This window comes from Nonomuraea sp. NPDC001699 (assembly GCF_053596455.1).
Window position 1 is genome coordinate 900,191 of the sequence record NZ_JBSFGF010000002.1, and the last position, 53,303, is coordinate 953,493.

Sequence of the window (53,303 nt, forward strand, 5' to 3'; positions counted from 1 at the left end):
CGACTCCCACACCATCGTGTTCCCAGGGGAATGATCACCATGAGAATCGTCCCATTGCTGACCGCGGCCCTGCTCACCCTCGCCGCCGTGCCGGCCGCCGCCCAGGCGGCGCCGCACCACGGTCACGACAGCATCCGGTACGCCTCCGTCAAGGGCTGCCCCGGCAAGGACGGCGCCTCCAGGCCCTGCGGGCAGTGGCGGCTCGTCATGCACGACGGCGGGCGCATGACGCTGCCCGACGCCCAGGTCGTCGCGCTCGACGCCCGGCGACGGTCCGTCGTCGACTCGCCGGCGCCGATCGCGGTCAGCGGCGACGGGCAGCGCGTGGCGTACTTCACCAAGGCCGGGCGGCTGGCCGTACGCGTCCTCGGCGGCGGCGTCACCCTGCTGCCCAAGGACGCGCTGCCGCGGGTCGCCCAGAACGAGGTGACGCTGCAGCTGTCCGACGACGGCGCGCGGCTGGCCGTCGTGATCGGGAGCGAGAAGCCCGCCGACGCCAGGATCTTCGACACGGCCACCGGCGCCCTGCTCGGCACCGTGCCCGCGGACGAGACCGTCCTGGGCTTCAGCGGTGACGGCGACGAGGTGCTGTCCACGATCGACTCCGACGACTCCGTCACCGACCTGGTCGTCCGCGACGAGACGGGCGAGCAGCTCGTCCGCGCCACGCCGCCGCAGGTCGTGGCCGCCAACGGCCCGCAGGCGCTGGCCGGCGACGGGCACACGGCGGCCGTCGTGATCCGCGGGAAGAAGACCGAACTGCTCACCTACGACCTGGCCACCGACGAGGTCACCGGACGCAAGAAGATCAAGCTGCCGGCCGGCGACCTCAGCATGATCGACTGGACCGGCGACACGCAGGTCACGCTGCACCTGGTGTCCGGGTCGTCCAGGATGACGATCGTGCAGATCGACACCGGGACGGGCGCCGTACGGGTCAGGGACCGGTACACCGTGCTCAAGGACACCTTCGTCTTCGCCGCCTGCGGCGGCTGACCCGGGATCGCGGTCCACGGCGCGGGCAGGGGGAGCCCCGCCGTGGATACGCTTGCCGCGTGGAGGTTCACTCGACCAGGGCGATGGCCGTCAGAGCCGTCGAGCTGTGCACGGAGCTGCTGCACGGACAGCCGACGGCCGCCTCGGTGACCCACGTCCTGCGCCGCCACGGCGAGCACGGCGACCTGCGCCTCGGCGACTCCGACGTGGCCGCGATGCGCGCGGTGGCGGCCCGGCTGCGCGACGTGCTCGGGGCCCGCGACGCCGGGGAGGCGGCGGACCTGCTCAACCGGCTGCTGTCGGAGTCGGCCCGGCCGCCCCGGCTGACCAGCCACGCGGGCACGACGTCGTGGCATGTCCACGTCGACAGCGGCGACGACGCGCCGTGGGCCGAGTGGTTCCTGGCCTCCTCGGCGATGGCCCTGGCGGTGCTGCTCGCCGATCATCAGCGCGTCCCGGGCGGGTTGTGCGCGGCGGCGGGGTGCGGGCGGCCGTACCTGGACCTGGGCGGCGGCAGTCCACGCCGCTACTGCGGCACCCGCTGCGCCACCCGCGCCCGCGTCGCCGCCCACCGCTCCCGCCTCCCCACCACCCCCTGACGTCCCTGGCTCCCGATGCCGCCTGATGGCGTTCCCGCGTGCCTCCGTCAGCGGCTTTCCGCTGACGCCCGCCGTGCGCGGCGGTGGGCGAGGACGCAGACGGCCACGAGCTGCGTCACCGCGCCGGCCAGCAGGGCCGCGGCGGCCGAGTGGGCGCTCAACGGCCCGGCCAGCGCCGAGCCGACGGCGAACGACGTGATCTTGAGGCTGGCGCCGGTCGTGAACACCTGACTCCGCAGCCCGGCGGGCGCCTCCCGCTGCCGCACCGCGAACAGCGCCGTCAACTGCGGCCCCTCGCCCACCCCCACCAACCCCGCCCCGGCCACCGCCACCCAGTACACCCCGCCACGGCCGCCCCGATCCCCGACGGCCCCTCCACGGAGGGCTCCACGACGGACATCCCCACCAGTCCCGCGACGGCCGCGACTGCCATGCCCGCGCCGACCAGGGCAGTGGCCCACACCAGGGTCGCGTCCCACGGCGGGGTCGCCTTCCGCCTCCGGGAGCCGCCTCGCCAGGCCAGGAGGCCGTTCGCGGCCAGGCCGGCCGCCGCCGTGACGGCCAGCAGCAGCGTCCCGCGGCCACTGTCACCCGAGAGCTCCAGGCCCAGCACCGGCGCCGACACCACGAACATGCCCGTCCCGGCGCAGGAGATCATCGACCCGGCGGTGGCCCGCCACAACACCCGGTTCCCGAGAACCACCCTGACCCCGGCCACCACCTCACCCACGACCTCCCTGCCGGCCCGCGCCGTGGAGGCGAGGAGCCCGGCGCGCCGCCGCTCGCGGGTGGGACCCTCACAGACGGGCCCGTCGTGGGCGGGGCGGTCGTGGGCGCGGTCGTCGCGGGTGGGGAGGGCCCAGGCCGTGGGGAGGGCGGACAGGAGGAGGGCGACGGAGACGAGCACCGCCGTCGTCCCGCCGGCCATGGCCGCCACCACGCCCACCGCCGCCGGACCGGCCAGGCCGGCCACGTTGTACGTCATGGCGTCGAGCGCGGTGGCCCGGGCCAGCCGTTGCCGGTCGGGGCCGGAGACCAGGGGGAGCTGTCCCGTCCAGCCGCCTGTCAGCGCGGGGCCCGCCAGCCCGGTCACCATGGCCAGCGCGACCAGGGCCGTCCCGGGAACCCGGCCGACACCGGCCGCCACCAGCAGCAGGCCGGTCGCGTACCCGAGCAGGCACCACGCGAGCAACCGGCCCGGACGGCGGGCGCGGTCCAGCAGCACGCCGAGCAGAGGCCCGCCGACGGCCGCCGAGATGGTCAGCCCGGCCAGCAGCGACGCTCCGAGCAGCGGCGAGCCGGTGGCGGCGAGCCCGGCGACCAGGAGGGCGGGCCCGGACATCTCGTCGCCGGTCCGTGCCGCCACCACGCCGGCAATGTAACGGGATAACACTGGCAAGACGTTACAGGATGAGCGTTAGGTGCTGGTTCGGGCGGGAAGGACCTTGGGCGACCGTCCCGCGCGGGTCTCGCGCCCGCCGGCGGCGGCCTGCCCGGCCTGTACGGACTGCGTACCGCACAGGCCGGGCACCCTCACGCTCCCAGTCGAAAATGTGTTTGAGAGATGACGTAGACTCGGCCTCATGAAAGCCGCGTTCCAAGCATCTCTGCTGGGTCTCGACGAGGAGCTCGGCGTCGGGCGGCTGGGCGCCACGGTCCGCAGGACGTACCTCGACCACGGGGCCTGGATCGACCTGCGGCCGGGCTGGCTGGCCGGGGCCGACACGCTGTTCGGGCGGCTGGCCGAGACGGTGCCCTGGCGCGCGGAGCGCCGCCGCATGTACGACCGGGTCCTCGACGTCCCGCGCCTGCTGAAGTTCTACGACGAGGGGGAGGCGCTGCCCGACCCCGTCCTCGACGAGGCCAGGGCGGCGCTCGACGACCACTACGGCGAGGAACTGGGCGAGCCCTTCCGCACGGCGGGCCTGTGCTTCTACCGCGACGGCCGCGACAGCGTGGCCTGGCACGGCGACACCATCGGCCGGGGCAGCAGCGAGGACACCATGGTCGCGATCGTCTCGGTGGGCAGCCCGCGTCCGCTCCTGCTGCGTCCGCGCGGCGGCGGCCCGTCGATCCGGCACGACCTCGGGCACGGCGACCTGATCGTCATGGGCGGAAGCTGCCAGCGCACGTGGGAACACGCGATCCCCAAGACGGCCCGGCCCGCGGGGCCGCGCATCAGCATCCAGTTCAGGCCCCGCGGCGTCCGCTGACCCCGCCCCTCGGTACGGCCTCCCTCCGCTTGGTTCGTGGGCTACCCTCCGGCCATGGGTAAGTTTCTCGCTGTCCTGAACGGCGCGGCCGACGACGCCGACAAGGCGAAGTTCACCGAGCAGCAGCAGAGTGAGTTCATGAACGCGTGGGCGGTGTGGGCTCAGAAGAACGAGCACGCCCTGATCGATCCCGGGGCGCCGCTCTTCCGCAAGAAGCTGGTGACGGCCCGAGGCGTCGAGGACTTCACCGACTCGAAGACCGGATACGCGATCGTGGAGGCCGAGACGCATGAAGACGCGGCGCGGCTCTTCAGCGACCATCCCCATATCGCTCTGATGCCGGGGAACTCGATCGAGGTCCTGGAGTGCCCGCCTGTCCCGTCCTGAGTTCTGCTCCTCCTCGTGTCCGGACGCGCTCTAGCGGAGCCGGAGGCGGGCTATGCGGCCCTGTTCGCCGGAGGCCCAGCAGGACAGGTCCGGGGTGCACGAGACCGTGTCGAACGAGCCGCCGTCGAAGGTGTCCCAGCGGGCCCCGCCCGAGTACGTCACGTCGCTCCCCGTCGGCCCGACGGCGATGGCCGCGAACGGCAGGTGCGGCAGCCATGTCACCCCCGACCGGTACGCGGGCGGCGGGGTCGTGGCGGTCTGCCAGGTGGCGCCGCCGTCCCTGGTGACCGCGGCGGCGTTCGGGGAGGGGCGGCCGGGCTGGTAGTCGCCGCCGACCGCGATCCCGCGGTGCCGGTCGCGGAAGGCCAGCGCGAAGACGCCCTTGGCGGCGTCGGCGGCCGGGACGGGGGTGTCGGCGACGGTCCACGTACGTCCGCGGTCGGCCGAACGGAACACGCGCGACCGCTCGCCGCCGCCGGTGGCGATCCACGCGTCGCGCCCGCCCGCGGTCACCAGGCACTGCCCGCTCGCCGCGAACCCGGCCTCGCCGGGCAGCGCGTCCGGCATGCCGGTCGAGGGCAGCACCTGCCAGCTCCGTCCGCCGTCCTCGGTGGCCAGGACGCGGAACCTGCCGTCCACCGGGTCGCTCATGGCCAGGCCGTGGCGGCGGTCGAAGAAGGCCATGCAGTCGTAGAAGGCGTTCGGTTCGTCGTTCCTGAAGGACTCGGTCCAGGTGCGGCCGCCGTCCTCGGTGCGGTAGACGCGGCCGTCCGTGCCGGTGCCGATCGACAGGACCAGGGCGCGGCGGGCGTCGAACGCCTCCACGTCGCGGAACTGGAGGGCCTCGGTGCCGGGTGGGGAGACGTTCTGCCAGGTGCGGCCGCCGTCCACGGTGCGCAGGACGGTTCCGCCGGTGCCGGCGGCCCACACCACGTCCCTGCTCACGGGCGCCAGGCCGCGGAAGCGGGCGGTCACGCCGGTCTCCTTCAGCTCCCAGCCGAGTCCGGGGGTGGCCGCGTGGGCGGGGAGGGGGGCGGCGAGCACGAGCGCCGCGGACATCACGCTCATCGCGATGCGAACGTTCATGTCGGGCAAACTAACCCAACAGATCACGAGCGTCCATCATGCGGACACCGAGCGCGCGGCCGGGAGCCGGCGGCGATGCCTCAGGCGGCGGCGCGGGTGGGGGCCCAGGTGAGGAGGGCCTGGGCGGTGTCGAAGCGGCGGCTGGAGACCGACTCGCCCAGGATCACGCCCACCAGTCGTCGCCCGTCCCGCTCACCGGCGAACGCCAGGCTGTACCCCGCCGCCCGGGTGAACCCGGTCTTCAGCCCGATCGCGCCGGGCTCGGCGAGCAGGCGGTTGGTGTTGCGCCAGCCGTACGCGCCGTGCTCGTCCGTCGCGGCCACCTCGTGGTAGCGGGTCCCGGCGACCCCCTCGATCAGCGGCACCGAGAGCGCCTTGGCGGCCAGTACGGACTGGTCGCGGGCCGTGGACCAGCCGTCGCCGGCCGAGGTGGGCAGGCCGTCGGCGTTGACGTACCGGGTGTCGTTCATGCCGAGCGAGCGGGCGGTGTCGTTCATCCTGTCGACGAACCCCGGCACGCCGGGCCCGTACGTACGGGCCAGCGCGTGGGCGGCGTCGGCGCCCGAGGGCAGCATGAGCGCGTACAGCAGTTCGCCGACCGGGAGCCGGTCGCCCGGCCGCAGGTCGGCGGTGGTGCCGCCGCCGTCCTCGGCGTACTGCGCGTCCTGGGCGGTGATCTCCACCATGTCCGTGGGCTTGGCGGCCTGCAGCACCACGTACGCCGTCATCGTCTTGGTGAGGCTGGCGATCGGCATGCGGGTGTCGGCGGCCTTGCCGAACAGGGCGGCGCCGGACCTGGCGTCCATCAGGTAGGCGGCCCGGCCGTAGACGGCGGGCGCTTGGGCGCCGTCGACCACGGAGGCCGCGGCGACAGGGCCGGTGACGGGAGCGGCGGTCTGGGCGTACGCAGGCACGCCGAACCCCGTGACCAGGGCGAAGGCGCCTGCGAACGCGGTGAGTCGAGCTTTCCGGTTACGCATGTACCCCAGGCTGCCGCCCGGTTTGGCATGCTCTTAACGATTTGCCGCTAAATCTGTGACCTAATCGTTAGAAACGCCGCCCTGGCCGCAGGATCCGTCGGGTAGATCTTCGCGGATCCAGGTAGATCAGCGGCCCGCCCAGAAGTTTCCCGCCGTCCGGTTCCCCTGCACCAGCCCCGAGAACAACTCCTCCCACATCGGCATCACCACCCCGGGCGCGTACGCCCGCGACGTCGCCGCCGCCGCCTCGCCCATCCGCACCCGCCGCTCCCGGTCGCCGATCACTTGGATCAGCGCCGCGGCCAGCCCGTCCACGTCCCTGGGCGGCACCAGGACGCCGTCCACGCCGTCGGTCAGCACGTCCCGCGGCCCCGTCGGGCAGTCGAAGGCGACCACGGGCAGCGCGTGCGTCATCGCCTCGATCATGACCATGGGCAGGCCCTCGAAGCGGGAGCTGAGGGCGTACACCGACGCCTCGGCCAGCTCCTTCTCCAGCCGCTCGGTACGTCCGGGCAGCGTCACGTGATCGGCCAGCCCGTGCTGCGCGATCAGCCCGCTGAGCTGGCTGCGGCGCGGCCCGGTGCCGAACACGCGCAGCCGCCACTCCGGATGCACCCGTACGACCTGCGCGAACGCCTCGATGAGCAGGTCGAACCCCTTCTGCGGCACCAGCCGCCCGGCGGCCACCACGACCGGGTTGACCTGCCGGGACCGCTCCTGCTCCACGCGGTGGACGGCGTTCGGGATCACGACCACCGGCGTGTCCGGCAGCAGCCGCTGGTATTCGAGCTTGTTGGTCATGGTCAGCACGGTCACCGCGGCGAACCTGCCGTAATGGCGGGCGATCTCCCTGCGGATCGTGTCGGGATAGGCGGACAGGTTCATGTGCTCCTGCGCGATCCCGACGACGTCGGCGGGGGTGCGGCGGGCGGAGATCAGGTTCAGCGCGGGCCTGGTCGTCACCAGGACGCCGCCCGACAGGCCGGAGACGTAGTCCATCGCGGCGCGCTCCACCCGCTCGGTGAAGTAGTCGGCCGCGAACTCGCCGCGCGGCACGATCTTGCCACGGATCCGCCGCCACGCCTTGCGGCCGACGGAGTCGGGCAGCCTGCCGTCGCGCTGGTCCACCAGCGTGGTGACGGTGATCCGGGGGTCGATCGCGAACTGCGGGGTTTCGCGCCGCCGTACCAGGCTGACCAGCTCGACGTCGTGCCCGGCCGCGGCCATCGCGTTCGCCTGGTTGACCACGGTGCGGATCGTGCCGCCCATGCCGTAGGCGTGCAGCATCAGGTAGCGGATCTTCACGTGAGGTACCCCCAGGTCCGGGAGATGGGCTTGAGGGGTTCGGGGATCAGGTCGGGGGAGGGCAGCTCGCGGGCGGGCTGGACGGTCCCGGTCCTGATCTTGTCCCGCCAGTCGCCGAGTCCCTTCTCCAGCACCCGCTGCTCGCCGTAGGAGAGCATCCGCGGCTCCCACTCCAGGCCGAGGAACGCGCAGATCTCGCGGGTGACGCGCTCGGGCTCGGCGCTCAGCTCCTCGTACCTGACGGTCAGCCCCGGCAGCGCGGCCCTGGCCTTCTGCACGGCCTTCATGTACCGCAGGGCGTCGAGCGCGGCCTCCTCCGGGGTGCGCCGGTCCGGGCCGGCCTCGTGCCAGGACGTGGCGATCGAGGCCGGGTGGCGCAGCAGGAAGACGAACCGGGCGTCCGGCCAGCAGGCGGCGATGCGCTGGTGGGCGAAGGCGTTGGCGGGGGTCTTGTCCACGACGTACCGCTTGCCGCTGCGGACCAGCTCGCGGTGGAGCACCCGGTCCCAGAGCAGGTGTTCCAGGTCGGCCTGGTTGTGCCCGAGCGCGCCCATCGCCTTGGCGGCCAGCGAGGTGTCGAACTGCACCCGCAGCCGGCGTACGTGCAGCTCGTGCGGGGCGTGCAGGTCGGGGTGGGCGTTGAGGATCGCGCGCAGGAGGGTGGAGCCGGAACGTACGGGGGACAGGACGAAGACGGGGGATTCGAGCAGCCGGTCGGTTAGCGGATCCGCGGGCGGTCTGATCTCGGGAGCGGGCGGGGGAGAAGGGGTGTTCCCCACTCGCTCGATCTGGAATCCGGTGAACCTGACCAGCGCATTGTTGACGTGCCGCTGCCAGTTCATGGCGAGGCAGACTACATACCGTTCCTGGCAGTTAGCTGGCAGTGTCAAGCCGCCGACCAGGCACGCCGGGGCTCACCGGACCACATGCCGGGCCCGCTCAGGGCATCGGCGCGGGCGCACGATCTCGTCCCTGGCCTGTTAGCGTTACCGCTGACAGGAGGGAGCGGCGGTGAAAGCGAAGGGCGACAGGCCCGCGGTGCTCATGGACGTGGCCGTCCTCGCCGGGGTCTCTGCCATGACCGTCTCGCGCGTGCTCAACGCGCCCGACCGGGTCCGCGCGGAGACCAGGGCCCGCGTGATGGCCGCGGTGCGCGAGCTCGACTACCGGCCCAACCAGGCCGCCCGCCAGCTCGTCACCGGCAGGTCCGGCGTGCTCGGCGTGGTCAGCATCGACACCACCCTCTACGGCCCGGCCTCCACGCTCTACTGCATCGAGCAGGCCGCCAGGCGGGCCGGCTACAACGTCAGCATCGCCAGCCTGCCCTCGCTCAGCCGCAGGTCGATGGAGGAGGGCGTGCAGCGGTTACGCGCCCAGGCGGTCGACGGTGTGATCATCGTGGCGCCGCACGAGTCGGCCGCCGACGGCCTGCGTCACCTGCCGCCGGAGATGCCGGTGGTGGCCGTCGACGCGGGCGACGACATCCCCGTGCCGGTGGCCAAGGTCGACCAGCAGGCGGGCGCCAGGCGGGTCACCCGCCACCTGCTCAGCCTCGGCCACGAGACGGTCTGGCACGTCGCGGGCCCGGCCGACTGGCTCGACGCCAACGGCCGCATCGAGGGCTGGCGCGGCGTGCTGGAGGCCGCCGGTCGCCAGGCGCCCGACGTGCTGCGCGGCGACTGGAGCGCCCGCTCGGGCTACCAGCTCGGCCGCCGCCTCGCCGAGAACCCCGACGTCACCGCCGTGTTCGTGGCCAACGACCAGATGGCGCTCGGCGTGCTGCGCGCGCTGCGCGAGGCCGGCCGCCGGGTGCCCGAGGACGTGAGCGTGGCCGGGTTCGACGACATCCCCGAGTCGGCCTACTTCTGGCCCCCGCTGACCACCGTGCGACAGGACTTCGGCGAGGTCGGCAGGCACGCCTTCCACCTGCTGCTCGACTTCATGGCCGGGCACGAGCCCGAGGCCCGGCGGCTGGTCGAGCCCGAGCTCGTGGTCAGGGAGAGCACGGGAGCCAGGCCGTCCCGGGCATGATCGGCGTGATCGGCGGGCAGGTGTAGGGCCGTCGCGGAGGTGATCGGCTGGATGATGCTGCTCGAACGTCTCGACGCCTGGGACAAGCGGGCCTTCGACCGGGTCGCGCGCGCCGACCTGCCCGTGCTCGACGCCCTGCTCCCGCACCTGTCGTCGGCCGCCGACAACTCGGTCCTGTGGGGGCTGGTCGCGGGCGTGCTGATGCTGACGGGCCGGCCACGGTTGCAGCGGGCCGGCGTACGGGGGCTGCTTGCGATCTCGCTGGCCAGCCCGCTGACCAGCATGGTCGTCAAGCAGGCGATCCGCAGGCCGCGCCCGCTGACGGACCTCATCCCGGTGATCCGCCGCCGCCGGGTGCCGTCGTCGTCCTCGCTGCCCTCGGGGCACAGCGCGTCCGCGGTCGCCTTCGCGGTGGCGGTGGCCAGGGACGCGCCGCTTCCGGTCGCCGCCCCGGTCATGCTGCTGGCCGCCGCGGTGGCCGCCTCCCGCGTGTACGTGGGCGCCCACTACCCGGGCGACGTCCTCGCCGGGGTCGCCGTCGGGGCGGCGGCGGGCTGGAGCGTCCGGGGCTGCGGGCGCGGGGCCGGCCGGTGGGTCCGCCGCGCGCTCGCCGGGCAGGCCGCGCCGTAGCAGGTGCCGGAGCAGGTCAGGCGGGGCCGCTGCTGGCCCTGACGATCAGGGTCGAGCGCAGCAGTTGCAGGGAGTTGACCGGCGGGCGGCCCTCGTCCAGCGCGCGCAGCAGCAGCTCGATGGCCTGCCTGGTCATCTCCCGGCTCGGGATGGCGACCGTGGTGAGGGCGGGGTGCGTCACGCGTACCTCGTCGATGTCGTCGTGGCCGACCACCGACAGGTCGCCCGGGACCGAGCGGCCGCCGAGCCGGGCCGCCTCCAGCGCGCCCAGCGCGAGGATGTCGTGGGTGCAGAAGACCGCGGTCACCTCCGGGACGGCGGTCAGGGCGGCGGTGGCGGCGGTGAAGCCGCCCATCGCCGTAGGCTCCGGCGCGGTGAAGACGGCCGAGGCGGGGACGTCGAGGCCGTCGCGGGCGAACGCGCGCCGGAACCCCTGCACGCGCAGGGCGTGCGGCGCGCTGCTCAGCACCGCGACGCGCTCGTGGCCCAGCTCGCGCAGATGCCGCCCGGCCAGGTAGCCGGCCTGCTCGTAGTCGATCGTGACCACGGGCAGGGTGTCGGGCACCTCGCTCTCCCACGCGCACAGCGCCACGGGGAAGCGCGCGCCGGCCAGCAGCGGCAGGTGCTCGGTGAGGCCGTTGTCGCCGGCGATCAGCAGGGCGTCGACCGACCGGCTGGTCAGGCCGGTGATGTGCCGGCGGGCCCGCTCGCCGTCCAGGCGGGTGGTGCACAGCAGCAGGTGGTAGCCGTGCTCCTCCAGGACGTTCTCGGCCTCCTCGACCACGGCCGAGTAGAACGAGCTGGCCACCGTCGGCACGAACAGGCCGACGGTCATGGTGGTGCCGGTGGCCAGGGAGCGGGCCACCAGGTTGGGGGTGTAGCCGAGCTCGGCGATGGCCGCGCGCACCTTGGCCTCGGTCTCGGGGCGGACGCGTACGCGGCCGGTGACGACGTTGGACACGGTCTGCTTGGTGACCCCGGCCCGTTCGGCCACGTCCTGCATCGTGACCACCGCTGCCTCCAGAGGGTTTGACCGGTCCAACACGTCGCCCCGAAACGTAGCCGCCGAGCTCCGACAGAGTCAACCAGCGTGCTCATTACGTGCTGTTTGACCGGGCAAGAGAGCAAAAACGCGAAATCGGGCCTTGTTTGAGCGGTCAAATCTGGCGTATGGTCCGGCCACGCGGTTCTGGCTCGTGGTTCACCGGGGGCACGCCGGCGTGGCGTGCCCGACAGAAAGGAGCACCCGTGTCCCCCCATCGCAACGTGCTCACCGCCACCGCCGCGGCCCTGACGCTCGTCCTGGGCGGCGCACTGCCCGCCCCGGCCGCGTCGGCCGCACCGCCCGACGCCTCCTACACCATCACCGTCGACTCCACCGGCCGCTACGCCCACCCCACCGACACCCCGGCGGCCACCTACATCGACAAGGACGGCACCTTCTACTTCCAGCAGTCGGCCGCCCTCTACGGCAGCTCCGACCCCCGCTACTGGGACTTCTTCACCGGCACGAACTTCGAGACCGCCACCCGCTCGGCCGCGATCAGCGACGCGGTCAACCCGGCCAACTCCGCCGACCGCAACAACGACACGACCTGGCGCTGCAACAACAGCCCGACCGGCGTCGAGGCGACCTCCGCCGGGGCCGGCTCGGGGTATGCCCACAAGAACTACTGCGACCTGGTCGGCGTCTGGGTGGATCCCGACACCGGCGACTGGTACGGCCTGGTCCACAACGAGTTCACCCCGCAACCCTTCGGCGACGGGCTGCACTACGACTCCCTCGACTACGCCGTCTCCCGGAACCAGGGTCGCGTGTGGACGATCCTCGGCCACGCGATCACCTCGCCGTACAGCACCAGGCGCAACGACGGCACGGCCTTCCCCAACCAGACCTACGACTACGGCGACGGCGACCCGCGCCTGTTCGCCGACCCGGTCTCGGGCTACTTCTACGTCTACTACGGCTCGCGGATCATCCCCAAGGGCGGCGTGGGCGGCGGCAACGGCGGCCTGGCCCACGTGGCGCGGGCGCCGATGTCGGCCAAGATGGCGACCGGCTCGTGGACCAAGTGGTACGACGGCTCCTGGTCGCAGCCCGGCGTGGGCGGCAAGGAGAGCAACATGGTGCCGGTCACCGCCGCCAACCCCCAGGGCTACACACCCGTGGGCGGCGACTACGACCCGGCCAACACCGGCACGGTCGACCAGCAGATCGCCGCCGGGAAACTGCCGCCGAAGTCCGACCTGTTCATCATGAACATCGCCTACGACGCCCACCTCGGCCTGTACGTCGGCGAGCCCGAGGTCGTCTCCGGACGTCAGCCCCAGCGCTTCTACGTCACCGACGACCTCTCGACGCAGAAATGGCGCCTGATCGGCGACTCCGGCGGCTACGTCTCCGGCTCCTGGTACCGCTGGTTCCTCGACCAGGTCAGCAAGACCGGCTCGACCGTCGTCGGCAGGACGTTCCGCTCGTACTGCTCGATCGAGTGCGCGACCTCCAGCGGCGAGTACGCGACCCTCACCATCTCCTCCACCGCGCCCGCTCCCGCCCCGGCGAACCCGGGCCGGACCTACCGGATCGGCAACGGCGCCGGCCGCGTGCTGGCCCAGGTCTCCGGCGGCGCGGCGACCACCTCCACCGCCGCCCCGACCGGCTCGGCCCTGGAGAGCTGGACGTTCACCTCCAACGGCGACGGCTCCTACCGGATCGCCAACGCCTCGACCGGCGGCCTGCTCGGCGTGGACGCGGCCACCGCCGCCGGCCGGGCCTGGGGAGCGAAGCCGGTCGTCACCGCGCCCGGCGCCGGCGGGCCCACCGCGGGCCAGCAGTGGTTCGCCGTGCCGAGCGGGAGCGGCCACCGGCTGGTCAACCGCTACAGCGGCCTCGCGCTCGGCCTGTCGGCGGAGGCGGCCCGGCCGGCCGAGACCACGCCCGTACGCCACTGGAGCGACACCTCGGGCGGGACGGTCGGCGGGCGGCGCACCGCGGCCGAGCAGACCCTGACGCTGACCGACACCGGCGCGGCGGGCGGCGACCTGAGCGGCGTCCACACCCTGACCGCCGCCGGCAAGGCCCTGGACGACCCCGACCACTCCACCACCCCGGGCACCCCGCTCATCACCTGGGCCCCCAACTCCGGCGCCAACCAGCGCTGGATCCTCACCCGCCAGTCCGACGGCTCCTACCAGATCGCCAACGACCTGTCGAAGCTCTGCGCGGACGTCAGCGGCGGCTCGACCGCCGCTGGCGCCAAGGTCATCCAGTGGACGTGCACCGGCGCGGCGAACCAGCGCTGGCAGGTCACCCCCGCCTCCGCGGGCGGCTACCGGATCGCCTCGCAGAAGAGCGGGCTGTCGCTCACCACGGCCTCCACCGCCGACGGCTCCCCCGTCACCCAGCAGGCCGACACCGGCTCGGCGCTGCAGCGCTGGACCGTCGGCTGACCCTTCTCCGGCGGGCCTCCGTCCGGGGCCCGCCGGACCGACCACCCCCCGGAACTCACAGGACAGGCGGTGCGGCTCGATGAGCTCATCCCGACATCTCCCCTCCCGCAGGACGCTCGCCGGCCTCGCCGCCGGCGCGCTGGCCCTCGGCCTGCTCACCGCCTGCGGCGGCGGCTCCCCGGACGAGCCGGGCAAGGAGCTCGTCTACTGGTCGATGTGGAAGCAGGGCGAGCCCCAGCAGGTGGCCCTGCAGGCGGCGATCACCCGCTTCACCCGGGCCACCGGCATCAAGGTCAGCGTGGAGTGGGCCGGCCGCGACGTGGTCAAGCAGAAGCTGCCCGCCGCGCTCACCACGTCCAAGGTGCCGGACGTGGTCGACCAGTCCGACGACACGATCCGGCCGTTCATGGTCACTCCGGGCGTGGCCCGGGGCCTGGCCAAGGTGTACGAGGCCGACGTGCCCGGCGAGGCGGGCAAGAAGGTCAAGGACGTCATCCCGGCCAAGTACCTCCAGAGCCCGGCGCTGCGGCTGCCGGGCGGGGAGCCGTACATGGTGCCCTACAGCGTCGCCGGCATCGGCCTGTTCTACGACGCCGCCACCCTCACCGAGCCGCTGCCGAAGGACTGGAACGCGTTCCTGGCGCTGCTCGGCAGGCTCAAGGCCGCCGGGACGGCCCCGCTCACGGCCGACGGCGAGCAGTACTGGTCCGACTCCTACTGGATGAACTACTACCTGTACCGGACGATCGGCGCCGACGGCCTCAAGGCCATCGCCGAGGACCGGACCGGGCAGTCGTGGAAGAAGCCCGAGGTGCTGGCGGCCGCTCGGCAGATCGAGAAGTTCGCCAAGGAGGGCTACCTGCTCAAGGGGTACGACGCCGGCAAGTACCCCGAGCAGCAGAAGAACTGGGCCCAGGGCCGGGCCGCCTTCATGATCATGGGTTCCTGGCTGCCCAGCGAGGTCGGCTCGTACGCCAAGGCCGGGTTCAGGCCCGCCTCCATGCCCTTCCCCGAGGTCGGCGGCCCGGCCGAGGGCGAGGAGGTCGTGCAGTTCGGCTTCGCGATGCCCGTCAAGGCGAAGAACGTCGAGGCCGGCGAGCGGTTCATCGCCTACATGACGACCAAGACCTTCGCCGACGAGCTGGCCAGGACCGCCTCGGTGCTCTCGCCGCGCGAGGACGCGTACGTACCCGAGGCCCTGGCCGGGGTGAAGAAGCAGCTCGACGGCGTGCCCGCCACGTATCCGTTCGCGGCCGGGCTGAGCGTGCCGGGCTGGACCGACAAGGTCTACTACCCGACGGTGGGCGAGCTGTTCAACGGCAAGCTCACCGCACAGGGGTTCGTGGACAAGATCACCGCTGTCCAGGCCGCCTTCTGGAAGAACCAGGGCGACTGATGGCGCTCGCACCCGAGCCGCGGCCCGGCCCCGCCGGACGGGCCCGGCAGCGGGCCTTCGTCCCCATGGTCGCCCCGGCACTCGCGCTGCTGGCCGTCTTCGTCCTGGGCCCGGCCTGCTACGCGGTGTGGATCAGCCTCCAGCAGACCGCCGGGTACGGCGAGTCGCGCTTCGTCGGGCTGCGCAACTACGCCCGCCTGCTGGGCGACCCGGTCTTCCACACCGCGCTGCTCAACACCCTGAAGCTGCTGGTCATCGGCGGCGGCGTGACGTTCGTGACCGGCTTCGCGCTCACGATGGTGCTCAGGGAGATGCGCGGGCGGCTGGTCGCGCGCAACATCCTGTTCTTCCCCAACATCGTCAGCGCGCTGGTCCCGGCGATCGTGGCGGGCTTCCTGTTCAACCCCGACGGGCTGGTCAACACCGTCCTGAGGGGCGTGTTCGGGGTGAGCGACCCGCCCAAGTGGCTGGCCGTGGACAACACGTTCACGCTCATCCTGATCGTGGCGATCTGGGCCGCGGTCGGGTACTACACCACGATCATCATGGCCGCCGTCGACCGCATCCCCGCCTACTTCTACGAGGACTGCGCGCTTCTCGGGGCCACGTCCTGGCAGCGGCTGCGGCACGTCACGATCCCGCTGAGCTGGGACGTCTTCAGCGTCTGCGCGCTGCTGTGGACCATCAGCTCGATCAAGGTGTTCGAGCTGGTGCTGGTGTTCGGTGGCGGCACCGCGGGCACCCCGCCGAGCAGCACCTGGACCGTCGCCCTCTACAGCTACGCGGCCACGTACGGCGGCTCGGGCTCGCCGCCCGAGCTGGGGATGACCGCCGCCAGCGCGCTGTTCAGCCTGCTGATCGCGGCGGCCGTGGTACTGCTGCTGCGGCGGGCGCTCGACCGTGAAGCCGTCCGGTTCTGAGAGGGCAGACCATGAGACCGACCCTGAGACTGACGGGGCTCGCGCCCGTGCGCATGGCCGTGTGGGCGGTCGTCGCCGCCGACGTGGCGCTGCTGGCCTGGGTGCTGATCACCTCGCTGAAGAGCACCCGCGAGGTGTTCGACCATCCGTGGCGGCTGCCGATGCCGCCGACGCCGGACAACTACCTGACCGCGCTGGAGGTCGGGAACTTCGGCCGGGCCGCGGTCAACAGCGCGGTCGTGGACGTGCTGTCCTCGCTGCTGGCCGTGGCGGTCGCGGCGCCGGCCGCCTACGCGCTGACCCGGACGACGACCCGCGCCGGAAGGCCGCTCACGCTGCTGTTCGCGCTGGGGACCGGCGTGCCCACGCAGGTCATCCTGCTGCCGATCTTCCTCATGCTGAGCAGCCTGGAGCTCACCTCCACCCTGACCGGCCTCACCCTGGCCTACGTCGGCACCGCCATGCCGTTCACCGTCTTCCTGCTGACCGGCTTCTTCCGGTCGCTGCCCGGCGAGCTGGAGGAGGCCGCCGCGCTGGACGGCGCCGGGGTGTGGCGGACCTTCCTGCGCATCGTGGTCCCGGTCGCCCGGCCGGGGCTGGTCACCGTCTTCGTGCTGCAGCTCATCGTGTCCTGGAACGAGACGATGCTCGCCCTGGTGCTGATGCAGGATGACGAGAAGGAGACCCTGCCGGTGGCCTTGATCGGCTTCGCCCAGCAGCAGCAGTACACCGGCACCAACTGGGGCGGCATGTTCGCCGGCGTCTGCGTGGTCGTGCTGCCCATGGTGGTGCTCTTCGCCTGGGTCGGACGCCGCGTCACCGAAGGCATGACCTTGGGAATGGGGAAATGACGACAACCGTCCGCCGGACCACGATCACCCTGCCGGTCGCGCCGCCCGGCCCGGACAACCCGCTGCCGCCCCTCGGCGACGCCGCCGGGCACGCCGTCACGGTCGCCGGCGCGCCGCCCGACATGGCCTTCCAGCTCTCCTACGGCAGGCTCGCCTCCGTGCTGCCCTGCCGTACGCAGGACGGCTACGACCGGGCACGCCGGCCCCGCCGGGTCGAGGCGATCCAGCTCGCCAACGACCGGCTGACCGCGACCGTGCTGCCCGGCTGGGGCGGGCGGCTGTACTCGCTGGTCCATCGCGACCACGGCGAGCTGCTCTACCGGAACCCGGTGCTGCAACCGGCCAACTTCGGGCTGACCGGCGCCTGGTTCTCCGGCGGCGTCGAGTGGAACTCCGGCTCGACCGGCCACACCACCCTGACCTGCCGTCCGGTCTTCGCCGGGGAGGCCGAGGGGCCCGACGGCACGCCGATGCTGCGCGTGTGGGAGTGGGAGCGCACCCGGGACCTGCCGTACCAGGTCGACTTCTGGCTGCCGCGCGGGTCGGACTTCCTCTACGTGGGCGTCCGCATGCGCAACCCGCACGGGCACGAGGTGCCGGCGTACTGGTGGTCGAACATCGCCGTCCCCGAGACCGGGCGGACCCGCGTGCTCGCCCCGGCCGCCACGGCCTGGCACTTCGGCTACACCGAGCGGCTCGAACAGGTGCCCTTCCCGGCCTGGGACGGCCTGGACCGCAGCTACCCGGCCCGCGCCGGCCACGCCGCCGACTACTTCTTCGAGCTCGGCGATCGTCGTCCCTGGATCGCCGCGCTCGACGGCTCCGGCGCGGGCCTGGTGCAGACGTCCACCGGGCTGCTGCGCGGGCGCAAGCTCTTCCTGTGGGGACGCGGGCGGGGCGGGCGTCGCTGGCAGGAATGGCTCACCGAGCCCGGCACGGGCGGTTACCTGGAGATCCAGGCGGGGCTGGCCCGTACCCAGCTCGAACACGTGCCGCTGCCGGGCGGGGGCGAGTTCTCGTGGCTGGAGGCGTACGGGCCGCTGCGCGCCGACCCCGAGGCCGTGCACGGCCCGGACTGGGCGGCGGCGGTGCGCGCGGCGGAGGCGGAGCTGGCGGCCCGGCTGCCGGCCGCCGAGGTGACCGCCGCCTGGCACAAGTGGCGGCCGCACGTCGACCAGGAGCCCACCCGGATCCTGGCGGAGGGCTCCGGCTGGGGCGCCCTGGAAACGCTGCGCACCGGCGTGCGCACGCCCGGCACCCCCTTCCCCGAATCCGCCCTCGGCCCCTCGCAGTCCCCCTGGCAGACCCTCCTCACCACCGGCGCCTTTCCCGAACCTCCTCGCACGGACGTGGTGGCGGACCCCGGGCACAGCCTGGTGTCCGGGCCGTGGCGGCGGCTGCTGGAGCAGGCGCCGGAGACCTGGGTGACGGCCTACCACCTGGGCGTGGCCGCCTGGCACGCGCGGGACCGCGAGGAGGCCGTACGAGCGTGGCGGCGCTCCGCCGAGCTGCGCCCCAACCCCTGGGCGACCCGCTGCCTGGCCCACGCCACCCCGGACCCGGACGACCGCGCCACCTTCCACCTCACCGCCCTCCACCAGGCACACCCCGCCCCGGAGGCTCCGGACGACGACACCCGGCCGCCCGCCCCGGAGAGTGTGGACGCCGCAGCCCGGCCGCCCGTGCCGGAGAGTGTGGACGCCGACGCCCGGCCGCCCGTGCCGGAGGTCGCCGTTCTGAGGCGGGCCCTGGCGGTGGAGGCCGCCGTCGCCCTGCTGGACGCCGGCAGGCACGCGGAGTGCCTGGCCGTCCTGGACACCCTGCCCCCGACCGGCCGGATCGTCCTGCTGCGCGCCCGGGCCCTGCTCGCCGCCGGGGACCGGGACGGCGCCCGCGCGCTGTTCGACGCCGGCTTCGACGTCGACGACCTGCGCGAAGGAGAGCCCGCCCTGCACGACACCTGGTCACGCCTGACCACCGGCCCGCTGCCCGAGCGCTACGACTTCCGCATGCACCCGGACGACCTCTGAGCCGTCCCTCACGAAGACCCGCACGGGTACGGACGCCGGAACCCCGTACCCGTGCGCCAGAGCCCCAGCAGGGCGGTCACTCGCCGCTGTCGGAGGTCACCTTCTCGGAGTCCGGCGCCTTGATGGACACCTTGGCGCCCCACCCGGTGAAGCGGCTGTCGATCGTGATCGTCCCGCCCTCGAACTGGTTGGTGTCGAAGATCCCCGTGGCCGCGTACGACGACTTCACCCTGCTCACCAGCCCGGCGGAGGTCAGCGTGAGCGTGTAGGAGACCTTCGTGTCGTCGTGCATGCGCAGCGGGATCGAGGCGTCGAACCAGCGCGACACCTTCGCCAGCTCCTTGAAGGTGATCTTCCCGGTGAGCGTGCTCCCGCGCAGGGCGCCCTTCTTGACCAGCGCCGCCAGCGTCGTGGGCTCGACGGGGTTGATCACCTGCCCGAAGAAGCCGCTGCCGCCGCCGAGCAGGCCGTTGCCCTTGAGCCAGGACTTGCCCTCGGGCAGGCGCTCGGCGTACATGCCGCCCGAGGTGTAGCTGACCTTGCCGATGCTGATCGTCCGCTCGCGGGGACGGCCCACGGGGACGGCGGAGATGTCGGAGGCCGCCACGCCCTTGGCGTTGAACTGGAAGGTCCCCTTGCGGCTCTGGATCTTGGCCTTCTTCTCGCCCGAGAGCATGGTCGTCTCGGTGAACCGCACGCCGTGCCCGGTGGCGAGCTTGGCCTTGAGAGCGCGTACGGGGTCCTTGGGGGCGGCCTGGGCGGGCACGGTCGCCGTCAGCACACAGGCGCAGGCCGCCAGGGCGGCGATCATCGTCTTCTTCACGAGCAGCGATCATGCCGCGCGCCGGTCACGGCCGGAGCACGGCCGCCTCACACAAGGGCCGAGACCACGCCCCCCGGACGTCGCTCACCCCAGCAGCGGGAACCGGTCGTCGGCGGACGGCACCCGTCCGGTGGCCTCCAGCACGTACGCGGGCAGGTCCAGATGGGACGGGCGATCCGCGCCCAGCAGCCCGTCGAGGGTCTCGCCCGCCAGCTCCAGCGCCTCCCGAGCCGGCGGCCGTCCGGCCTGGAGGTCCAGGTGGTGGACGGCGGCCTCGGTGGCCAGGGTCGCCAGGAAGTCGGGCACGGCGATCACGTGCCCCTGCGTGGCGACGTGCCCGGCGGGGTCGGCCGCGAGCGCGGCCCGCACCGCGGCGGGGGCGGTGTCCGCCCACACTCGCAGCACCCCGGAGGGCCGCGCGAAGGCGGAGGCGGATCTGCGTACCCACCAGGCGTGGGCGTCCGCGCCCTCGGCGGCGGGCTGGAAGGAGCTCCAATAGGTGACGTGGTCCACGTCGGGTGGCCCGTCCGCGGGGGTGGCGAACGCGACGAGGGCCCGCTGGGCGTCGCACAGCACATGGAAGAGCAGGTCGACCCCGGCCCATCCGGCGCACCGGGTGGGCCTGAGCAGGTCCGACTCGTTCACCGTGACCGTGAGCTCGCGGTAGGCGGCGGCGAAGGCCGTGCGGGCACGTTCGATGTCCATGGGGACGTCCCTTCCCCCGGCCCACCCCTTACGCCCGGACGGGCGGCCCCGCTGGCACGGGCGCCCCGGGAAGCCCGCCCGCCACTCCGCGGGCGTCAGGTGTCCACCTGAAGCGCGAATCGGGGAGCGGACAGCGAAAAGGCCAGAACCCGATCTTCCGGGTCTGGCCTTGGAGCGTGGTGGACGATACTGGGATTGAACCAGTGACCTCTTCCGTGTCAGGGAAGCGCTCTCCCGCTGAGCTAATCGTCCTTGGAGGTGGAGACGGGATTTGAACCCGTGTGGACGGCTTTGCAGGCCGCTGCCTCGCCTCTCGGCCACTCCACCGAGTCGAACCACTCCGAGCGGAAGACGGGATTCGAACCCGCGACCCTCACCTTGGCAAGGTGATGCTCTACCACTGAGCCACTTCCGCGCTGTTGCGTGCCTAACTCTAGCGCCTTTTCAGACCAGATGCCTCCCGCTATTTGCGGAGCTGGCGGGCGACGCTGCGTTCGGTGGCCGGCAGGCTCAGGAAGATCTCCAGGATCCGGGTGAGCCGGTGGACCTCGATGCGGTGGAAGGCCGGGCCCTCGGAGCGGGCCAGCAGGAGGGTGAGGGCGAGCGGCGGCAGCGGGGCGTGGATGGCGTGCGCGCCGCCGTCCAGCGTGAGGGCCGCCGGGCGTGGCGGGGCCGGGCTGGGGACGGCCAGGCCCTGCGGGGCGCGCCAGCTCGCGTAGACCACGCCGTGGTCGGCGGCCGTGGCGGCCCAGTCGGCGCTGAACAGCACGGGCAGCGAGTCGACGAGCGTGGTCAGCGCGCGGTCGCCGGCCAGGGTGATGTACTTGAGGATCTCCAGCTCGGGATAGGTGCCGGCGGTCTCGCGGGTGGGCCAGATGCCCTCCACATGGACGTCCTCGACGCTCTCCAGGCTCTTGACCAGCACCTCCCGCGGGGTGCTCTCGGGGCAGAAGACGGTGATGTCGTCGACCGCCGTGCCGGCGCCCCGGTCGAGGACGGTGACCTGGGTGATGTCGGCCCCCGCCGTGCCCAGGGCCTTGGTGACCTGGGCCAGAGACCCTGGACGGTCGGGCAGCGCCACGCGCACGCGAAGAAGCATCGATCCCTCCCTGGGATACCGGTCCACAGCCTATCCGGCGAATACCGCTTCCGGCCTGAGCTGCGCTACAACTGACGGAGTGAAGATTGGGCCGATTGGGGTATGGCCGCCCGTGGTGCTCGCACCCATGGCGGGCATCACGAACGCGGCGTTCCGGGTGTTGTGCCGGGAGCAGGGCGCCGGACTGTTCGTGTGCGAGATGATCACGACGCGGGCGCTGGTCGAGCGCAATCCCAAGACGTTCAGGATGATCAGGTTCGCCGAGTCCGAGCGGCCCAGGAGCCTCCAGCTCTACGGGGTCGATCCCGACGTGGTCGGGCGGGCGGTCAGGATGATCGCCGAGGAGGACCTCGCCGACCACGTCGACCTCAACTTCGGCTGCCCGGTGCCCAAGGTGACCAGGCGCGGGGGCGGGTCGGCGCTGCCGTACAAGAGGAACCTGCTGCGGCGGATCCTGCGGGCGGCCGTGACGAACGCGGGCCCGCTGCCGGTGACGATGAAGATGCGCAAGGGCATCGACGACGACCACCTGACCTACCTCGACGCGGGCCGCATCGCGGTCGAGGAGGGCGTGGCGGCGATCGCGCTGCACGCGCGGACCGCCAGGCAGCACTACGGCGGCGTGGCCGACTGGGAGGCGATCGCGCGCCTGAAGGAGGCCGTGCCCGAGATCCCGGTGCTGGGCAACGGCGACATCTGGTCCGCCGACGACGCGTTGCGCATGGTGGCGCGCACCGGGTGCGACGGCGTGGTGGTCGGGCGTGGGTGCCTCGGGCGTCCGTGGCTGTTCAAGGATCTGGAGAACGCCTTCAACGGCAGCCCCGAGAGGGTCAGGCCGACGCTCGGCGAGGTGGCCGGGATGATGGAGCGCCACGCGGCCGGCCTCACCGAGTGCTTCGACATCGAGCGGTACGCGATCGCCGACTTCCGCAAGCACGTCGGCTGGTATCTGAAGGGGTTCGAGGTCGGGAGCGCGCTGCGGCGGGAGCTGGCCACGGCCGAGTCGCTCGAAGGGCTCCGGGAGGGGCTGGCCAAGCTGGACCACGACCAGCCGTGGCCGCCGAACACCGACACGCCCCGGGGGAAGTCGGGCGAGCGTCAGAAGGTGCAACTGCCTGACGGGTGGCTCGACGATCCGTGGGACTGCGTGGTCCCGGACGAGGCGGAGTCCGACATATCCGGCGGCTGACGGCGGCACACCGGCGGGCGTCCCGGCCGGTGTCCCGTCCGGTGAGGTGAGTGCGGTCAGTGGGGGCCGGTGGCTTCGGTGCCGCAGGGGCCGCCGCCGGTGGACGGCTCCAGGAGCACGCGCTCCCCGTCCATGGTCAGCGTCTCGTAGTACGCCGAGATGCGCTCGGCCGAGCGGCCGGTGTAGTGGCAGATGAAGCTGCGCCTGAACCGGTCGGCCGTGGTGTTGGGCTCCGACCCGTGCACCAGGCTGCCGTTGAAGAACAGCACGTCGCCGGGCCGCATGTCCACAGGCGCCCGTTCCAGGCCCGGGGGCGGCGGGACGTACTCGCGGGTGAAGGAGAGATCCTGGTCGGCCTCCTCGGGACAGAACAGGTCCATCAGATGGGTGCCGGGGACCACCTCCAGCCCGCCGTTGGCGCGGTCGACCTGGTCGAGCGCCACCCAGACGGCCACGCACGTGCCCGGCTCGACGCGCAGGTAGAAGTTGTCCTGGTGCAGCGCCTGCCCCCGGGCCCCCGGCGGCTTGAAGTAGAACATGCTCTGGGCTGCTATCGGCTCTTCGCCGAGCAGCTCGCGCAGGATCTCGGCGAAGCGGGCGTCGAGCAGGTAGCGCAGGGCGACGTCGTTCACCTGGTGGGGGTGCATGATCCGGGGGTAGTCGCGCAGGACGTCGTAGGGGGCGCCCGGATCCTGGGGGCGAGGGGTGAAATGTCCGGGGATCGGGCCGCCGGCGTGCAGGGCCATGAACTCCTCGCGCAGCTCGGCCACCTCCTCCGGAGCCAGCAGCGCGGGGACGAGCACGTACCCCCGGTCGTGGAAGTCGTTCAGCCTCATGCCCTTCACGGTAGGGACCCGGCTCGTGGGACGGTATGACCGTGACCGCTGAGAACCTGTCTGTTCCTGCTGCCGAGCTGACGATCGTGGGCCACTTCGACCAGCCGGCCGGCTACGGCACCCGCCGCCCCCACGGTTCGCCGAGCTGGCTGCTGCTGTGGACCCAGGCGGGGGAGGGGCGCGTCGAGCAGGCGGGGGCGGCGTTCACCGTGCGGGAGGGGGATCTGGCGGTGCTCGGGCCGGACTCGCCGCAGCGCTACCGGGTCGCGCCGGGGGCGGAACAGTGGCGGTTCTGGTGGGTGCACTTCCAGCCGCGTCCCTCCTGGACGGGCTGGCTCGCGCCGTACGCCGTGGCCAGCGGCTGTCACCTGGTCGAGGGCGTGCCCGCGGGGGTGCGTGAGCGCGTCGACCGGGCCTTCGGCCGCGCACTCCAGGACGCCCGCTGGATCCCGGGCGACGCCACGCCCACCGGTCCGCCCACCGGTCCGCCCGTCGCGACCGCGCCGCCGCCGGCGGTCGTCAGGTCGGGCCCCGCGCGTGAGCTGGTGCTCGGCGCGGTGGAGGAGGTGCTGGTGCTGGCCACGGCCTCGGCCGGAGCCGTGCCCGCGCCCGGGTCCGAGGACGGCGACGAACGGGTGCGCCGCGCGCTCGACCTCATCGCCGCCGAGCCCGGCGCCCGGCACTCGGTCGCCTCGCTGGCCCGGGCCGTGGCGCTGTCGCCGTCGAGGTTCGCGCACGTGTTCGCGGCCCGGACCGGCCAGACCCCGATGGGCGCCGTACGGAAGGCGCGGGTGCGGCACGCCGCGAGCCTGCTGGAGGTGACCGACCTGGACGTCGGCCAGGTGGCGGCCGCCTCGGGCTTCGTCAGCCCGTTCCACTTCAGCCGCGCCTTCAGGCGCGAGTACGGCCTCCCGCCCCGCGACTACCGCGCCCGCCTGCGCCGCCCCTGACCGCGCTCATTCCGGCATCACACCTCGACCGGCCCGCCGCTGCGCCAGTAGACGTTGCCCTCCCTGGACAGCATCCCCTCGTCCACCAGGTAGCGGCGCAGCGCCGCGAAGTCGTCGTGGAAGGCCCGCAGAGCAACGTTGACGTCCTTCTCCGGGTAGCGCACGCCCGGCTCGAACACCCGCGAGATGTAGCGCAGCACGACCAGCCGCTTGTCGCGGCGCATGCCCATGGTGGTCAGCCGGCCGTCGACCAGGAACGTGCGCAGCACCCGCTCCTCGGCGCTCAGCTCGGCGGGGGGCTCGGCCTGCTCCCGCAGCAGCTCGCGGAACCGCTCCGGCCGCGCCCGCCACTTGCCGTCGTCGCCGCGCTCGGCCAGGCCGCCGCTGGCCAGGCGGTCGAGGGCCTTCGGGGGTAGATCGCCGGTGTCACCGAGCACCAGGGACGCGAGTGCGCGCAGGGTGTCGTCCTGACAGAGCAGCCCGAGCACGCGTCTGAGGTTTTCGTCGCTCACCCCTACCATTTTGTCCCATGATCACAGCACTGTTCGTCGCGGCCGGCCTGGCCATCCCGGGCAACTTCCTGCTGTACGAGAAGGCCGCCGCCAAGAAGGACCCCAACCCCGAGCACAGCTGGACGGTGTCGGGCAAGAAGAACGCGCAGCTCGTCGTGAACCCGTGCCAGAAGGCCGGGCTGGGCCTGGCCGGTCGCACGGCGGCCAGGACGATCGTGTACACGTCGGTGCCCGACTACTCCAAGTCCGAGCAGGTGATCCTCTACTCCTCGCCGGAGGCCGCCGGCAAGGCGGTCGGCGACCTCAGGACGGCCGTACGGACCTGCGGCACCGCGGGCTACCGGTACAGCGTCGCCAAGCTGGCACTCGGCGACGAGGGCCTGCAGGTCGTCGGCCAGGCCTACTCCCACGGCAAGCCCGCCGTCGGCGGCGAGCGGGCCGTCGTGACCCGCCGCGCGAACGCCCTGATCCTCTACACGGCCGGCGGTGAGTGGGGCAAGCCCGCCAAGTCCGACTTCAGGCAGCAGCGCAAGGACGCGGGCACGATGCTCGCCAAGATCTGCGACCTGGCGGAGTGCTGAATGTCTCGATCTTGAGACATCGTCATGACCGGACGCCTAACTTCGCCGCCTGACAATGAAGCGACAAGCCGGTGCCGGAACGCCCTTGCCAGTCCGTTCCGGCACACGGCTTGTTCTCTTTCGCGGAGCCTCTAGAGCCGGTTGAGCCCCAGCACGTGCAGCACGGCCCGGCCCTCCTCGTCGGAGGCGGTCAGGTCGACCTGGGCGTCGATGCCCCAGTCGCCGTCGCCGGCCGGGTCCTTGACCGTCTGGCGCACCCGCCACAGGCCGCTCTCCTCCTCGATCCGCAGCAGCGCGGGCCCGCGCGCGTCGGCGTCGGTGAAGATCTCCTCGTGCTCGGCGTAGTACGCGTCGAGCGCCGCGCCCCAGTCGACGTCGGGGGCCAGCTCCTCCAGCTCGTCCTCCTTCTCGATGGCGCACAGCTCGACCAGCCGGAACATGGCGTTGCGCACCAGCACGCGGAAGGCCCGCGGGTTGGCCGTGACCGGCCGCACCTTGGTCTCCAGCTGCGCCTGGCGCTCCAGCGCCTCCTCGGGGTTGGTGAGCTTCTCCCACTCGTCGATCAGCGAGGAGTCGACCTGCCGGACCAGCTCGCCCAGCCACTCGATCAGGTCGACCAGGTCCTCGGTCTTCAGGTGCTCCGGGACCGTGCGCGACAGCGTGCGGTAGGCGTCGGCCAGGTAGCGCAGCACCGTGCCCTCGGAGCGGGCCAGCTCGTAGAACTGGATGTACTCGCCGAACGTCATGGCCCGCTCGAACATGTCGCGCACCACCGACTTCGGGCTGACGGTGTAGTCGCCGACCCACGGGTGGCCGCGCCGGTAGGTCTCGTACGCCCCGAGCAGCAGGGTGTCGAGCGGCATCGGGTACATGACCTCGGCGAGCGCCTCCATGCGCTCCTCGTACTCCATGCCGTCGGCCTTCATCTGGGCTACCGCCTCGCCGCGCGCCTTCTTCAGCTGGGCCGACAGGATCTGGCGGGGGTCGTCGAGGATGGACTCGACGATCGAGACCATGTCGAGCGCGTACGAGGGCGACTCGCGGTCGAGCAGGTCGAAGGCGGCCAGCGCGAACGTGGACAGCGCCTGGTTGAGCGCGAAGTCCTCCTGCAGCTCGATCGTCAGCCGGGCCCGGCGGCCCTGCTCGTCGGGCTCGGCGAACTGCTCGACGATGCCGCCGGCCAGCAGCGACCGGTAGATGGCGATGGCCTGGCTGATGTGCCGCCGCTGCCACTTGCGGTCTTCGTGGTTGTCGGTGAGCAGGTGTTTCATCGCCTGGAAGCAGTCGCCCGGCCGGTTGATCACGGCCAGCAGCATCGCGTTGCTCACCTTGAAGCGGGAGTTGAGCGGCTCGGGCTCGGCCTGCTGCAGCTTCTCGAACGTCTCCTCGCTCCAGCCGACGAAACCCTCCGGCGGCTTCTTGCGGGCGTAGCCGCGCCGCCGCTTGGGGTCGTCGCCGATCTTGGCCAGCGCCTTGGCGTTCTCGATGTCGTGCTCGGGGGCCTGGCAGGCGACGTAGCCGATGGTGTCGAAGCCCGCGCGGCCGGCCCGGCCGGCGATCTGGTGGAACTCGCGGGCGCGCAGCCGGCGCACCTTGTTGCCGTCGTACTTGGACAGGGCGGTGAACAGGACCGTGCGGATGGGCACGTTGACGCCGACGCCGAGCGTGTCGGTGCCGCAGATGACCTTCAGCAACCCGGCCTGGGCCAGCCGCTCCACCAGCCGCCGGTATTTGGGCAACATCCCGGCGTGGTGGACGCCGATGCCGTGCTTGACCAGCCGCGACAGCGCCCGGCCGAACCGGGTGGTGAACCGGAAGCCGCCGATCATCGCGGCGATGGCCTCCTTCTCGGCCTTGGTCGCCATGTTGATCGACATGAGCGCCTGGGCCCGCTCCATGGCGGCGGCCTGCGTGAAGTGCACGACGTAGACGGGGGCCTGCCCGGTGGTGAGCATCTCCTCCAGCGTCTCGTGCAGCGGCGTCATCCGGTACGAGTACACCAGCGGCACCGGCCGCTCGGCGTGCTTGACCACCGACGTGGGCCGCCCGGTGCGCCTGGTCAGGTCGCGCTCGAACATCGACACGTCGCCGAGCGTGGCCGACATCAGGACGAACTGCACGTCGGGCAGCTCCAGCAGCGGCACCTGCCAGGCCCAGCCGCGGTCGGGCTCGGCGTAGAAGTGGAACTCGTCCATGACGACCTGGCCGATGTCGGCCGCCGCGCCGTCGCGCAGGGCCACGTTGGCCAGGATCTCGGCCGTGCAGCAGATGATGGGCGCGCCCGGGTTGACGCTGGCGTCGCCGGTCATCATGCCGACGTTGTCGGTGCCGAAGACGGCGCACAGGTCGAAGAACTTCTCCGACACCAGCGCCTTGATCGGCGCGGTGTAGAACGTGCGCAGGTCACGGGTCAGCGCGGCGAAGTGGGCTCCGGCGGCCACCAGGGACTTGCCCGAGCCGGTCGGCGTCGCGAGGATCAGGTTGTTGCCGGAGACGACCTCGATGAGGGCCTCCTCCTGGGCGGGATAGAGCGTGAGCCCCCGTTCGGCGTTCCAGGCGACGAACGCGTCGAATATGGCGTCGGGATCGGCGTCGATCTCTTCCGGCAGGCGGTCAACGAGAAGGCTCACGGTATCTATCCTGCCGAAGATTGCCGCATGGTCGAACCCGCCGCCCCCTGGGGGAGGTCGAGTTGCAGCAGCACGGTGTCGATCCAGCGGCCGTGCTTGAACCCCACGTTCCTCAGCCGTCCCACGTCCTCGAAGCCGAAGGCGGCGTGCAACCGCAGCGAGGCCGGGTCGCCGCCGTCGGCGATCACCGCGATCAGGCAGCGCGCGCCGGTCGCCGGCGCCCGCCGGATCAGCTCGCCCAGCAGCAGGCGGCCGAGCCCGCGGCCGGTGGACCCGGGCGCGAGGTAGATCGAGACCTCCAGGCTGTGGCGGTAGGCGGGCTTGGGCCGGTACTGGCCGAGGTAGGCGTAACCGGTGACCACGCCGTCGTCCTCGGCCACCAGGAACGGCAGCCCCGCCGCCGTGAGCGCCGCCGCCCTGGCCCGCCACTCGCCGGCCTCCGGCGGGACCTCGTCGAACGTGGCCACGCCGCCGGTCACGTAATGGGCGTAGATGGCGGCCACCGCGGGCACGTCGTCCTCGTTCAGGTCGCGAATCGTCGTCATGGTCCCCGATTGTGGCCGGGCACGGATTTCGTCGGTGTTACGCGCGGGCCTTGGGCGCCGTCATCAGCAGGCCGCCGAGCACCGCCAGCACCGCCAGGAACGGGCCGCCGCCCGGCGCGAAGCCGCCCACGGTCAGCGTCAGGAGCCCGGCTCCGACCAGCCCGGCGGCCACCAGCATGGCCCCCCGGCCGGCGTTCCCGTACGGCAGCGACGGCGGGGTCTCGAACCTGGCGAACGCCCGTACCAGCCCCCACATGACCAGGCACAACATCCCGAACCACACCGGCCAGCCGGCGAACCAGGACAGGCTGCCCGGCTCCGGCGTCTCCACGCCCAGCAGGACCACGACGACGCCGGTCACGGCGAACAGCGCGGGCATGTGCCACAGGTAGACGGTCATGATCCGCGGGCCGGCCCAGTCCAGGACGCGGCGCAGGGGCAGCCGGACCAGCCAGGGGCGCAGCAGCACGGCCAGGCCGATCTGGCCGACGCCGACGGCCAGGATGGCCAGCGTGGGCGGGGCCATGTTGGACACCTCGGCGCCGGGCAGGCCGATCATGCTGCCGGGGTAGGGACCGAACCCGACCAGCAGCGCCGCCACGCCGAACCCGCCGGCCGCCAGCAGCCCGGCCATCCGCACCCGGCCCTCGGCGTAGAAGAAGCCGATCTGGTGCACGGCCAGCCACACGAAGACGATGTTCAGGTAACCGGCCGCCTCCAGGCCGGTGGAGAAGCGCACCACGTCCGTCAGCGCCGCCCCGGCCGCCAGCGCGACGGGGACGAGCACGCCGAACCTGCGGTGCAGACGCAGCGCGTACGGCGTGACCGTGACCGCGATCAGGTACACGGCCAGGAACCACAGCAACTGCCCGGTCAGCTTGGCGCCCACCTCCAGCGGCTGCTCCGGCACCCCCAGCGTGAGCAGCACGTGGGGCAGCGGGATCCACACCGCCGCCAGCGGCAGCAACGGCCAGGCGAGCCTGCGCAGGCGTCCGGCCAGCCACTCCTGGTCGCTCTTGGCCGACCGGCCGCGGCTGATCGCGTTGGCCGCGCCGCCGGCGAAGAACACCAGCGGCATGACCTGGCTGAGCCACGTCACCACCCACACCCCCGGCGTGGACAGCGCGTTGCCCGTGGTCAGCCGGCCGCCCTCGTAGGACAGGACGGGGATCGTCCAGTGCTGGAGCACGATGAGCGCCATGCCGAGCACGCGCAGCAGGTCGATGAACGGGTCCCGCGCCGTCGCGCGCGGCGCCCGGACCGGCGCCTGTACCGGCGCCGGACGATCGAGCAGGACGGTCATGGGGAGCCTCGTTTCGAGCGGGGGAGCGGATGACTCAAGGCTTCCGTCCCGGGGGCTCGCGCACATTGCCGCAGGCCGCACTCTTCAGGTCAAGATCACACCACCCCCGGTGGTAGGGCCAGCCCTACCACCGGACGCCTGCGTACCGGCTCGTACCGCCCCGCCGGGGGACTTAGCCTTCAATGCATGCGCTCCCTGATGAGGCGTGTCCTTCTCGACACCCGCTACACGCTGGTCGGATTCCCGACGGCCGTCATCGGCTTCGTGATCATGATTGCCGGTTTCGCCGCGGGCGTCGGCACCGCGGTCGTGTGGATCGGCGTGCCGCTGCTGGCCGGCACGCTCCTGGTGGCGAGGGGCTTCGCCGACGCCGAGCGCGGCTGGCTGTCCGACGTGCTCAAGCGGCCGCCCGTACGGCCGCGCTACCGTCCGGCGCCGGAGGGGGCGGGGCGCTTCCGCCGGATCGTCAACCCGCTGACCAACGGCCAGTCGTGGCTGGACCTGCTGCACGGCGTCCTGAACTTCCCGTTCGCCGTCCTGGCGTTCGTGCTGACCGTGGTGTTCTGGGCGATCCCGATCCTCGGGCTGACCTACCCGCTCTACGGCCTGATCACCTCGCGCATCCCCGGCAACATGGAGCTGCCCCAGCTGCTCGGGATCGGCACCGGCTACGCCGTGAACACGATCTTCTACGTCTCGCTCGGCCTGGTGTTCGCCTTCATCATGCCGTTCATGGTGCGCGGGGCCGCGCTGGTCAGGGCCGGGCTCGGCCGGGCGCTGCTGACCGGCGTCGCCGAGCTGCAGGAGCGCATCGACGACCTGGCCGAGGGCCGGGCGGCGGCCGTCTCCGCCGAGGCCAACGCGCTGCGCAAGCTGGAGCGCGACATCCACGACGGCCCGCAGCAGCGCCTGGTCTCGCTGGCCATGGAGCTGTCCAGGGCCCAGCGGCAGCTCGCCAAGGACCCGCAGGCCGCCTCGGCCACGATCGGCGAGGCGATCAGCGCCACCCGCGAGACGCTCGACGAGCTGCGCGCCCTCTCGCGCGGCATCGCGCCGCCCATCCTGTCCGACCGCGGCCTCGCGCCCGCCCTGGCGGCCCTGGCCGGCCGCTGCACGGTGCCGGTCGACCTCGACGTGCAGACCGTGGGCCGCTTCCAGGCGGCGACCGAGAACGCGATCTACTTCGTCTGCGCGGAAACCCTCACCAACGTGGCCAAACACAGTCGCGCGACCATCTGCACGGTCCAGCTCGCCCGCATCGGTGACGTCCTCATGCTCACGATCGGGGATGATGGGGTGGGCGGCGCACACGTCGCCAAGGGACACGGCCTGGCCGGTCTGGCCGACCGGCTCCGCGCCGTTGACGGGGAGCTCACCGTTCGGTCGCCGGACGGCGGGCCGACGGTGATCGTGGCGGAGGTGCCGTGCGGGTAGTCGTGGCCGATGACGCGGTTCTGATCAGGGAGGGCCTGGTCAGGCTGCTGGAGGAGTTCGGCTTCGAGGTGGTCGCCACCGTGGGGGACGGCGACGCCCTCGTGGAGGCGATCGTCGAGCACAGGCCCGACGTGTCGGTGGTCGACGTGCGCATGCCGCCGTCGTTCACCGACGAGGGGCTGCGGGCGGCGGTCGAGGCCCGGCGCAGGGTGTCCGGCGCCCCGGTGCTCATCCTGTCGCAGTACGTCGAGGTCTCCTACGCCGACGACCTGCTCGCCGACGCCCGTGGCGCGGTGGGCTACCTGTTGAAGGACCGGGTCGTCGACGTCGACGAGTTCCTGGAGGGGCTGCGGCGGGTGGCGGCGGGGGGCACCGTGTTCGATCCGCAGGTGGTGTCCCAGTTGATGGTCCGCAGACGCAAGGACGACCCGCTGGCGCAGCTCACGCCGCGCGAGCGCGAGGTGCTCGGGCTGATGGCCGAGGGCAAGTCCAACCCGGCCATCGGGCGGCAGCTCGTCATCAGCGACGGCGCCGTGGAGAAGCACATCAGGAGCATCTTCAACAAGCTCGGCCTCTACGCCGACGACAGCGACCAGCATCGCCGCGTGCTCGCCGTGCTGGCCTACCTCAGGTCCTGACCTTCGCCTGAGGTTGACCCCTCGGCCGGGCCCGCCGTGGAGCGCTCGCCGCTCTCCGGCCCCTCCTGGCCCTACGAGGGGTCGCCGGCCGGTCCGCGCGCCGTGGCGCGCGGACCCGGCCGCCCGGTTCTAGCCGAGCGCGTCGACCAGCTTCTTGCGCTGCTGGGCGCCCAGGCCGCCGAGACGGCGCTTCTCGTCGACGCCGGCCTCCTCCATGAGCGCGGTGGCCTTGGCCGGGCCGACGCCCTTGACCGCGCGCAGGGCCTGGGACACCTTGATCTTCTTCGCGATGTCGTCGTCGCGCTCCAGGAGCTGGGCGAAGGTCAGCTCGCCCGCCTTGACCTTGGCGAGCAGGGCCGTGCGGGCCGCGCGGGCCTCGGCCGCCTTCGCCAGAGCCGCCTGACGCTGCTCGGGGGTGAGAGTGGGAAGTGCCATCTCGTTTCTCTCCTCGGGGAGTTGGGTTCGGGAAAGTGTTTCCCGTGGTGCAGTGGCTAATCATGGCGGATACCAGCGGTTCGTGTTGCGGAAAGCGCCCGCTCAACGAGTCCGCCACACCAGGGCGGCCGCTTCGGCGCACGCCACGTCCTGGGCGATCGTGCCGCCGCTGACCCCTACGCCGCCGACCACGCGTTCCCCTTCGCCGTTGTCCGCCCAGAGGGGGACACCACCTCCAAAACAGACAAATCGGTCACCCGTCAGGCCGAAGAGCTCCCCTCCCGGCGCCACCAGCGGAGCGAGGTCGGCGGTGGCCGTGCGAAGGGCCACCGACGTGTACGCCTTGCCCGGCGCGAGCACCGGCCCGGCGATCTCCGCACCCGCCATACGCTGGAAAGACACCAGATGTCCGCCCCCGTCCACGACCGCCACGGAGACCAGCGCGCCCTCCCGGACGGCCTGCTTCAGAGCGGCCTCGGTCATGCGGAGCGCGAGTTCCAGATCCATGCGTTCCCACCCCCGTCGATGGTCGTGAGCGCGCCGGGCTCTTCCATCCGTACAGCGGCGGGGCCGGGGCCCGCAAGATCGCCTGGTCGGGGGTCGTACGGCCGAGCGCTATTGCAGGATTTTCTGCTTCGGGGTGGAATGCGTCACATTTCGTGATCCGGGCGTGTCGGCGCCCTGGTCGGGGCCTGTTTCACGCCATCTCTCCAGCCCTTCGGGGGTCAGGAAGGCGTCGAAGACCGACTCCATGGCCCCCAGCAGCGTGCCGCGCCAGCCGAGCGCGGCGGCCTCGATCCGGGGCGGGCGCTCCCGCCGGATGGCCATCAGTGCGGGAGCGCAGGAGCCGGTCAGGGCCTCGCCCGCGCGCTCCAGCAGCGCGGGGCCGTGCCCGGAGAGCGTGACGACCTCGGGATCGTGGGCGTTGACCAGGGCGGCGATGCCCAGGCCGAGCGCGCGGGCCCCCGCCTCGACCGCCTCCCGGCTGCCGGCCAGCACCTCCTCCGCCTGCGCGCGGCCCCGGCCGCCGCCGTAGGCCAGGCCCACGTGGCGCAGCAGCGCGTTCGCGCCCACCTCCTGACCCCAGCAGCCGGTCGCGCCGCACGCGCACGGCCGGTCGCCGCCGCCCAGCGGCATGTGGCCGAACTCGGCGCCGGGGCCGCTCGCGCCGTCCAGCGGCCGGCCGTCCACGACGAGGACGCCGCCGAGGTCGAAGTCCACGTGCAGGTGCAGGCCCAGCCGTACGCCGCGCAGCCGTCCCCGGCGGGCCTCGGCCAGGGCGGCCAGGCCCGCGTCGTTGCCCACCACGACCGGGTCCGGGCCGGGCGCCCGCCGGCCGAGGGCCAGCAGCCGGGGCACGTCCACCGACCGCCAGCCCAGGTGGGCGATGTCGACCAGCCCGTCGTGCCGGACCGGGCCCGCGAGCGCCACCCCGAGGCCCACCACCCGCCGCGACAGGTGGTCCGACACCGCCTGGCCCAGCGAGGCCAGGGCGCCTTCCGGGGTGCCGTCGTGCGGCTGGACCTCCAGGACGCTCACCCGTCCGCCCAGCTCGCACGCCGCCAGCTCCCAGGCGTCCTCGCGCACGTCGGCGGCCAGGGCCAGCGGGCCCCGCGGGTGGGGGCCGGGCACCTGCGTGGGCCGTCCCCTGGTGTGCCCGGCGGCGGGCTCCTCGTGCAGCAGGGCGTCCTCGGCCAGGCCGGCGACGAGCACCGACGCCGTGCCCCTGGCCAGGTTCAGGTCGCGGGTGAGCTGCGACCTGGTACGGGTCGCCCCGCAGTCGTGCACGGCGCGCAGCAGCCGGACCCGGTTGTGCGCGCGAAGTTCGCCGCTCGTCGTAGCACTTCTCACACATCACAGCTTATGCTCTTGGCGTGAACAAAAGCCTCATTGATGCCAAACGGGCTCGTGTCGGAGTCTTCGGTCTCTTCACTCTCAGCGGATTCGTGATGGGTCTGTGGGCGGCCGGGCTGCCCTCGTTGAACGACCGCCTCGGCCTCGGCGCCGCCAGACTGGGCACCGTCCTGCTGTTGATCTCCGGTGGCGCGCTGGTGTCGATGCTGGTGGCCGGGCGGCTGGTGGACAGGTGGTCGAGCCGGCGGGTGAGCTGGGTCGGCGGGCCGCTGTCGGCCGTGCTGCTCCTCGGGCCCGCGCTGGCGCCCTCGTACGGGGCGCTGATGGCGCTGGCGCTGCTGTTCGGGATCGGGCTGGGGGTGGTCGAGGTCGCCATCAACGCCCACTCCGTCGAGGTCGAGCGGGTCTACGGCCGGCCGATCATCTCGGCCTTCCACGGCACGTGGAGCCTGGGTGGGGCGGCCGGGGGCCTGCTGACGTCCCTCGTGCTGCGGATGGCGATCGACCCGCAGGCACTGCTGGTGACGGCGGCGATCGTGGTGCCGTTCCTGTACCTGCTGGCCTGCCGCCTGCTCCTGCCCGACGCCGCCCGGCAGGCCGGCGAGGAGGCGGACGGCGGTGAGAGCGGCGGCACGCTGAAGTGGGCGCTCATCGCGCTGCTCGGGGTCGCGGCCTTCGCCGGGCACCTGAGCGAGGGCGCCGCCATCGACTGGGCCGCGCTGCACGCCCGCTGGGTGCTGAACACCGACCCGGCCGCCGCGCCGCTCGCCTACACGATCTTCTCGGTCGCCATGACGACGATCCGCCTGCTCGGCGACCCGATCAGGGCCCGGCTCGGCTCGGTGCGCACGATCCAGCTCGCCGGCGGCTTCGCCACCCTGGGGTACGTCCTGGTGCTCGGCGCGCCGGTGTTCGGCGGGGCGCTGCGCGTGGTGTGCGCGTGGACCGGCTGGGCGCTGGCGGGCGTGGGGCTGGCCACGGTCGTGCCGGTGCTGTTCAGCGCGGTCGGCGCGGCGGGCGGTCCGGTGGGCCGCGCGCTGGCCATGGTGACGGCCTTCGGCTACAGCGGGCTGCTGCTCGGACCGGCGGTGCTCGGGTACGTGGCCGAGGCGACGAAGTCGCTGCCCGTGGCGCTGATCATCCCGGCCGTCCTGGCCGCCGTCGTCGCGCTCAGCGGCGCCCCGGCGATCCGCTCGCTCACCGGGCGGACGGCCCCCGCGCCCGTCCCCGCCGAACGTCCCGCGTAACCCCGGCGGCGCCCGCTGCCCGCCGACCTTCGCGCGCCCGCCGTCGCGGGCCCTGTGCGCCCGCTTCCCCGAGCCCGGGGGAGTGGGCGCTCTCCTTTTGCCGATATGCCTGCTGACCTGGCGTTATGGGATCGTGACTTGACCCCGAAGTTACGGGCCGGTTTCATGTGCGAAACACGGTAAACGTTTACAGACACTTTCCCGTAAACGTTTACCTTCTTGGAAGGACAGCCTTGGCCGACGGACCCACGATCACCACGATCGCCGAGCGCGCCGGTGTCTCGATCGCCTCCGTCTCGCGGGTCCTCAACGGCCTGCCGACCAGGCAGGAGACCGTGCGCAAGGTGATGGCCGCCGCCGACGAGCTGGGCTACGTGCGCAACGCCGTGGCCAGGTCGCTCAAGTCCCGGCGCACCCACCAGGTGGCCTTCGCCATGGCCGACGTCGGCAACCCCGCCTACCTGGCGATGCTGCGCCAGATCCAGCCGGTGCTCAAGGCGGCCGGCTACCGGCTCGTGCTGCACTCGACCGACGCGGTCGTGGCCGACGAGATCGACGTGCTGCACAGCCTGGGCGAGCGGTACGTGGACGGGCTGATCATGAGCCCGCTCCGGGTCACCGACGCCCACCTGCAGATGCTGGCCGCGGCCAGGGCGCCCGTCGTGATCATCGGCACGGTGCCGGAGGGCACGCCGGTGGACAACGTGCGGGCCGACTCGCGTACCGGCGTCAGGCTCGCCGTCGACCACCTGCACGCGCTCGGCCGCCGGCGCATCGCGCTGGTCAACGGCCCGCCCGACACCTGGCCCGGCGCCTCGCGAGGCGCGGCCTACCGCGAGGCGCTGGAGCAGCTCGGACTGCCCTACGACGACGACCTCGTCCAGATCGGCGACTTCTACCGCGCGCAAGGGGGCCGCGCGGTGGCCGAGCTGCTGGACCGGGCGCCCGACGTCGACGCGCTGATGTGCGCCAACGACCTGATCGCGCTCGGCGCCCTGGACGTGCTGCGCGCGGCCGGCCGCCGGGTGCCCGACGACGTGGCGGTGGTCGGCATGGACGACACCGACCTGGCCGCCGCGTCCTGGCCGTCGCTGTCGAGCGTCTCGCTCGGCTCGGCCGAGCGCGGCAAGGCCGCCGCCGAGCTGCTGCTCGACCGGCTGAACGGCGACGACGCCGCGCCGCGCGTGATCACCGTGCCGCCGCGCCTGGTGGTGCGGGCCTCGACGGCGGGCGAGACCTACGGACATGAGGGAGGCAGGACGTGACCGCGACCGTGACCACGGCGGCACCGCCCCGGCGCCCGCCTTCCCGGCGGCGCCCCAAGTCGCGCAGGAACCGCGAGATGTGGCTGCTCATGCTGCCCGCGCTGGTTCCCGTCGCGCTGTTCAGCATCGGCCCGCTCCTGTACGGCATCGGCCTGGCCTTCACCGACGCCCGCAACACGCGCGTCCACGAGACCAGCTTCGTCGGCCTGGAGAACTTCGGCCGGCTGCTCACCGACGACGACTTCTGGGCCTCGTTCCGGATCGGCGCGATCTGGTCGGTCTCGGTGACCGTGCTGCAGTTCCTGGCCGCGCTCGGCCTGGCCGTGCTGCTCAACCAGAACCTGCGCTTCAGGACCCTGGCCCGGGTGCTCGCGGTGGTGCCGTGGGCGATGCCGCCGGTGGTCATCGGCCTGATGTGGAAGCTCGTCTACCACCCTGACGCGGGCATCCTGAACAGCCTGCTCGGCACGCACGTCAACTGGCTGGCCGACTTCTCGCTCGCGCTGCCCGCGATCATCGTGGTCGGCGTCTGGACCGGCATGCCGCAGACCACCGTCGTGCTGCTCGCGGGCCTCCAGGGCATCCCCAAGGAGCTCTACGAGGCCGGCGAGGTCGACGGCGCCGGCCGCTGGCGGCGGTTCTGGAGCATCACGCTCCCGCAGCTCAGGCCGGTGATCGTGTCGATCACCTCGCTCGACTTCGTGTGGAACATCAACCAGTTCGGCCTGGTCTACGTGCTCACCCAGGGCGGGCCCGGCGGCCGGACCCGGCTGCCCATGCTGTTCGCCTACGAGGAGGCCTTCCGCTACCGGATGGCCGGATACGCCTCGATGCTCGGCCTGGCCATGGCGATCGTCGTGCTCGCGGTGCTCGGCCTGTACCTGTGGCGCCAGATGAGGGAGACCCGATGAGACGCGCCCCGCAGTACGTCGCGCTGGTCGCGTACATCGTCTTCCTGGCCTTCCCGCTGTTCTGGCTGCTGTCCACGGCGCTGAAGACGCCCCAGGAGATGGCCCTCGCCGACCCGACGTGGATCCCGCGCGAGCCGACCCTGTCCAACTTCTCCGACGCCTTCGGCGAGCAGGACCTGATCGGCGCGGCCGGCCGCAGCCTGGTCGTGGCGCTGTTCAGCAGCGTGATCACGGTGCTGATCTCGCTGCCGGCCTCGTACGCCATGGCCCGCTACCGCAGCCTGCTCAACAAGGTCGCGATCGGGTGGGTGCTGGTCAGCCAGGTCTTCCCGTTCATCCTGATCATCATCCCGCTCTTCATGATCCTTCGGGATCTGGAGCTGGTGAACACCCTGCCGGGGCTCGTCGTCGTGCACGTGACGTTCACGCTGCCGTTCGCGCTGTGGATGCTCCAGGGCTACGTGCGGGCCGTCCCGCGCGAGCTGGAGGAGGCCGCGGCCGTCGACGGCGCGACCCGGCTGCGCTCGATCGCCAGCGTGGTGGCGCCGCTGCTCGCGCCCGGCGTGGTGGCCACGTTGCTGTTCTCTTTCATCTCGTCGTGGAACGAGTTCCTGTTCGCGCTCGTGATCCTCCAGGACCCCGACGTGATGACACTCCCGCTCACGCTGGTGCGGTTCACCGGCCCCGAGGGGGTGGCCAGGCTCGGCCCGCTGGCCGCGGCGTCGCTCATGGCGACGATCCCGAGCCTGATCTTCTTCGCAATCATTCAGCGGCGACTGAAGTCCGGCCTGATGGCCGGCGCCGTGAAGGGCTAGTAGGAGGCTCATATGCGAATCAAGTCCGCATTGGCGGCGGCGGCCGTCGTCGCTCTCGCCGCCGCGTGTGGCAGCAGCGGAGGAGGGGGCGGTGGAGAGGCCGCCTCGTCCGGCGAGCCGGTGAAGCTCAACTTCCTCAGCCTGGCCTGGCAGAAGGAGTCCGTCGCGGCCAACAATCAGCTCGTCGAGGAGTGGAACAAGGCCAACCCGAAGATCCAGGTCACGTACGTGCAGGGCAGCTGGGACAACGTCAACGACCAGCTCGTCACCCAGTTCGCCGGCGGCACCGCGCCCGACGTGATCCACAACGACTCGCCGGCGCTGGCCGGGTTCGCCTCCGACGGCTACCTGCTCGACCTGACGAGCAAGCTGCCCGCCGACCTCAAGGGCGACATCCCGCAGTCGGCCTGGGACACCGTCACCTTCAACGGCGGCAAGGGCGAGCAGGGCGTCTACGGCGTGCCGTTCCTGCAGGAGTCGCAGGTCATCATCGCCAACAAGAAGCTCCTGGACGCCTCCAAGGTGCGCGTCCCGACCGCGGACAACCCGTGGACCTGGGACGAGTTCTCCGAGGCCGCCAAGAAGATGACCAAGGGCGGCACGTTCGGCGTGGCCTGGCCGATGAAGTCGCCGGTCAACAAGACGCTCAACCTGGCGCTCAACTTCGGCGGCACGTTCTTCCAGACCACCGACGGCAAGACCACCGTCAAGGTCGGGCCGGAGGAGCGCGAGGTGCTGCAGCGCATCCACGACCAGCTCTACAAGGACAAGTCGGCCGACCCGGCCGCGCTCGGCCAGGGCACCGCCGACCCGCTGCCCGCCTTCTACAAGGGCAAGTTCGCGCTGCTGCCGGCCGGCGTCTACCTGCGCCAGCAGGTCGCCGAGCAGGCCCCGGACGACTTCGACTGGGTGACGCTGCCCGCGCCGAAGGGCACCAGCGCCCAGCAGGGCGCGGTCTCGCAGACGCTGTCGATCGCCCAGGACAGCAAGCACCCGGACGAGGCCATGAAGTTCATCTCGTTCTTCCTCAACGGCGCCAACCAGGCCAAGCTCGCCAAGGGCGACTGGCTGCTGCCGACCTCGCAGACGGCCGCCGCCGACCCGGCGATGACCACCCAGGAGAACGGCTGGGACGTCGCCACCGCCTCCGCCAAGAACCTGGTCGTGGCCCCGTTCCTGAAGGTGAACGGCTTCGACGAGTGGAAGAGCAAGGTCGCCACGCCGGTCCTCCAGGAGTACTTCGCGAATAAGATCACCATCGACGACGCGGCCAAGCGGCTCGTCGAGGACGGCAACCAGGTCTTGGAGCGGTACCAGCAGTGACTCATCGCCTGAGGGCCCGGGGGTGTCTGCTCGGCCTCGCGGCCGGCGACGCCCTCGGGGCCCCCGCCGAGAACCTGTCGCCGTCGGAGATCCGGCGGCGGTGGGGCCGGCTCACCGAGATCGAAGGGGGCGGCACCGACGACACCGAGTACGCCATCTTCGCCGCCTCGCTGCTCGTCCGGCACGGGCACGCCCTGACCGCGGCCGACGTCGCGCGGGCGTACCGGCAGGAGATCATCCCGTCGGTGACCGGGCCGATGCGCGGCGCCGGCTTCTCCGAGCTGGGCACCATCGAAGCGCTTCGCCGGGGGCTGGAACCCCCGCTGACCGGACGCGTCCACCAGCACGGCTGGTCCGACGGCCTGGCCATGCGGGCGGCCCCGTACGGGATCTTCTGCCCCGGCGACCCGGCCGAGGCCGCCCGCCTGATCGAGCAGGACGGGCTGGTCAGCGGGTCGGGCGAGGGCATACTCGGCGGCCGCGCGGTCGCCGGGGCCGTGGCCGCCGCGATGGCAGGCGGCACGCCCGCGGAGGCGGTGGCGGCCGCGCTGTCGGTGATCCCCGCCGACTCCTGGACGGCCCGCGCGATCGTCAGGGCGCGCGACGTGCTCGCGTCCGGCGCGGGCGACGACCTCGCCCTGATCGAGGCCCTGCACGAGGCCGTCGTGGTCAGGCACTACCCCTGGACCGACCTCGCGCCCGAGGCCGTCGCGCTGGCGCTGGGCGCCGTCCTGGCGGGCGGCGGCGAGGTGGAGGCGACGGTGACGTTCGGGGTGAGCCTGGGCAGGGACGCCGACACGATCGGCGCCATCGCCGGCGCGATCGCCGGCGCCCTCCAGGGAGAGCAGGGCGTGCCCGCCCGATGGGCCGCCCAGATCGGCCCGGTGAGCGGGAAATGCCTGCCCGTCGTGGCCGGAAGACACGTGCTGGACGTCGCCGACGAGCTGGCGGAAGGACTGTAGATCATCATGTCGGGGGACAGAATCAGGGGGGCCTTCATCGGGCTCGCCGTGGGCGACGCCGTCGGCTGGCCCGCGGCCAGGCACCGCGCCGCCCTGCACGCGCCCTGGAGCCGGCGCCTGCACCGCGAGCTGGACGCCTTCGCCGAGGAGCACCGGGTCACCACGCTGCCGGTGCCGTTCGCGCTCAACCAGCCGATCGCGCCGCTGGCCGTCGGCCCGTCCGACGACGCCGAATGGCTGGCCTGGACGCTGCTGACGATCGACCGGCCGCGGGCCGCGGCGTTCCGGGAGCTGACCGACGTCCGGGCGCGCATCTCGGTGGCCACCGCGCTGGACAACCTGGCCAGGGGCCTGGAGCCGCCGGCCTCCGGGCACGACAACCCGCACCACTTCGACGACGCCGCCGCCGTACGGGCGGTCGCGTTCGGAGCCCTGGGCAAGGACCCGACCGAGGACGCCCAGGTGACCAACGCGGGCGACGGGCTGCTCGGCGCCCAGGCCATGGCCGCCGCCGTCGCCGCGGCGGTCGGGTCGGGCTCGGTGGGGGAGGCCGTGGAGGCGGCGCTCGCCGTCCTGCCCGAGGACACCGCCATCGGGCACAACGCCCGGGTGGCGCTGGCCGCGGCCAGGAAGGCCGGCGACCCGTTCGGCGCGGTGCCCGCGCTGGACGCCGCGCTGCTCGACCACGTCTACAGCTACGGCGTGGGCGCCGCCCAGACGGTGCCCGTCGCCCTGGCGCTGGCCGAGGCGGCGGGGGGCGACCTCGCCCGCGCCGTCCCGGCCGCCGCCTGCCTGTCCGCGCTCGCCGACTCGGCGCCCGCGCTGACCGGCGCACTGGCGGGGGCCGCCAGTGGGTACGGCGCGATCCCGGAGGGGTGGCTCGCGCCGGCCCGCGCGCTGGCGGGCTGCTGCCTGCCGTCGCTGGCGGGCAAGGATCTGATCGAACTGACGAAGGGAATCGCATGACGCCGCTTGAGGACAGGGCCACTGGCTGCGTGGCGGGGGCGGCGGTCGGAGACGCGCTGGGCGGCGCCACCGAGGGCTGGACTCCCGAACAGATCGTGAACAGGTACGGCGGCCGGGTCGAGGGCATCGTGCCGCCGTACAACGAGGACTGGCGCAACGCCCGGCCGATCGCGCCGTACCACAAGGGCGACGGGCACATCACCGACGACACCCTGATGACGCACGCCCTGATCCGCGTGTACGAGAAGGTCGGCGGGCACCTGGGGGCGTACGCCATGGCCGACCACCTCGTGCCGGAGCTGATGGGCGAGCGGCGGTGGATCCCCGAGCTGGAGGCCGAGGCGCTGCCGCTGCACCGGATCTTCCTGGCCGAGAAGTGGATCGTGGCCCGCCTGCACTACGGGCACGTCGACCCGCGCGAGGCCGGCGTCGGCAACATCGTCAACTGCGGCGCGGCCATGTACGTCGCGCCCGTCGGCATCGTCAACGCCGCCGACCCCGACGCCGCCTACGCCGAGGCCGTCGACCTGGCCGGGGCCCACCAGTCCAGCTACGGACGCGAGGCCGCCGGCGTGATGGCCGCCGCCGTCGCCGAGGCCATGCGGCCGGGCGCCACGGTCGACTCCGTGGTCGCCGCCTGCCTGCGCCTGGCCAAGGACGGCACCCGCGCCGCCATCGAGGCGGTCTGCGAGGCCGCCGCCGGGGTCGGCCACTGGGAGGGCTCGTTCGAGACGCTGCGCGCGGCCGTACGGCCCTTCGACACGGTCGCCGACACCTACCGCGACCAGGGCCTCGGCGCGCGCCGGCCGAGCCGGGTGCACAGCATCGAGGAGCTGCCGCTGGCGCTGGGCTTCCTGGTCGCGGCCAAGGGCGACTTCCGCGACACCGTGCTCGGCGGCGTGAACTACGGCCGCGACGCCGACTCGATCGCCTCCATGGGCGGAGCGATCGCGGGCGCCCTCGGGGGGCTGTCCGCGGTGCCCGCGCAGTGGGTGGAGCAGATCGGTGCGGCCAGCCGTACCGACCTGGTGGCGCCCGGCCTGGCCATCGCCGAGGTGGCGCGCCGGGTGCACGCCGACGACCTGGCGCGGCGGCGCGCCCACGAGACCGCCTTCGCCGAGCTGGACGCGCGATGATCAGGCTCACCTGGGTGCAGCCAGAGGACCTGGTGGGCCACGAGCTGCGCCAGGCCGCCGAGGACGGCAGGGGCGACCTGCCGCAGGTGCGCGAGCTGGCCGGGCGCTGGCACGCGGCGGGCGGCCACGACGCCCCGCCGCGCGCCGGCGCCTCCGAGGCCGCCGCCGCCCGGCTGCGTCCCCTGGCCGAGAGCCTGCTGGACGAGCTGGCCGCGATCCCGTCGCCGCTGGCCGAGCCGTCCGAGCTGGACGCCATCGTCGCCGCCTGCCCCGGCTGGCCCTCGTCCGGGACGGCCGCGAAGGCCGACCCGGCGCGGCTGCTGGGCGCCTGGCAGGGACGGGCGGCCGGATGCGTGCTGGGCAAGCCGGTGGAGAAGATCCCGCGCGAGGGCATCAGGCAGATCGCCGAGGCCACCGGCAACTGGCCCGTGACCGGCTGGTTCACCGCCGAGGGCCTGCCGGAGGAGATCGCGCGCAGGTGGCCGTGGAACCGGCGCAGCGCGGTCAACTCCCTGGCCGAGAACATCGACGGCATCCCCGAGGACGACGACCTCAACTACCCGCTGCTGGCGCTGTCCGTCCTGGAGCGCCACGGCCGCGGCTTCACCACCGAGGACGTCGCCAAGCTGTGGCTGGACGAGCTTCCGGCCGGCCGGACGTTCACCGCCGAGCGGGTCGCCTACCGCAACCTGCTCGACGGCTTCGAGCCCCCGGAGACGGCCACCCGGCGCAACCCGTTCCGCGAGTGGATCGGCGCCTTCATCAGGACCGACGTCTACGGCTGGGCCAACCCCGGCGACCCCGCCGCGGCCGCCGAGCTGGCCTGGCGCGACGCCCGGCTCACCCACACGGCCAACGGGATCTACGGCGCGATGTTCGTCGCGGCCATGTGCGCCGCCTCGCTGGTCGCCGGTTCGCCCCGGGAGGTCGTCGAGGCGGGCCTGTCGGTGGTGCCGCGGAACTCCCGCCTGCACGAGGCGGTCAGCCTGGCCGCCGCCGACGCCGCCCGCGAGCCGGACTTCGAGCGTGTCATCGACCTGCTGCACCAGCGGCATGGCACGCTGCACTGGGTGCACACGATCAACAACGCCGCCCTGGTCGCCGCCACCCTGATCCACGGGCGGGGCGACTTCACCGCCACGATCGCGGGCGCGGTCGCCGGCGGCTGGGACACCGACTCGGCCGGGGCCACGGCGGGGTCCGTCGCGGGCGCGCTGAACGGCGGCGTGCCGGACCGCTGGCTCATGCGCGACAGCCTGTCCAGCAGCCTGACCGGCTTCGACGGGGTGGGGCTCGGCGAACTGGCGCGACGTACTCAGGAGATGATGGCGTCATGATCTCGGTTTTCGGCAGCGCGAACATGGACCTCGTCGCGTACGTATCTGAAGCCCCCAAGCGGGGTGAGACGGTCACCGGTCACTCGTTCCGGACCGTGCCCGGCGGCAAGGGCGCCAACCAGGCCATCGCCGCGGCCCGCGCCGGTGCGCAGGTGTCCTTCCTCGGCGCGGTCGGCGACGACGGCTTCGGCGCCGAGATGCGCTCCACCCTGGCCGAGGCCGGCGTGGACGTCCACGGCCTGCGCGAGGTGCCCGGCCCCAGCGGCATCGCGCACATCGTGGTCGACGACGCCGGCGGCAACTCGATCATCGTCGTGCCGGGCGCGAACGGCACCGTGACCGGGCCGTCCGGCGGCGACCTGGCCACGATCGCCGGGTCGCGGGCCCTGCTGCTCCAGCTCGAACTGCCCATGGAGGCCGTCGTGGCCGCCGCGGAGGCGGCCCGCGTGTCCGGCGTGCCCGCCGTCCTGACCCCGGCGCCCGCCCAGCCGCTGCCCGACGAGCTGCTCGACGCGGTCACCATGATCGTCCCGAACGAGCACGAGGCCGCCGACATCACCGGGCAGGCCGACCCTGAGGCCGCCCTCGACGCGCTCCTCGAACGCGTCGAGGAGGCCGTCATCACGCTGGGCTCGCAGGGCGCGCTCTACGGCTCCCGCTCGGGCGAGCGGCTGCGGGTGCCCGCGATCAGGGTGAAGGCCGTCGACACGACGGCCGCCGGTGACACGTTCGTGGGCGCGCTGTCGGTGGCGCGGGCCGAGGGGCTGGCGCCGGCCGAGGCGCTGCGGTTCGCCTCGGTGGCGGCGGCGCTGTCGGTGCAGCGGGCGGGCGCCAGCACGTCGATGCCGGTCAGGGCCGAGATCGAGGACGCCCTGCGGAAGCTGTCCTAGCCCGTCCCTTGACGTCCGGCCGGGCGTCAAGGGACGCCGTCACGGGCAGGTGGGGGCCATGAGCGAGCAGCCCGACGACCTGCCCGAGGCGGTGGGCCACGCGAGGCGGAAGCCCGACGACCTGCCTGAGGCGGTGGGAGGCGTGGAAGGGGAGACCGACGTGGTCGCCGAACGATCCTTCTCGGGGTCGCCCAGGACCCGCCGCCCCGTGTCCGCCGACCCGCCGGACGAGCAGGAGGAGCCCACCCCGGAAGAGCCGCCCGAGGAGGACGACGAAGGCGAGGACGTCATCCGCCCCGACGCCGGCCCCACCTCCTGACCGCACCCGCCGCACCCGCCGCCCGGTCTGCCCCCCCGGTCCGTCGCCGCGACGGGCCCGGCCCGCCGGTCGGCGGTCACCGGCCGCCCGGGGTCGTGTGCAGGCGGGCGAGGGTCTGTTCCAGCTCGGCCGCCAGCAGGTCGCTCGCCGCCGTCGCGTCCCCGTCGCGGACCGCCGCCACGAGCGCGGCGTGCGTGCCGTGCCCCGGGTTGCGGTCGTGCTCGCGCAGCCCCAGCAGCTCCACCATGTCGATCAGGCCCTCCCGCAACGCCGGGGCGAACTCGGCGAACAGGTCCGTGAGCACCGGGTTGCCCGCCGCCGCCACGACCGCCGCGTGCAGCGCGATGTCGGCGTCCACGAAGGCCGCGTCGTCCCCGCCGGCCGCCTGCTCGCGGGCCTGGAGCGCCGCCTCCATCGCCGCCACGTCCTCGTCGGTACGCCGCGCCGCCGCCAGCCTGGCCGCCTGCGTCTCGACCATCATGCGGACCTCGTACACGTCGGTGATCGCGGCCCGCCGCAGCCGGGCGGGCCAGTCCTGGACCGGCTCCGAGGCGATGACGAACACGCCCGAGCCCTGACGCGCCCGCACCAGCCCGGCGCCGGCCAGCGCCCGCAGCGCCTCGCGGACCGTGGACCGGCCCACCCCGAGCGTCTGGGCCAGCGCGTTCTCGCCGGGCAGGCGGGTGCCGACCGGCCAGTGGCCTCCGGTGATCTGCTCGCGCAGATGCTCGACGGCCTGGTCGACCAGGGGGCTGCGGCGGAGGGCGCCGAGCGGCATGTGTACCTCTCAGGTTGTCTGAGGACCTGTGTTGTGGTTAGTGTAGCCGCCATGTCGTCGTACGGTCTCCTTCTTCTCGGCCGCCGCGGCGGGGCCTGACCGGACCGGCACCCCGCCGCGGCGTGCGAGGTGCTGCCGGTCGTCCGATCGCCGAGAAGGAACGAAGACGTGTACGAATGGAACCGGCAGCGCCCCAGCGCGATGCCCTCCCACCGCTACCGGCCCGCCCACGAGCGGGTCGAGGTGCCCGTGGCCGGCGAGCGCGCCTGGCCCTCGCGCCGCATCACCAGCGCCCCCCTCTGGGTCCCCGTCGACTTGCGTGACGGCAACCAGGCGCTGGCCGAGCCGATGGACCCGGCGCGCAAGCGCCGCCTGTTCGACCTCCAGGTGCGGATGGGCTTCAAGGAGATCGAGGTCGGCTACCCGTCGGCCAGCAGGCTCGACTTCGACTTCCTCAGGGAACTGGCCGAGCCCGGCGCGGTGCCCGAGGACGTGACCGTGGTGGCCTTCACCGCCGCCCGTCAGGACCTGATCGAGCGCACCTTCGAGTCGATCCGCGGCCTGCCCGACGTGGTCGTGCACCTTTACACCGCGACCGCGCCCGTCTGGCGGGACGTGGTGCTCGGCCGCGACCGGGACGACCTGCGCAAGCTCGTCCTGGACGCGGCCGGCCAGGTCGCCCGCCTGGCCGAGGGGCTGCCGGTGCGCTTCGAGTTCTCGCCCGAGGTGTTCAACCTCACCGAGCCCGACTACGTGCTGGAGGTCTGCAACGATCTGACCGCCCTCTGGGACGCCTCCCCGGACCGCCCGGTGATCCACAACCTGCCCGCGACCGTCGAGATCTCCACCCCCAACGTGTACGCCGACCAGATCGAGTACATGCACCGCCACCTCGACCGCCGCGACTCGGTGATCCTGTCGGTGCACCCGCACAACGACCGCGGCACCGGCGTGGCCTGCGCCGAGCTGGCCGTGCTCGCCGGGGCGCAGCGGGTGGAGGGCTGCCTGTTCGGCAACGGGGAGCGCACCGGCAACGTCGACCTGGTGACCCTCGCGCTCAACCTGCACTCCCAGGGCGTCGACCCGATGATCGACTTCTCGGCCGTCGACGAGATCCGGCGCGTCGTCGAGCACTGCAACCGCCTGCCCGTCCACGACCGCCACCCCTACGCCGGCGACCTGGTCTACACCGCCTTCTCCGGCACCCACCAGGACGCCATCGGCAAGGGCCTGGCCCACCACGCCGCGCGGGCCGCCGAGCTGGGCGTGCCGCCGGAGCTGGCGCCGTGGGAGGTGCCGTACCTGCCCATCGACCCGGCCGACGTGGGGCGCGGCTACCAGGCCGTCATCCGGGTCAACAGCCAGTCGGGCAAGGGCGGCATCGCGTACCTGCTGGGCGCCCGCCACGGGCTCGACCTGCCGCGCCGTCTCCAGATCGACTTCTCGGCGGCGGTGCAGCGGGCCACGGACGACAGCGGCGAGGAGATCACCGCCGACGAGCTGTGGTCGCTCTTCCACGCCACCTACATCGCCCCCGGCGAGCGCGGCGGGTTCGCCTCCTGGCGCACGGCCGAGACCGCGCCGGGGACGCACGAGTTCGAGGGCGTGCTGGAATCCGGACGGGTGCTGCGCGGCACCGGCAACGGGCCGCTGTCCGCGCTGACCGCCGCGCTGGCCGGGGACGGCGTCGAGGTCGACGTCCTGCACTACGCCGAGCACGCCGTGGACCCGGGGACGGGCAGCAGCGCGGTCGCGTACGTGGAGGCCCGGGTCGGCGGCGTGATCGGCTGGGGCGCCGGTCAGGACACCTCGGTGCTCACCGCCTCGGTACGGGCGGTGCTGGCCGCCGTCGACCGGCTCAGTCCGTCAGGTATCTGACGCATTCGTCCCGGTAGTGCAGGGTCCTCGACCGCAGCCGCTTCGGGTCGGCCAGGACGGCCCTGGAGACCGACGGGACGACGGAGCCGCGTACCGGGGCGAACAGGCGGGCCACGTCGGCGGGGGAGGCGCCCTGCGCGCCGAGCCCCGGAGCCAGGATCGGCCCGTCGAGGCCGGCCAGGGAGTGGTCGAGCGCGGGCAGCGTGGCCCCCATCACCACTCCCACCGGCCCGAACGGCTCGTGGCCCGCGTTCGCGGCGGCGGCCCCGGCGATCACCAGGTCGGCCACCCGCTGCTGCAGCCCCGCCGCCGCCGGGTTGGAGGTGCGGGCCAGCACGAAGACCCCGGCGTCGTTGGCCACCGCCGAGGTGATCGCCACCTCCAGCGAGCCGAACCCCAGGTAGGGGCTGAGCGTCACCGCGTCGGCGGCCAGCGGGCTGCCCCGGTCGAGGTAGGCCTCGGCGTAGGCGGCCATCGTGGTGTCGACGTCGCCGCGCTTGACGTCGAGCAGCACCAGCGTGCCGGCCTCGCGCAGGTCGGCGATGGTGCGCTCCAGGACGGCCACGCCGCGGCTGCCCCAGCGCTCGTAGAAGGCCGACTGCGGCTTGACCACGGCGGCCACGTCGCTGATCGTGTCGGCCACCGTGCGGCTGAAGCGCTCAAGGCCGCCCGGTGAGTCGTCGAGGCCCCAGGCGTCGAGCAACGCCGGGCTCGGATCGATGCCCACACAGAGCGGGCCGAATTTGTCCAGCCTGGCACGCAGGCGTGTGCCGAACGACTCGTTCATCTAGGCCCCCTTGCGACCCCAACGCACACTAACCCGCCGCGGCTCGAATCCGGTAAGCATCGGCCCCGGATGATATGGCTCGGGTCGCGGGTCTTCCGGAAGCGGGCGCCGGGGTAGATGATGCGACATGTACGAGATCGCCCAACGAGTACTGGTGCTGGAGACCGTGCCGCCGCGCGAGGTGGTCGTCACCGTCGGCGTGCCGTACGAGGAGGCGGGGGAGTGGTCGTGCCCGTACCGGATCGACGGGCTGGCCGGATGGGAGCACGAGCGAAGGGCGACCGGCCGCGACGCGCTGGAGGCGGTCGAGGTGGCGCTGGCCATGGTACGGGCCGCGCTGGCCGGCTCGCACGAGGCCAAGGAGGGCCTGCTGCACCCGGACGACACCCCGCCGGACCGGCAACGCACCCAGACCGTGTACGTCAACTGGGACAAAGATCGAGACATCGCCTATATCGCGATGAAGCATGAAATAGTGCCAGGTGAGGCGGTACGACAGACCGTGTCGGAGGACGTCGTCCTCGACTACGGCGCCTCGGGCGAACTGCTCGGCCTGGAGCTCCTCAACGCCGCCACCCGCCTCCCCTCCGAGATGCGCCTCTGAAGGGCCTGCCCGCAACGCCTGAAGGGCCTTCGTTCAGGAGGGCCGCGACGCCGCTCCGAAGGGGCTCAGCCGGTCAGCAGCCAGCGCCAGCGGGGCAGTTCCAGCACCACGGTGACCACCGCCAGCACCGTGACCACCGCGGCCACCGCCGCGTGCCAGGCCACCCACGCCGCCGCCACCGCCGCCACGAGCTGGAGGGCCACCAGCGCCACCGTCACGAACCCCGGCACGGCGACCACCACGCCGCGTTTGTCGCCGGGCGTGGCGAACACCGTCGGCAGCCCGATCAGCACCACCACCGACAACACGGCCGCCCACACCGACCAGGAGGCCAGCGCCCACGGCGTCGCCACCCAGGCGACCAGCTCGGACGCGAACCGGAACACGGGCGCGAGCCCGTCGGCCGGCCGCGGCCCAGATCGGGCGAAACGCCCCGAAGGAGTAGACACGAGGGCACCCTACTCCGCGGGCCACCGCACCCCAGGCCCTACCGTAGGTGACGTGACCCCCGCCACCCGGCCCCGCATCGTGGCCACCGACCTGGACGGCACCCTGCTGACCTCCGCCGGGATCATCTCCCCGCGCACCGAACAGGCTTTGGGCCTGGCCCGCGACGCCGGAGCGGAGATCGTCTTCGTCACCGCCCGGCCGCCGCGCTCCGTCCACGCCATCGCCGGGCAGGCGGGCATGACCGGCCTGGCGATCTGCAGCAACGGCGCCCTCCTGTACGACCTGGCCGCCGCCGAGATCGTCGCCAGCCGCACGATCGAGCCGCGGGCCGCCAGGAAGGTCGCCGACAGCCTGGCCGCGGCGCTGCCCGGGGCGGCCTTCGCGATCGAGACCGGCACGGGCGTGCTCACCGAGTCCGGCTACACCAGGCGGGTCGCGCACGACGTCGAGCACTACCGGGAGGTGGCCTCGGCGTGCGAGGCCGGCGAGCCGATCGTCAAGCTGCTGGTGCTCTCGCCCGTGCACACCGCCGACGAGATGTCCGCCGTCGCCGCGGCGGCGGTCGGGGAGCTGGCCGAGGTCACCCACTCCGGCGTGCCGGGGCTCCTGGAGGTCAGCGCCCTGGGCGTGACCAAGGCGGGCATGCTGGCGGAGCTGTGCGAGGAGCGCGGGGTCGAGCCCGCGCAGGTGGTGGCGTTCGGCGACATGCCCAACGACCTGGCCGTGCTGGCCTTCGCCGGGGCCGGTTACGCGATGGCCAACGCGCACCCGCTGGTGCTGGCCGCGGCCGGGCACCGTACGTCATCCAACGACGAGGACGGCGTGGCCGAGGTCCTCGAATGCCTCTTCGGCTGACCCGGCCGGGCCCGGCGCCCGCCCGCCCCCGCGGGCGGGCGCCGGAGGTCTCAGGCGTCGTCGTCCGACACCCGGGACGTGTCCTTGCACCCGGTGGGCGCGCCGCTCAGCACCGGCAGCAGCCCGCCGCAGGTGCTCACCGGAAGCGACACCGGCTCGACGATCTCGTCGTTGAAGACGATCACGTCGCCGATGAGCGGCCGCGGCCCCTGGGCGGGCGCCGCGCCCGGCGAGGCCGAGGCGTACGCGGGCGCCACGGACGCCAGCAGCCCCGCGCCGGTCAGCAGCGCGACCGCTAGGCTGCGGCGACCCGCTCCTGCGCGACACCGCCGGGCTGCTGTTCCCGGTGCGCCTGCTGGACGTGCCGCCCGCCTGCCATGATCCGATCCATCACGGCCAGTGCGAGCGCCGAGACCACGAAGGTGAGATGGATCAGTGTTTTCCATACGAGTTCCCTGTCGGTGATGGCCGGCCGGGCGGCGTTGATGAAGATCTGCAGGAGGTGCACCCCCGAGATCCCGATGATCGCCATGGCCAGCTTGACTTTGAGGACGTTTGCGTTGACGTGGGACAACCACTCGGGCTGATCGGGGTGTCCGTCGATGCGCAGCCGTGAGACGAAGGTCTCGTAGCCGCCGATGATGACCATGATCAGCAGGTTCGAGACCATCACGACGTCGACGAGCCCGAGGACGATCAGCATGATCGTGGTCTCCGGAGGATTGCCGCCGAAGCCGAGTTCGACCAGGTGGGCGAGTTCGACCATGAACCGCCACACGTACACGACCTGGGCGACGATCAGCCCGAGGTAGAGCGGCGCCTGTATCCACCGGCTGAGGAACATGACGTAGCCCACGTGGTGCAGCATGCTCCGCGGCCGGGGAGCGGACTCGGACTCGGCCACGGTCAACTGTGGCGGCCTCACTACGACGTGAAGATGTTGACCCGGTCGACGATGGCCTGGACATTGATGTTCCCCGGTTCGTTTCGGCCCTCTGACCCGAGGACGATTGGGGGAACGGCGGCCGCCGCCGCCAGAGCGAGGACCGCTGCGCTGGTCAGGATTCGGAACTTCAATGGGGACTCCTCGACTGCTGCTGGTCGGGCACGGGGATGGCGCTGTCGGACGGGGGAAGGGCCGGGATCGGCGGTGCGGCATGGCGCGCCGCACCGCCTTGCGCGGTGGCCCGTGATGGCCGGTCAGGGATGCAGGCAGCCCGCCGCGGGGATCTCCGTCGGGGCCTGAGGGGCCATCGGGTCCACCAGCGTGGTCAGGCCGGTGGCGGACTCGGCGGCGCAGGTCACCGCGTGGGCGGGGTCGACGACGGCGTGAGCGGGCGCCGCGAACAGGGCGGCGGACAGACCGCCGGTCAGAGTGGCGGTCAGGACGGCCGCGGCAAGGGCGGCGCGGCGTGGGACGACAGGCATGAGTACCTCCTGGGGACGGTGGAATCAACCATCGACTTGCTACCCAGAGTAATCATCCAGTAACGCTGAGTTAAAGATTCCTCATGAAGCGGGGGATTGGCAGCCCGTCGACCGGTCCTGGGCGTCCATGACCTCGTCGGCGTGGTCGTGCGCCCAGACGCCGAACGCCTCGATCGGGCCCAGCAGGGTGCGGCCCAGGTCGGTCAGCGCGTACTCGACGCGGGGCGGGGCCTCGGCGTAGGACCGCCGGTCGACCAGGCCGTTGAACTCCAGGCGGCGCAACGTCTCGGTGAGCACCTTGGGGCTGATCCCGCCGATCTCCGCGCGCAGTTCCCCGGGGCGGCGCGGGCCGTGGCGCAGCGACCAGACGGCGACCGCGTTCCAGGTGTTGGCGATCAGGTCGAAGGCCAGTCTGGCCTGGCAGTCGGCGAGGAACACGTGAGCCCTCCGATAGGCACCGATTGGTGTGTGACGACATTTCTACAGTCCTTGTCCTAGTAAAGCCCTTTCAGCTCACGGAGGACGACCATGAAGATCGGGATCTTGGGCGCCGGCGGCATGGCCGACGCGCTCGGCACGCAGTGGATCAGGGCCGGGCACGAGGTGACCGTCAGCGGACGCGACCAGGAACGGGCCCGCGCCCGCGCGGAGAGCATGAACGCCCAGGCCGGACGCCCGGCGGCACGGGCGGGGAGCTGGGCGGAGGCGGCCGCGTCCGGCGACGTGGTCATGGTGGGCGTCCGGGAGGCGGGGCTGGCCGACGTGCTGGCCGCCGCCGGCCCGGCCCTGCGCGGCAAGCCGCTCATCGACGTGACCAACGCCGCCGCCCCCGACAGGTACGACGCCACCCGTCCGCTCGCCCGCCGGATCGCCGATCTCACGGGCGGGCACGTGGTGAAGGCGTTCAACCTGTGCCACGTGGACGTGTGGCGGATGACACCGCC

58 protein-coding genes and 3 tRNA genes (2 of these 61 running past the window's edge) are annotated in these 53,303 nt (G+C 72.8%); 32 read left to right on the top strand and 29 right to left on the bottom strand.

The features are described 5' to 3' along the window. The 3 genes in view from ACWCSU_RS09640 to ACWCSU_RS09650 are tightly spaced (at most 59 nt apart) and all read left to right on the top strand, a layout consistent with a single transcriptional unit that may run on beyond the window. On the top strand, window positions 1-34 hold the 3' end of the coding sequence (locus ACWCSU_RS09640) for a TolB family protein (RefSeq protein ID WP_449934691.1). Its footprint begins 920 nt before the window's first position; the window shows 34 of its 954 coding nt (coding positions 921-954); the start codon falls outside the window, past its left edge; its stop codon occupies window positions 32-34. A 5-nt stretch (window positions 35-39) separates the two neighbouring features. Then, on the top strand, window positions 40-996 hold the full coding sequence (locus ACWCSU_RS09645) for a hypothetical protein (protein ID WP_357706682.1): 957 nt from the start codon (window positions 40-42) through the stop codon (window positions 994-996). 59 nt (window positions 997-1,055) lie between these two features. Then, on the top strand, window positions 1,056-1,595 hold the full coding sequence (locus ACWCSU_RS09650) for a CGNR zinc finger domain-containing protein (RefSeq protein ID WP_357706681.1): 540 nt from the start codon (window positions 1,056-1,058) through the stop codon (window positions 1,593-1,595). Between the two features lie 47 nt (window positions 1,596-1,642). Here ACWCSU_RS09650 and ACWCSU_RS09655 read toward each other — a convergent pair whose 3' ends face one another. Both ACWCSU_RS09655 and ACWCSU_RS09660 read right to left on the bottom strand, forming a co-directional pair. Then, on the bottom strand, window positions 1,643-1,879 hold the full coding sequence (locus ACWCSU_RS09655) for a hypothetical protein (protein WP_449934692.1): 237 nt from the start codon (window positions 1,877-1,879) through the stop codon (window positions 1,643-1,645). After that, a complete protein-coding gene (locus tag ACWCSU_RS09660) occupies window positions 1,876-2,964 on the bottom strand; it encodes an MFS transporter (protein WP_449934693.1) in 1,089 nt (362 codons plus the stop codon). The genes ACWCSU_RS09655 and ACWCSU_RS09660 overlap by 4 nt, the downstream gene beginning before the upstream one ends. Window positions 2,965-3,178: 214 nt before the next feature. Here ACWCSU_RS09660 and ACWCSU_RS09665 point away from each other — a divergent pair, with 214 nt between their 5' ends. Then, window positions 3,179-3,808 (top strand): alpha-ketoglutarate-dependent dioxygenase AlkB, encoded by a 630-nt coding sequence (locus tag ACWCSU_RS09665; RefSeq protein ID WP_357706677.1) that lies wholly within the window; start codon window positions 3,179-3,181, stop codon window positions 3,806-3,808. Window positions 3,809-3,862: 54 nt separating this feature from the next. Further along, a complete protein-coding gene (locus ACWCSU_RS09670) occupies window positions 3,863-4,195 on the top strand; it encodes a YciI family protein (protein ID WP_357706675.1) in 333 nt (110 codons plus the stop codon). A 30-nt stretch (window positions 4,196-4,225) separates the two neighbouring features. Here the strand turns inward: ACWCSU_RS09670 and ACWCSU_RS09675 are convergent, their stop codons facing one another. From ACWCSU_RS09675 to ACWCSU_RS09690, 4 genes are all read right to left on the bottom strand, one after another. Further along, on the bottom strand, window positions 4,226-5,281 hold the full coding sequence (locus tag ACWCSU_RS09675) for an oxidoreductase (RefSeq protein WP_449934694.1): 1,056 nt from the start codon (window positions 5,279-5,281) through the stop codon (window positions 4,226-4,228). A gap of 80 nt (window positions 5,282-5,361) precedes the next feature. Next, a complete protein-coding gene (locus tag ACWCSU_RS09680; RefSeq protein WP_357706671.1) occupies window positions 5,362-6,261 on the bottom strand; it encodes a D-alanyl-D-alanine carboxypeptidase family protein in 900 nt (299 codons plus the stop codon). 126 nt (window positions 6,262-6,387) lie between these two features. After that, the gene (locus ACWCSU_RS09685; RefSeq protein ID WP_449934695.1) at window positions 6,388-7,566 is read right to left on the bottom strand and encodes a glycosyltransferase family 4 protein; all 1,179 of its coding nucleotides are present in this window, start codon (window positions 7,564-7,566) and stop codon (window positions 6,388-6,390) included. Continuing rightward, window positions 7,563-8,408 carry a sulfotransferase family protein gene (locus ACWCSU_RS09690; protein WP_449934696.1) on the bottom strand — a complete coding sequence of 282 codons (846 nt, stop codon included), beginning with the start codon at window positions 8,406-8,408 and terminating at the stop codon, window positions 7,563-7,565. The genes ACWCSU_RS09685 and ACWCSU_RS09690 overlap by 4 nt, the downstream gene beginning before the upstream one ends. Window positions 8,409-8,577: 169 nt before the next feature. On the opposite strand from ACWCSU_RS09690, the gene ACWCSU_RS09695 reads away from it, so the two are divergent. Further along, window positions 8,578-9,597: a LacI family DNA-binding transcriptional regulator gene (locus ACWCSU_RS09695; protein ID WP_449934697.1), complete on the top strand. Its 1,020-nt coding sequence runs from the start codon at window positions 8,578-8,580 to the stop codon at window positions 9,595-9,597. Window positions 9,598-9,648: 51 nt separating this feature from the next. Continuing rightward, entirely contained in the window at window positions 9,649-10,227 is a 579-nt protein-coding gene (locus ACWCSU_RS09700; RefSeq protein WP_449934698.1) for a phosphatase PAP2 family protein, read from the top strand. 16 nt (window positions 10,228-10,243) lie between these two features. On the opposite strand, the gene ACWCSU_RS09705 is transcribed toward ACWCSU_RS09700, so the two are convergent. Next, entirely contained in the window at window positions 10,244-11,230 is a 987-nt protein-coding gene (locus ACWCSU_RS09705) for a LacI family DNA-binding transcriptional regulator (protein WP_364096577.1), read from the bottom strand. Window positions 11,231-11,475: 245 nt separating this feature from the next. Between ACWCSU_RS09705 and ACWCSU_RS09710 the strand changes: the two genes are divergently transcribed. The 5 genes from ACWCSU_RS09710 to ACWCSU_RS09730 all read left to right on the top strand — a co-directional run bounded on the left by ACWCSU_RS09710 (window position 11,476) and on the right by ACWCSU_RS09730 (window position 18,874). Continuing rightward, window positions 11,476-13,677 carry an RICIN domain-containing protein gene (locus ACWCSU_RS09710; protein ID WP_449934699.1) on the top strand — a complete coding sequence of 734 codons (2,202 nt, stop codon included), beginning with the start codon at window positions 11,476-11,478 and terminating at the stop codon, window positions 13,675-13,677. A gap of 79 nt (window positions 13,678-13,756) precedes the next feature. After that, window positions 13,757-15,073, top strand: a complete 1,317-nt coding sequence (locus ACWCSU_RS09715) for an ABC transporter substrate-binding protein (RefSeq protein WP_449934700.1) — start codon at window positions 13,757-13,759, stop codon at window positions 15,071-15,073. Continuing rightward, entirely contained in the window at window positions 15,073-15,993 is a 921-nt protein-coding gene (locus ACWCSU_RS09720; protein ID WP_449934701.1) for a carbohydrate ABC transporter permease, read from the top strand. Before ACWCSU_RS09715 ends, ACWCSU_RS09720 begins: the two co-directional genes overlap by 1 nt. An 11-nt stretch (window positions 15,994-16,004) precedes the next feature. Further along, window positions 16,005-16,844 carry a carbohydrate ABC transporter permease gene (locus ACWCSU_RS09725; protein WP_449934702.1) on the top strand — a complete coding sequence of 280 codons (840 nt, stop codon included), beginning with the start codon at window positions 16,005-16,007 and terminating at the stop codon, window positions 16,842-16,844. After that, the gene (locus tag ACWCSU_RS09730) at window positions 16,841-18,874 is read left to right on the top strand and encodes a DUF5107 domain-containing protein (RefSeq protein WP_449934703.1); all 2,034 of its coding nucleotides are present in this window, start codon (window positions 16,841-16,843) and stop codon (window positions 18,872-18,874) included. The genes ACWCSU_RS09725 and ACWCSU_RS09730 overlap by 4 nt, the downstream gene beginning before the upstream one ends. A 76-nt stretch (window positions 18,875-18,950) precedes the next feature. Here ACWCSU_RS09730 and ACWCSU_RS09735 read toward each other — a convergent pair whose 3' ends face one another. The 6 genes from ACWCSU_RS09735 to ACWCSU_RS09760 all read right to left on the bottom strand — a co-directional run bounded on the left by ACWCSU_RS09735 (window position 18,951) and on the right by ACWCSU_RS09760 (window position 21,501). Continuing rightward, window positions 18,951-19,697 carry a hypothetical protein gene (locus tag ACWCSU_RS09735; protein ID WP_364096379.1) on the bottom strand — a complete coding sequence of 249 codons (747 nt, stop codon included), beginning with the start codon at window positions 19,695-19,697 and terminating at the stop codon, window positions 18,951-18,953. An 84-nt stretch (window positions 19,698-19,781) separates the two neighbouring features. After that, window positions 19,782-20,402, bottom strand: a complete 621-nt coding sequence (locus ACWCSU_RS09740; RefSeq protein ID WP_364096382.1) for a maleylpyruvate isomerase N-terminal domain-containing protein — start codon at window positions 20,400-20,402, stop codon at window positions 19,782-19,784. A gap of 177 nt (window positions 20,403-20,579) precedes the next feature. Continuing rightward, a tRNA-Val gene (locus tag ACWCSU_RS09745) sits at window positions 20,580-20,654 on the bottom strand. Window position 20,655: 1 nt separating this feature from the next. Continuing rightward, window positions 20,656-20,729 (bottom strand) — tRNA-Cys (locus ACWCSU_RS09750). Window positions 20,730-20,745: 16 nt separating this feature from the next. After that, a tRNA-Gly gene (locus ACWCSU_RS09755) sits at window positions 20,746-20,817 on the bottom strand. 48 nt (window positions 20,818-20,865) lie between these two features. After that, window positions 20,866-21,501 carry an ACT domain-containing protein gene (locus ACWCSU_RS09760; RefSeq protein WP_449934704.1) on the bottom strand — a complete coding sequence of 212 codons (636 nt, stop codon included), beginning with the start codon at window positions 21,499-21,501 and terminating at the stop codon, window positions 20,866-20,868. A gap of 79 nt (window positions 21,502-21,580) precedes the next feature. On the opposite strand from ACWCSU_RS09760, the gene dusB reads away from it, so the two are divergent. Continuing rightward, on the top strand, window positions 21,581-22,690 hold the full coding sequence (gene dusB, locus ACWCSU_RS09765; RefSeq protein WP_449934705.1) for a tRNA dihydrouridine synthase DusB: 1,110 nt from the start codon (window positions 21,581-21,583) through the stop codon (window positions 22,688-22,690). A 56-nt stretch (window positions 22,691-22,746) separates the two neighbouring features. Here dusB and ACWCSU_RS09770 read toward each other — a convergent pair whose 3' ends face one another. Next, on the bottom strand, window positions 22,747-23,526 hold the full coding sequence (locus ACWCSU_RS09770) for a phytanoyl-CoA dioxygenase family protein (protein WP_357706654.1): 780 nt from the start codon (window positions 23,524-23,526) through the stop codon (window positions 22,747-22,749). A gap of 41 nt (window positions 23,527-23,567) precedes the next feature. Here ACWCSU_RS09770 and ACWCSU_RS09775 point away from each other — a divergent pair, with 41 nt between their 5' ends. Beyond that, complete coding sequence (locus tag ACWCSU_RS09775) at window positions 23,568-24,476, top strand: helix-turn-helix domain-containing protein (protein ID WP_449934706.1); 909 nt, start codon at window positions 23,568-23,570, stop codon at window positions 24,474-24,476. A 17-nt stretch (window positions 24,477-24,493) separates the two neighbouring features. On the opposite strand, the gene ACWCSU_RS09780 is transcribed toward ACWCSU_RS09775, so the two are convergent. After that, window positions 24,494-24,988, bottom strand: coding sequence for a DUF2087 domain-containing protein (locus tag ACWCSU_RS09780; protein WP_449934707.1), 495 nt, complete (start codon window positions 24,986-24,988; stop codon window positions 24,494-24,496). Between the two features lie 17 nt (window positions 24,989-25,005). Between ACWCSU_RS09780 and ACWCSU_RS09785 the strand changes: the two genes are divergently transcribed. Next, on the top strand, window positions 25,006-25,569 hold the full coding sequence (locus ACWCSU_RS09785) for a hypothetical protein (protein WP_449934708.1): 564 nt from the start codon (window positions 25,006-25,008) through the stop codon (window positions 25,567-25,569). A gap of 131 nt (window positions 25,570-25,700) precedes the next feature. Here ACWCSU_RS09785 and ACWCSU_RS09790 read toward each other — a convergent pair whose 3' ends face one another. Genes ACWCSU_RS09790 through ACWCSU_RS09800 form a run of 3 tightly spaced genes read right to left on the bottom strand, consistent with a single transcriptional unit; the run spans window position 25,701 to window position 30,047 of the window. After that, window positions 25,701-28,208 (bottom strand): DEAD/DEAH box helicase, encoded by a 2,508-nt coding sequence (locus ACWCSU_RS09790; RefSeq protein WP_449934774.1) that lies wholly within the window; start codon window positions 28,206-28,208, stop codon window positions 25,701-25,703. Next, window positions 28,205-28,744 (bottom strand): N-acetyltransferase family protein, encoded by a 540-nt coding sequence (locus tag ACWCSU_RS09795; RefSeq protein WP_449934709.1) that lies wholly within the window; start codon window positions 28,742-28,744, stop codon window positions 28,205-28,207. Before ACWCSU_RS09795 ends, ACWCSU_RS09790 begins: the two co-directional genes overlap by 4 nt. 37 nt (window positions 28,745-28,781) lie before the next feature. Next, window positions 28,782-30,047 carry an acyltransferase family protein gene (locus tag ACWCSU_RS09800; RefSeq protein WP_357706646.1) on the bottom strand — a complete coding sequence of 422 codons (1,266 nt, stop codon included), beginning with the start codon at window positions 30,045-30,047 and terminating at the stop codon, window positions 28,782-28,784. Between the two features lie 186 nt (window positions 30,048-30,233). Here ACWCSU_RS09800 and ACWCSU_RS09805 point away from each other — a divergent pair, with 186 nt between their 5' ends. Both ACWCSU_RS09805 and ACWCSU_RS09810 read left to right on the top strand, forming a co-directional pair. Then, the gene (locus ACWCSU_RS09805; protein WP_449934710.1) at window positions 30,234-31,481 is read left to right on the top strand and encodes a sensor histidine kinase; all 1,248 of its coding nucleotides are present in this window, start codon (window positions 30,234-30,236) and stop codon (window positions 31,479-31,481) included. Then, window positions 31,472-32,119 (top strand): response regulator transcription factor, encoded by a 648-nt coding sequence (locus tag ACWCSU_RS09810; RefSeq protein WP_357706644.1) that lies wholly within the window; start codon window positions 31,472-31,474, stop codon window positions 32,117-32,119. The genes ACWCSU_RS09805 and ACWCSU_RS09810 overlap by 10 nt, the downstream gene beginning before the upstream one ends. Before the next feature lie 129 nt (window positions 32,120-32,248). Here the strand turns inward: ACWCSU_RS09810 and mihF are convergent, their stop codons facing one another. The 3 genes from mihF to ACWCSU_RS09825 form a co-directional block, all read right to left on the bottom strand. Then, entirely contained in the window at window positions 32,249-32,554 is a 306-nt protein-coding gene (mihF, locus tag ACWCSU_RS09815) for an integration host factor, actinobacterial type (protein ID WP_043641121.1), read from the bottom strand. A 102-nt stretch (window positions 32,555-32,656) separates the two neighbouring features. Further along, window positions 32,657-33,061, bottom strand: coding sequence for a GlcG/HbpS family heme-binding protein (locus ACWCSU_RS09820; protein WP_357706642.1), 405 nt, complete (start codon window positions 33,059-33,061; stop codon window positions 32,657-32,659). 108 nt (window positions 33,062-33,169) lie between these two features. Then, window positions 33,170-34,405, bottom strand: coding sequence for an ROK family protein (locus tag ACWCSU_RS09825; protein ID WP_357706641.1), 1,236 nt, complete (start codon window positions 34,403-34,405; stop codon window positions 33,170-33,172). Window positions 34,406-34,428: 23 nt separating this feature from the next. On the opposite strand from ACWCSU_RS09825, the gene ACWCSU_RS09830 reads away from it, so the two are divergent. From ACWCSU_RS09830 to ACWCSU_RS09880, 11 genes are all read left to right on the top strand, one after another. Continuing rightward, the gene (locus ACWCSU_RS09830; protein ID WP_449934711.1) at window positions 34,429-35,655 is read left to right on the top strand and encodes an MFS transporter; all 1,227 of its coding nucleotides are present in this window, start codon (window positions 34,429-34,431) and stop codon (window positions 35,653-35,655) included. A gap of 233 nt (window positions 35,656-35,888) precedes the next feature. Continuing rightward, window positions 35,889-36,920, top strand: a complete 1,032-nt coding sequence (locus ACWCSU_RS09835; RefSeq protein WP_357706639.1) for a LacI family DNA-binding transcriptional regulator — start codon at window positions 35,889-35,891, stop codon at window positions 36,918-36,920. Then, on the top strand, window positions 36,917-37,831 hold the full coding sequence (locus ACWCSU_RS09840) for a carbohydrate ABC transporter permease (RefSeq protein ID WP_449934712.1): 915 nt from the start codon (window positions 36,917-36,919) through the stop codon (window positions 37,829-37,831). Before ACWCSU_RS09835 ends, ACWCSU_RS09840 begins: the two co-directional genes overlap by 4 nt. Further along, a complete protein-coding gene (locus ACWCSU_RS09845) occupies window positions 37,828-38,646 on the top strand; it encodes a carbohydrate ABC transporter permease (RefSeq protein ID WP_357706637.1) in 819 nt (272 codons plus the stop codon). The genes ACWCSU_RS09840 and ACWCSU_RS09845 overlap by 4 nt, the downstream gene beginning before the upstream one ends. A gap of 12 nt (window positions 38,647-38,658) precedes the next feature. Continuing rightward, the gene (locus tag ACWCSU_RS09850; protein WP_357706636.1) at window positions 38,659-39,969 is read left to right on the top strand and encodes an ABC transporter substrate-binding protein; all 1,311 of its coding nucleotides are present in this window, start codon (window positions 38,659-38,661) and stop codon (window positions 39,967-39,969) included. Beyond that, on the top strand, window positions 39,966-40,931 hold the full coding sequence (locus tag ACWCSU_RS09855; RefSeq protein WP_449934713.1) for an ADP-ribosylglycohydrolase family protein: 966 nt from the start codon (window positions 39,966-39,968) through the stop codon (window positions 40,929-40,931). The genes ACWCSU_RS09850 and ACWCSU_RS09855 overlap by 4 nt, the downstream gene beginning before the upstream one ends. Before the next feature lie 6 nt (window positions 40,932-40,937). Continuing rightward, a complete protein-coding gene (locus ACWCSU_RS09860; protein WP_449934714.1) occupies window positions 40,938-41,897 on the top strand; it encodes an ADP-ribosylglycohydrolase family protein in 960 nt (319 codons plus the stop codon). Next, on the top strand, window positions 41,894-43,033 hold the full coding sequence (locus tag ACWCSU_RS09865) for an ADP-ribosylglycohydrolase family protein (RefSeq protein WP_364096423.1): 1,140 nt from the start codon (window positions 41,894-41,896) through the stop codon (window positions 43,031-43,033). The genes ACWCSU_RS09860 and ACWCSU_RS09865 overlap by 4 nt, the downstream gene beginning before the upstream one ends. Continuing rightward, window positions 43,030-44,370: an ADP-ribosylglycohydrolase family protein gene (locus ACWCSU_RS09870; RefSeq protein WP_364096426.1), complete on the top strand. Its 1,341-nt coding sequence runs from the start codon at window positions 43,030-43,032 to the stop codon at window positions 44,368-44,370. Before ACWCSU_RS09865 ends, ACWCSU_RS09870 begins: the two co-directional genes overlap by 4 nt. After that, window positions 44,367-45,260, top strand: coding sequence for a ribokinase (gene rbsK, locus ACWCSU_RS09875; protein ID WP_357706628.1), 894 nt, complete (start codon window positions 44,367-44,369; stop codon window positions 45,258-45,260). Before ACWCSU_RS09870 ends, rbsK begins: the two co-directional genes overlap by 4 nt. Before the next feature lie 58 nt (window positions 45,261-45,318). After that, on the top strand, window positions 45,319-45,579 hold the full coding sequence (locus ACWCSU_RS09880; RefSeq protein ID WP_357706626.1) for a hypothetical protein: 261 nt from the start codon (window positions 45,319-45,321) through the stop codon (window positions 45,577-45,579). A 76-nt stretch (window positions 45,580-45,655) separates the two neighbouring features. On the opposite strand, the gene ACWCSU_RS09885 is transcribed toward ACWCSU_RS09880, so the two are convergent. After that, a complete protein-coding gene (locus ACWCSU_RS09885; protein WP_357706624.1) occupies window positions 45,656-46,357 on the bottom strand; it encodes a FadR/GntR family transcriptional regulator in 702 nt (233 codons plus the stop codon). Between the two features lie 201 nt (window positions 46,358-46,558). Between ACWCSU_RS09885 and ACWCSU_RS09890 the strand changes: the two genes are divergently transcribed. Further along, window positions 46,559-48,235 (top strand): 2-isopropylmalate synthase, encoded by a 1,677-nt coding sequence (locus ACWCSU_RS09890; protein WP_449934775.1) that lies wholly within the window; start codon window positions 46,559-46,561, stop codon window positions 48,233-48,235. Here ACWCSU_RS09890 and pyrF read toward each other — a convergent pair. Next, a complete protein-coding gene (pyrF, locus tag ACWCSU_RS09895; RefSeq protein ID WP_364096436.1) occupies window positions 48,216-49,022 on the bottom strand; it encodes an orotidine-5'-phosphate decarboxylase in 807 nt (268 codons plus the stop codon). The genes ACWCSU_RS09890 and pyrF overlap by 20 nt on opposite strands. Before the next feature lie 127 nt (window positions 49,023-49,149). On the opposite strand from pyrF, the gene ACWCSU_RS09900 reads away from it, so the two are divergent. Next, the gene (locus ACWCSU_RS09900; RefSeq protein ID WP_449934715.1) at window positions 49,150-49,626 is read left to right on the top strand and encodes a DUF6968 family protein; all 477 of its coding nucleotides are present in this window, start codon (window positions 49,150-49,152) and stop codon (window positions 49,624-49,626) included. Window positions 49,627-49,691: 65 nt separating this feature from the next. Here the strand turns inward: ACWCSU_RS09900 and ACWCSU_RS09905 are convergent, their stop codons facing one another. Continuing rightward, window positions 49,692-50,075, bottom strand: a complete 384-nt coding sequence (locus tag ACWCSU_RS09905; RefSeq protein WP_397037140.1) for a hypothetical protein — start codon at window positions 50,073-50,075, stop codon at window positions 49,692-49,694. A gap of 52 nt (window positions 50,076-50,127) precedes the next feature. On the opposite strand from ACWCSU_RS09905, the gene ACWCSU_RS09910 reads away from it, so the two are divergent. Further along, complete coding sequence (locus tag ACWCSU_RS09910) at window positions 50,128-50,931, top strand: HAD-IIB family hydrolase (protein WP_449934716.1); 804 nt, start codon at window positions 50,128-50,130, stop codon at window positions 50,929-50,931. A gap of 50 nt (window positions 50,932-50,981) precedes the next feature. On the opposite strand, the gene ACWCSU_RS09915 is transcribed toward ACWCSU_RS09910, so the two are convergent. The 5 genes from ACWCSU_RS09915 to ACWCSU_RS09935 all read right to left on the bottom strand — a co-directional run bounded on the left by ACWCSU_RS09915 (window position 50,982) and on the right by ACWCSU_RS09935 (window position 52,797). Then, on the bottom strand, window positions 50,982-51,188 hold the full coding sequence (locus ACWCSU_RS09915) for a hypothetical protein (RefSeq protein WP_357703072.1): 207 nt from the start codon (window positions 51,186-51,188) through the stop codon (window positions 50,982-50,984). A 38-nt stretch (window positions 51,189-51,226) separates the two neighbouring features. Next, complete coding sequence (locus ACWCSU_RS09920) at window positions 51,227-51,799, bottom strand: TIGR00645 family protein (RefSeq protein ID WP_364096449.1); 573 nt, start codon at window positions 51,797-51,799, stop codon at window positions 51,227-51,229. Window positions 51,800-51,855: 56 nt separating this feature from the next. Then, window positions 51,856-52,008 carry a hypothetical protein gene (locus ACWCSU_RS09925; RefSeq protein WP_357703076.1) on the bottom strand — a complete coding sequence of 51 codons (153 nt, stop codon included), beginning with the start codon at window positions 52,006-52,008 and terminating at the stop codon, window positions 51,856-51,858. A gap of 123 nt (window positions 52,009-52,131) precedes the next feature. Then, window positions 52,132-52,359 (bottom strand): hypothetical protein, encoded by a 228-nt coding sequence (locus tag ACWCSU_RS09930; protein WP_449934717.1) that lies wholly within the window; start codon window positions 52,357-52,359, stop codon window positions 52,132-52,134. An 81-nt stretch (window positions 52,360-52,440) separates the two neighbouring features. After that, complete coding sequence (locus ACWCSU_RS09935; protein ID WP_449934718.1) at window positions 52,441-52,797, bottom strand: winged helix-turn-helix transcriptional regulator; 357 nt, start codon at window positions 52,795-52,797, stop codon at window positions 52,441-52,443. Window positions 52,798-52,887: 90 nt separating this feature from the next. Here ACWCSU_RS09935 and ACWCSU_RS09940 point away from each other — a divergent pair, with 90 nt between their 5' ends. After that, a protein-coding gene (locus ACWCSU_RS09940) for an NADPH-dependent F420 reductase (RefSeq protein WP_449934719.1) crosses the window boundary here: on the top strand, window positions 52,888-53,303 show its 5' portion. Its footprint extends 238 nt past the window's final position; the window shows 416 of its 654 coding nt (coding positions 1-416); its start codon is at window positions 52,888-52,890; the stop codon falls past the right edge of the window.

Bases quoted from the DNA above. Each gene is read 5' to 3' on its own strand.
- ACWCSU_RS09645 (WP_357706682.1), top strand. From the start codon at position 40: ATGAGAATCGTCCCATTGCTGACCGCGGCCCTGCTCACCCTCGCCGCC.
- ACWCSU_RS09665 (WP_357706677.1), top strand. From the start codon at position 3,179: ATGAAAGCCGCGTTCCAAGCATCTCTGCTGGGTCTCGACGAGGAGCTC.
- ACWCSU_RS09670 (WP_357706675.1), top strand. From the start codon at position 3,863: ATGGGTAAGTTTCTCGCTGTCCTGAACGGCGCGGCCGACGACGCCGAC.
- ACWCSU_RS09675 (WP_449934694.1), bottom strand. From the start codon at position 5,281: ATGAACGTTCGCATCGCGATGAGCGTGATGTCCGCGGCGCTCGTGCTC.
- ACWCSU_RS09680 (WP_357706671.1), bottom strand. From the start codon at position 6,261: ATGCGTAACCGGAAAGCTCGACTCACCGCGTTCGCAGGCGCCTTCGCC.
- ACWCSU_RS09690 (WP_449934696.1), bottom strand. From the start codon at position 8,408: ATGAACTGGCAGCGGCACGTCAACAATGCGCTGGTCAGGTTCACCGGA.
- ACWCSU_RS09700 (WP_449934698.1), top strand. From the start codon at position 9,649: ATGATGCTGCTCGAACGTCTCGACGCCTGGGACAAGCGGGCCTTCGAC.
- ACWCSU_RS09705 (WP_364096577.1), bottom strand. From the start codon at position 11,230: ATGCAGGACGTGGCCGAACGGGCCGGGGTCACCAAGCAGACCGTGTCC.
- ACWCSU_RS09715 (WP_449934700.1), top strand. From the start codon at position 13,757: ATGAGCTCATCCCGACATCTCCCCTCCCGCAGGACGCTCGCCGGCCTC.
- ACWCSU_RS09720 (WP_449934701.1), top strand. From the start codon at position 15,073: ATGGCGCTCGCACCCGAGCCGCGGCCCGGCCCCGCCGGACGGGCCCGG.
- ACWCSU_RS09725 (WP_449934702.1), top strand. From the start codon at position 16,005: ATGAGACCGACCCTGAGACTGACGGGGCTCGCGCCCGTGCGCATGGCC.
- ACWCSU_RS09730 (WP_449934703.1), top strand. From the start codon at position 16,841: ATGACGACAACCGTCCGCCGGACCACGATCACCCTGCCGGTCGCGCCG.
- ACWCSU_RS09740 (WP_364096382.1), bottom strand. From the start codon at position 20,402: ATGGACATCGAACGTGCCCGCACGGCCTTCGCCGCCGCCTACCGCGAG.
- ACWCSU_RS09760 (WP_449934704.1), bottom strand. From the start codon at position 21,501: ATGCTTCTTCGCGTGCGCGTGGCGCTGCCCGACCGTCCAGGGTCTCTG.
- ACWCSU_RS09770 (WP_357706654.1), bottom strand. From the start codon at position 23,526: ATGAGGCTGAACGACTTCCACGACCGGGGGTACGTGCTCGTCCCCGCG.
- ACWCSU_RS09785 (WP_449934708.1), top strand. From the start codon at position 25,006: ATGATCACAGCACTGTTCGTCGCGGCCGGCCTGGCCATCCCGGGCAAC.
- ACWCSU_RS09795 (WP_449934709.1), bottom strand. From the start codon at position 28,744: ATGACGACGATTCGCGACCTGAACGAGGACGACGTGCCCGCGGTGGCC.
- ACWCSU_RS09800 (WP_357706646.1), bottom strand. From the start codon at position 30,047: ATGACCGTCCTGCTCGATCGTCCGGCGCCGGTACAGGCGCCGGTCCGG.
- ACWCSU_RS09805 (WP_449934710.1), top strand. From the start codon at position 30,234: ATGCGCTCCCTGATGAGGCGTGTCCTTCTCGACACCCGCTACACGCTG.
- mihF (WP_043641121.1), bottom strand. From the start codon at position 32,554: ATGGCACTTCCCACTCTCACCCCCGAGCAGCGTCAGGCGGCTCTGGCG.
- ACWCSU_RS09820 (WP_357706642.1), bottom strand. From the start codon at position 33,061: ATGGATCTGGAACTCGCGCTCCGCATGACCGAGGCCGCTCTGAAGCAG.
- ACWCSU_RS09845 (WP_357706637.1), top strand. From the start codon at position 37,828: ATGAGACGCGCCCCGCAGTACGTCGCGCTGGTCGCGTACATCGTCTTC.
- ACWCSU_RS09850 (WP_357706636.1), top strand. From the start codon at position 38,659: ATGCGAATCAAGTCCGCATTGGCGGCGGCGGCCGTCGTCGCTCTCGCC.
- ACWCSU_RS09860 (WP_449934714.1), top strand. From the start codon at position 40,938: ATGTCGGGGGACAGAATCAGGGGGGCCTTCATCGGGCTCGCCGTGGGC.
- ACWCSU_RS09865 (WP_364096423.1), top strand. From the start codon at position 41,894: ATGACGCCGCTTGAGGACAGGGCCACTGGCTGCGTGGCGGGGGCGGCG.
- ACWCSU_RS09870 (WP_364096426.1), top strand. From the start codon at position 43,030: ATGATCAGGCTCACCTGGGTGCAGCCAGAGGACCTGGTGGGCCACGAG.
- rbsK (WP_357706628.1), top strand. From the start codon at position 44,367: ATGATCTCGGTTTTCGGCAGCGCGAACATGGACCTCGTCGCGTACGTA.
- ACWCSU_RS09880 (WP_357706626.1), top strand. From the start codon at position 45,319: ATGAGCGAGCAGCCCGACGACCTGCCCGAGGCGGTGGGCCACGCGAGG.
- ACWCSU_RS09885 (WP_357706624.1), bottom strand. From the start codon at position 46,357: ATGCCGCTCGGCGCCCTCCGCCGCAGCCCCCTGGTCGACCAGGCCGTC.
- ACWCSU_RS09890 (WP_449934775.1), top strand. From the start codon at position 46,559: ATGCCCTCCCACCGCTACCGGCCCGCCCACGAGCGGGTCGAGGTGCCC.
- pyrF (WP_364096436.1), bottom strand. From the start codon at position 49,022: ATGAACGAGTCGTTCGGCACACGCCTGCGTGCCAGGCTGGACAAATTC.
- ACWCSU_RS09900 (WP_449934715.1), top strand. From the start codon at position 49,150: ATGTACGAGATCGCCCAACGAGTACTGGTGCTGGAGACCGTGCCGCCG.
- ACWCSU_RS09920 (WP_364096449.1), bottom strand. From the start codon at position 51,799: ATGCTGCACCACGTGGGCTACGTCATGTTCCTCAGCCGGTGGATACAG.
- ACWCSU_RS09930 (WP_449934717.1), bottom strand. From the start codon at position 52,359: ATGCCTGTCGTCCCACGCCGCGCCGCCCTTGCCGCGGCCGTCCTGACC.